General features: G+C 56.0%; 32 protein-coding genes and 5 pseudogenes (1 of these 37 running past the window's edge). 15 read left to right on the top strand and 22 right to left on the bottom strand.

The features are described 5' to 3' along the window. Positions 1–350: 350 nt before the first annotated feature. A complete protein-coding gene (locus G6L97_RS26615) occupies positions 351–1,004 on the top strand; it encodes a 4'-phosphopantetheinyl transferase family protein (RefSeq protein ID WP_174004537.1) in 654 nt (217 codons plus the stop codon). Positions 1,005–1,078: 74 nt separating this feature from the next. Then, positions 1,079–2,461 carry a serine hydrolase domain-containing protein gene (locus G6L97_RS26610; RefSeq protein WP_407655372.1) on the top strand — a complete coding sequence of 461 codons (1,383 nt, stop codon included), beginning with the start codon at positions 1,079–1,081 and terminating at the stop codon, positions 2,459–2,461. A 4-nt stretch (positions 2,462–2,465) separates the two neighbouring features. On the opposite strand, the gene G6L97_RS26605 is transcribed toward G6L97_RS26610, so the two are convergent. The 4 genes from G6L97_RS26605 to G6L97_RS26590 all read right to left on the bottom strand — a co-directional run bounded on the left by G6L97_RS26605 (position 2,466) and on the right by G6L97_RS26590 (position 5,684). Continuing rightward, positions 2,466–2,855: a thiol-disulfide oxidoreductase DCC family protein gene (locus G6L97_RS26605; protein ID WP_174004533.1), complete on the bottom strand. Its 390-nt coding sequence runs from the start codon at positions 2,853–2,855 to the stop codon at positions 2,466–2,468. A gap of 22 nt (positions 2,856–2,877) precedes the next feature. After that, positions 2,878–3,930, bottom strand: a complete 1,053-nt coding sequence (locus G6L97_RS26600) for a hypothetical protein (RefSeq protein WP_174004531.1) — start codon at positions 3,928–3,930, stop codon at positions 2,878–2,880. A gap of 52 nt (positions 3,931–3,982) precedes the next feature. Next, complete coding sequence (locus tag G6L97_RS26595) at positions 3,983–4,273, bottom strand: chorismate mutase (protein WP_174004529.1); 291 nt, start codon at positions 4,271–4,273, stop codon at positions 3,983–3,985. A gap of 94 nt (positions 4,274–4,367) precedes the next feature. Next, a complete protein-coding gene (locus tag G6L97_RS26590; RefSeq protein ID WP_174004527.1) occupies positions 4,368–5,684 on the bottom strand; it encodes a hypothetical protein in 1,317 nt (438 codons plus the stop codon). A 225-nt stretch (positions 5,685–5,909) separates the two neighbouring features. Here G6L97_RS26590 and G6L97_RS26585 point away from each other — a divergent pair, with 225 nt between their 5' ends. Together G6L97_RS26585 and pabB are read left to right on the top strand one after the other, a co-directional pair. After that, positions 5,910–6,695, top strand: coding sequence for a DUF930 domain-containing protein (locus G6L97_RS26585; protein ID WP_174004525.1), 786 nt, complete (start codon positions 5,910–5,912; stop codon positions 6,693–6,695). A gap of 174 nt (positions 6,696–6,869) precedes the next feature. Next, entirely contained in the window at positions 6,870–8,918 is a 2,049-nt protein-coding gene (gene pabB / locus G6L97_RS26580) for an aminodeoxychorismate synthase component I (RefSeq protein WP_174004523.1), read from the top strand. Positions 8,919–8,976: 58 nt separating this feature from the next. Here pabB and G6L97_RS26575 read toward each other — a convergent pair. The 5 genes and pseudogenes from G6L97_RS26575 to G6L97_RS26555 form a co-directional block, all read right to left on the bottom strand. Further along, positions 8,977–10,692 (bottom strand): annotated as a pseudogene (locus G6L97_RS26575) (ABC transporter ATP-binding protein); the annotation flags it as partial. A 44-nt stretch (positions 10,693–10,736) separates the two neighbouring features. Then, positions 10,737–21,842, bottom strand: a complete 11,106-nt coding sequence (locus G6L97_RS26570) for a non-ribosomal peptide synthetase (RefSeq protein WP_272438523.1) — start codon at positions 21,840–21,842, stop codon at positions 10,737–10,739. Continuing rightward, positions 21,835–28,233 carry a non-ribosomal peptide synthetase gene (locus G6L97_RS26565; RefSeq protein WP_272438522.1) on the bottom strand — a complete coding sequence of 2,133 codons (6,399 nt, stop codon included), beginning with the start codon at positions 28,231–28,233 and terminating at the stop codon, positions 21,835–21,837. Before G6L97_RS26565 ends, G6L97_RS26570 begins: the two co-directional genes overlap by 8 nt. A gap of 129 nt (positions 28,234–28,362) precedes the next feature. Next, positions 28,363–30,336 (bottom strand): annotated as a pseudogene (locus tag G6L97_RS28280) (AMP-binding protein); the annotation flags it as partial. Positions 30,337–30,427: 91 nt separating this feature from the next. After that, positions 30,428–31,405: a prephenate dehydrogenase dimerization domain-containing protein gene (locus tag G6L97_RS26555; RefSeq protein WP_174004515.1), complete on the bottom strand. Its 978-nt coding sequence runs from the start codon at positions 31,403–31,405 to the stop codon at positions 30,428–30,430. Positions 31,406–31,926: 521 nt separating this feature from the next. Here G6L97_RS26555 and G6L97_RS26550 point away from each other — a divergent pair. Together G6L97_RS26550 and G6L97_RS26545 are read left to right on the top strand one after the other, a co-directional pair. Next, positions 31,927–33,057: a Fe(II)-2OG oxygenase family protein gene (locus G6L97_RS26550; protein WP_174004513.1), complete on the top strand. Its 1,131-nt coding sequence runs from the start codon at positions 31,927–31,929 to the stop codon at positions 33,055–33,057. Between the two features lie 128 nt (positions 33,058–33,185). Next, positions 33,186–34,622: a fatty acid desaturase gene (locus G6L97_RS26545; RefSeq protein ID WP_174004511.1), complete on the top strand. Its 1,437-nt coding sequence runs from the start codon at positions 33,186–33,188 to the stop codon at positions 34,620–34,622. A gap of 141 nt (positions 34,623–34,763) precedes the next feature. On the opposite strand, the gene G6L97_RS26540 is transcribed toward G6L97_RS26545, so the two are convergent. After that, positions 34,764–35,981 carry an isopropylmalate/homocitrate/citramalate synthase gene (locus tag G6L97_RS26540; protein WP_174004509.1) on the bottom strand — a complete coding sequence of 406 codons (1,218 nt, stop codon included), beginning with the start codon at positions 35,979–35,981 and terminating at the stop codon, positions 34,764–34,766. A 427-nt stretch (positions 35,982–36,408) separates the two neighbouring features. On the opposite strand from G6L97_RS26540, the gene G6L97_RS26535 reads away from it, so the two are divergent. The 3 genes and pseudogenes from G6L97_RS26535 to G6L97_RS26520 all read left to right on the top strand — a co-directional run bounded on the left by G6L97_RS26535 (position 36,409) and on the right by G6L97_RS26520 (position 38,116). Then, positions 36,409–36,657, top strand: a complete 249-nt coding sequence (locus tag G6L97_RS26535) for a hypothetical protein (RefSeq protein ID WP_174004507.1) — start codon at positions 36,409–36,411, stop codon at positions 36,655–36,657. Between the two features lie 6 nt (positions 36,658–36,663). Further along, a complete protein-coding gene (locus G6L97_RS26530) occupies positions 36,664–37,386 on the top strand; it encodes a thioesterase II family protein (RefSeq protein WP_174004505.1) in 723 nt (240 codons plus the stop codon). A gap of 158 nt (positions 37,387–37,544) precedes the next feature. After that, positions 37,545–38,116: pseudogene (locus G6L97_RS26520) on the top strand (adenylyl-sulfate kinase). A gap of 245 nt (positions 38,117–38,361) precedes the next feature. Here G6L97_RS26520 and G6L97_RS26515 read toward each other — a convergent pair. The 5 genes and pseudogenes from G6L97_RS26515 to traA form a co-directional block, all read right to left on the bottom strand. Then, complete coding sequence (locus tag G6L97_RS26515) at positions 38,362–39,069, bottom strand: lysozyme family protein (protein WP_174004503.1); 708 nt, start codon at positions 39,067–39,069, stop codon at positions 38,362–38,364. Positions 39,070–39,082: 13 nt separating this feature from the next. After that, positions 39,083–40,291, bottom strand: coding sequence for a conjugal transfer protein TraB (locus tag G6L97_RS26510; RefSeq protein ID WP_407655371.1), 1,209 nt, complete (start codon positions 40,289–40,291; stop codon positions 39,083–39,085). Next, entirely contained in the window at positions 40,227–40,760 is a 534-nt protein-coding gene (gene traF / locus G6L97_RS26505; RefSeq protein ID WP_174004499.1) for a conjugative transfer signal peptidase TraF, read from the bottom strand. The genes G6L97_RS26510 and traF overlap by 65 nt, the downstream gene beginning before the upstream one ends. Next, positions 40,757–41,566, bottom strand: a complete 810-nt coding sequence (locus G6L97_RS28190; RefSeq protein WP_323131712.1) for a BID domain-containing protein — start codon at positions 41,564–41,566, stop codon at positions 40,757–40,759. Before G6L97_RS28190 ends, traF begins: the two co-directional genes overlap by 4 nt. A gap of 1,035 nt (positions 41,567–42,601) precedes the next feature. Beyond that, positions 42,602–44,845, bottom strand: a pseudogene (traA, locus tag G6L97_RS28185) (Ti-type conjugative transfer relaxase TraA); the annotation flags it as partial. Positions 44,846–45,055: 210 nt separating this feature from the next. Between traA and G6L97_RS26495 the strand changes: the two are divergent. From G6L97_RS26495 to traG, 3 genes are read left to right on the top strand one after another with little or no spacing between them, the layout of a single operon-like run. After that, positions 45,056–45,280: a TraC family protein gene (locus G6L97_RS26495; protein ID WP_174004495.1), complete on the top strand. Its 225-nt coding sequence runs from the start codon at positions 45,056–45,058 to the stop codon at positions 45,278–45,280. Positions 45,281–45,308: 28 nt separating this feature from the next. After that, positions 45,309–45,587: a conjugal transfer protein TraD gene (locus G6L97_RS26490; protein WP_174004493.1), complete on the top strand. Its 279-nt coding sequence runs from the start codon at positions 45,309–45,311 to the stop codon at positions 45,585–45,587. Continuing rightward, entirely contained in the window at positions 45,508–47,463 is a 1,956-nt protein-coding gene (traG, locus tag G6L97_RS26485) for a Ti-type conjugative transfer system protein TraG (RefSeq protein ID WP_174004491.1), read from the top strand. Before G6L97_RS26490 ends, traG begins: the two co-directional genes overlap by 80 nt. Positions 47,464–47,887: 424 nt before the next feature. Here the strand turns inward: traG and G6L97_RS26480 are convergent, their stop codons facing one another. After that, positions 47,888–49,012, bottom strand: a complete 1,125-nt coding sequence (locus G6L97_RS26480; protein ID WP_174004490.1) for an IS110 family RNA-guided transposase — start codon at positions 49,010–49,012, stop codon at positions 47,888–47,890. A gap of 510 nt (positions 49,013–49,522) precedes the next feature. Here G6L97_RS26480 and G6L97_RS26475 point away from each other — a divergent pair. Continuing rightward, positions 49,523–49,830: pseudogene (locus G6L97_RS26475) on the top strand (WGR domain-containing protein). A gap of 53 nt (positions 49,831–49,883) precedes the next feature. Here the strand turns inward: G6L97_RS26475 and G6L97_RS26470 are convergent. After that, positions 49,884–50,057: a hypothetical protein gene (locus tag G6L97_RS26470; RefSeq protein WP_174004487.1), complete on the bottom strand. Its 174-nt coding sequence runs from the start codon at positions 50,055–50,057 to the stop codon at positions 49,884–49,886. Between the two features lie 679 nt (positions 50,058–50,736). Between G6L97_RS26470 and G6L97_RS26465 the strand changes: the two genes are divergently transcribed. Further along, on the top strand, positions 50,737–50,970 hold the full coding sequence (locus G6L97_RS26465) for a hypothetical protein (protein ID WP_174004484.1): 234 nt from the start codon (positions 50,737–50,739) through the stop codon (positions 50,968–50,970). Between the two features lie 177 nt (positions 50,971–51,147). Here the strand turns inward: G6L97_RS26465 and G6L97_RS26460 are convergent, their stop codons facing one another. Further along, positions 51,148–51,675 (bottom strand): GNAT family N-acetyltransferase, encoded by a 528-nt coding sequence (locus G6L97_RS26460; RefSeq protein ID WP_124916299.1) that lies wholly within the window; start codon positions 51,673–51,675, stop codon positions 51,148–51,150. Positions 51,676–51,789: 114 nt separating this feature from the next. On the opposite strand from G6L97_RS26460, the gene G6L97_RS26455 reads away from it, so the two are divergent. Then, the gene (locus tag G6L97_RS26455) at positions 51,790–53,235 is read left to right on the top strand and encodes an IS1182 family transposase (RefSeq protein WP_124916322.1); all 1,446 of its coding nucleotides are present in this window, start codon (positions 51,790–51,792) and stop codon (positions 53,233–53,235) included. 179 nt (positions 53,236–53,414) lie between these two features. Here the strand turns inward: G6L97_RS26455 and leuS are convergent, their stop codons facing one another. The 4 genes from leuS to G6L97_RS26435 form a co-directional block, all read right to left on the bottom strand. After that, a complete protein-coding gene (leuS, locus tag G6L97_RS26450) occupies positions 53,415–55,934 on the bottom strand; it encodes a leucine--tRNA ligase (protein ID WP_174004481.1) in 2,520 nt (839 codons plus the stop codon). A 290-nt stretch (positions 55,935–56,224) separates the two neighbouring features. Beyond that, positions 56,225–56,389, bottom strand: coding sequence for a hypothetical protein (locus tag G6L97_RS26445; protein WP_174004479.1), 165 nt, complete (start codon positions 56,387–56,389; stop codon positions 56,225–56,227). Between the two features lie 298 nt (positions 56,390–56,687). Continuing rightward, positions 56,688–56,999, bottom strand: a complete 312-nt coding sequence (locus G6L97_RS26440; RefSeq protein ID WP_272438530.1) for a DUF736 domain-containing protein — start codon at positions 56,997–56,999, stop codon at positions 56,688–56,690. A 396-nt stretch (positions 57,000–57,395) separates the two neighbouring features. Further along, a protein-coding gene (locus G6L97_RS26435) for a Fic family protein (RefSeq protein WP_236776399.1) crosses the window boundary here: on the bottom strand, positions 57,396–57,671 show its 3' end. Its footprint extends 936 nt past the window's final position; only the last 276 of its 1,212 coding nucleotides appear in the window; the start codon falls outside the window, past its right edge; the stop codon is at positions 57,396–57,398.

The following is a 57,671-nucleotide window of genomic DNA, read 5'->3' as shown; positions in this document are numbered from 1 at the left end:
GGCCGGATCCAATTATATTCGTCAATATATCATTTCAGATCGGGTTAGTGTTGTAGCTTTTGAACGGCAGAGCCACCTCTACCGTCCGCCTGTTTTTTTTGAACATCGAGGACATCCGCAGGTAAAACACTGTGCGCCGGGGGATTGAGAACATGTCAACCGTCTTATGTCGACGCTCCACTCGGGCTACAGAAAGCCTAACGCGGCGCTCTGGTGCCGCATGCTACTCGCGTTAAAAATGAGGTAGGCAAAATTTGAACTTGCGTTGATCTCTGTTGCCGTTTTCATTCCGTCTAGCGCTAATAGTTCTACCACCCATATCATCTACGAATCTTCGAGAAGCCTGACTGATGATTGCCGCCGCTCAAATCGAAATTTCGTGCGTATCGATACGGTATTATGATATCGCAGCGTACGTTGATGGAACTATTGAAATACCGCAGGATATCCGTCAGGTTCTAACTGAGCAAGAGTTTGCGCGGGCACATCGCCATGTGTTTCGTCGTGGACGCTCAGTCACACTCCTATCGCGCTATCTGTTGCGGCAACTCCTGGCATCTGAGCTAAAAGTTCATCCACGTCTGATTCACTTGGAGTTGGGAGAATTTGGGAAACCGCGATTGGGGGGCGATCATGCCGGCGCGGTCGAGTTTAACGTGTCTCATTCCGGCACGATCATTGCGATTTGTACGTCTTATCACGCGGTAGGAATTGATGTCGAGGTTTGTACACCGCTCGAAGACATCGATACGTTATGCCGTCACTGTCTGACTCCTTCTGAGCAGATGCTCGTTGGAAATGCGACCAGTCTAATGAAATTGCGCACTTTTCTTGAAATTTGGACGAGGAAAGAAGCAATTTTGAAAGCAAACGGTTACGGACTTTCAATTTCACCCAAAAGCATATCGGTTATTGACGCACAAAGATCTGAATATAGGTGGCTTGTGCAAAACATCCCTAGCCCGCCAGGCTACATCGCGGCGGTGGCGAGGGCGAATGAATAAGAATTACTATTGTTGCAAACTTCACTTTTGTGACGGCCCAACAAAACCTATAGACACATATTTTTTTGAGTAAAATAATGTCCCTAGCACGTGCATTTAAGGCGCTGACAACGGCTCTGGTATTTTGTTCAATAGGAGTGACGATTTGGTTATATCTTGCGCCGCCTGCCCTTCTCCGCGTCGGGACCGGATACGCAGCAAAGATTGTGTGCTCGAACGTTTTCCTCGCAGGCCGAAATTCCAATGAAGTTTTGTACGACGATGTACAGGCTCCCGGGAACGTCCTTCTGCGGTTTGTAACTGTGTCGGTCGACTACTCCAACAAACGCGTAACGTCCACGTTTCTGGGCTTCCTGGCCCCCAATTTTGCCCTGTTCCGTGGCGCTTCCGGCTGTACGACTGTACCGGACGGGGATTTCGCAGCCGCACTAAATGCGGTTCCTTTCATCGAGCCAGAGGTGCCGGATTCGAATACTCGTACTTGGCCAGACGGCGACACTGTTTTGGCGCAAAGCCCGAATGCTGTTCTAGATCTGCTCGACAACGAAGGTTTGACGGGACCGAGAATGCGCGCAGTTATAGTGGTGCACAATGGTCGAATTATTGCGGAACGTTATGGTCCCGGCTTCAACCCTAAGACACGCCTCTTGGGTTGGTCGATGACCAAAACCGTCAATGCCCTTCTTGTCGGACGCCTCGTTTATACCGGCAAACTCAACACCTCGGATACGAGCCTTTTTCCACAATGGCAATATGACGATCGTTCTAAAATAAAACTGAGTGACTTACTGACAATGCGGAGCGGCCTCGCATTCAACGAAAACTATGGAAGCGTCACCGATGCTACGCGTATGCTGTATCTGGAGCCGAATATGGTGTCTCTCCCAATATCAGCGAAGCTTGTAACGGCACCAGGAGCACACTTCAATTACTCGAGTGGCACATCGGTCTTGCTTTCTGCAGTCTGGATGGATCGTGTCGGGGATAGACGGGAGGCATTTGCCTATCCCACCGGTGCACTTTTCGGCCCTCTTGGAATGGCTAGTGCGGTACTAGAACAAGACGCCAGAGGTACGTTTGCCGGCGGTACCTATCTCTACGCAACCGCACGCGATTGGGCTCGGCTAGGACAATTTCTTCTTCAGGATGGTGTTTGGAAGGGGCAGCGCTTCTTGTCTCAAGACTTCATGAACGCGATTAAAACTCCGCAGCGTTCGGGCAGCCGGTATACTCAGGCCCAAGCGTGGGTCGCTGCCCCCGACGGACAGAGGAATGTAGACGCTGGAGTACCGGCCGATACGTTCTGGCTGGAGGGCCATGACGGTCAGAGTATGGCTATCGTGCCCTCGCTTAACCTCGTGCTGCTTCGAATGGGCCTAACCCCCGACCGCCTCGGCTACAAGCCGCAGCTACTGTTGAAGCAGATAACAGACGAGATAACAGGGCAGAAGCAATGAAATATTACAAATGGAAGCGAGTGCGGTTTTTCTCTGAGGGCAGGTAGCAGGAGGCACGCCCGAACCATCGGTAACGTTTAAGCGCAACTTTACGATAGATACCATCTCTCAAGCGGACCGGCAGAACGCGCATGCAAGTTATGAGGTTCCACGGAAATCTCAGATGCGACGCTATTTCAAGAACCGCTGAGGAGTGAGTTAGCAACCTTCCATTACTAACGACAAGAAGGGTTTCGCTTGGCACGATCGGTAGGTTTGCAAATTGAGCCAGAATGGGCTCTGCTCGCATCGATGCCGCGGCGACGAAGGTCATCTTCTCATCAGCTTCCCTTCTGAGAATAAAGTCGACCGCACGACTGCACAGAATGCATTCAGTATCGACTACAACAATCATGCTGGTCTTCTCATTCCAGCTATCAGAAAAGGCGGGCTCTAAACGGCTCAATGAATTTCCCCGCAAGCGATATTTGTTCAGCATCGGCTTTTTGTCGTTTAGAATGGCTATCTGGGACAAAGGGAGATACTTGTGCCGGATCTTTTGAGTGCCGCTCTGCACGCCTAACCATTGTGTCGATTTCAGTTGATGATAGCAATACTCCCCAGCGCTCGGAGAGCAGTGGGAATATTGCGCCAGGTAATGACCTGTAATCTATGTAAGTCGCGTGAGAACTACGTTTCTGTGCAGCAGCCAGACAAAATGCACCAAGCATTCGCGCGCAGTACTCCTTGTCGGAACCAAGTCGAACGGCTTCTTCATCACCATCGAACCGAATGTGCTGGCTGATAGCGGGTTCGATCCGATCCCGGTTTCGTAGCCACAACGGTGACATCGCAGCGATTGAAACCATTACTTCTACACCGTCGCGATGAAGGAACGCCCACTTCTGGGCTACGCCGGTCCGAAGAATTTCTCCAAGATAAAGCGCATTCCAACTCTCAAATTTAATCACAGCATACCGGCTTGGACGCGGTGCGCAAGCAACTAAACATCGCAGGACTGCCCGGGTAAGTGCAGAGCGAACACCAAGCGAACCCTTGTAGTTTCTCTCAAGCACAGAATTGACTATAATTGGTTGAGAAACGACAAAGAACCGATCTGAGGATGACAACATCTGCGTCAGCAGAGTGGAACCGCAGCGAGACATATGGAAAACGAAGAAGGTCTCCATTGAACGTATATCTAATTCATCCGAGTACCGCACAAACTCGGGGATCGTCATGCGCACTAGCCGCGGGTCAACGGGATTATATGCCAGTTGCGGGGTAAAGGGCGACGCCCAATGCGAGCCATGGTCTTGCGATCGCACCGGATATAAGACATCGGTGAAGCGATACAGCGTTTCAACAAAGAACGGATCCCGGAAATAAATTCGCGGGAGGCGAAAAAGCACCACCTGCGCTTTGTCCCCGTCGCCAATTATGTCGACAGGGAGAAGCATAGTGTCGTTTTCAAATGCAAATGGCTTCACAGGGTGTTTCCTGAGCACGCTTTTGAGGACGGGGATAAATACCCGCTAAACCTTAAACCGCCTCCTCTAGACGACAAGCTTCCTTGATTAGAATATCCCAAATGTGTCTCGCAACATCTGGATTGATACCGAGTCCTTGCGCGACTTTGGCCCGACTGTCTAGAACAGCCGCCACCCGCTGTGGCTGCATGACAGGTAATCCTACCTGTTTCTTTAAAAGGCCTACACGGTGAACAATTCCCATACGCTCCGCCACCAACTTTAGTATGGCCGTATCCACCGCGTCGAGTTGCTGGCGAAATTCATTCAGATCTGCTTCTTGGTTTAAACTTTTATTTGACATTTTATCTTTCCCTAAGCTTTGGGAAGCATCGTGAAGAAACCGACTCAATCCTTAAGGCCACGGCAGAATGCGCGGTTGAAGCGACAGATAACTTTTAATCGACTTCACGTGCCCACCTGTAAAAGTTCTGGACGGGACGTCCAATTTGGGGCGCGTCTTTCTCGGTTTTGATCCAAGAGTTATGAGCAAACGGCTTGTACTCGAGCTTGCAAATGTCGTCCACATTCACAATCTGATAAAATGGTCCACCGTTTATGCTATGATTCAAAACCAAAGATACGGTATTCGACGGATTGCAGTATCTGTTCTTTGCCGTCGAAAAGTACCCGTACGGGTCACAGCGATGAAGCGCGTTTCCCGATTTAAATTCGTCAACCGTTTTGCCGTTGACGCCTATGCTGCCGAAGCATTGATGGTTTGCTTCAAACATATAGAGGCCGTAGAAATTTCCCTCTAGCGTAAGCTTCTGGTCCCCGGAAATCGCAAGTGGAACCATCTGACCGACGAGAAGCAGCCCCATCAGGGCCCAGCCTGGAACGCTGCTAGCGCCACTTGGGATCTTTACGGGAGCTTGAAACCAAGGTCCAAATAGGACTAAAAGTGCCGGCAAAACAGTAGCGGGATAGCGATAGCCGACCAGAATTCCAGAGTAGACGTGGAATATAGCAAAGAAAGTCAGCACGCTACGCTGAACTAAACGCTTTGAGCTAAATAGGAACCAAGCGCCAACCATCTCCATGAACATCAAGAAATTTGTTGCAATTATCTCAGTTCCTTTGGGAAACAGCGGGAGTCCGTTCCTCAGGCTTGTAAAATACTCTCCGAGCACCCAAGAAGGGTGTATTTTTGCAGCCGTCGATAGAAAATAAAAGAATACCACCGACAGCTGGAGAAAGAATTTCTTGTGTGGAAAGAAAAGAAAAACCAGACAAAAGACCGTGTGGTAGTAGTCATAGTTACCTTTAAATCTATAAGATATAAACGTAAAATAAATCTTGAATAGGAATAACACAAATATTCCAGCGTGAGCCAAAATCCAATCTTTACTATATATTGCGTACGAGCAGCCCACGAGGATGGCAAACAATAGCATGAATACTGCTGTCTGCGAGTATCCATTCGGGTAAGTTGTTAGAAAAATATAATCCGCGCAATTCGGTAGAAAAGGCCAGCACCGATAGGATCCGCTATCGACAGCGTTCGTTGTGATCCAGGGAACATTCATCCAGCTTGCATATGTTACTGCGAAGCCTAGCAGTACGGCTCCCGCCATCCACTGCAAAACCTTGTCTTGCTCAATCTCGCCGACGCTAAAAAGGCGTCTATAGACCTCATAGAGGTTTCGGAAATAGGCGTTCTTCGGTAAAGGACTATGACCAGTTTCGAGGAGTTCTGCGTTTTGTTCGTTCATTGCAGCCTCTGGAGAAATTCGACATGGTTATGTGAGCAGCGCAAGCGTCTTGTTGATATCCCACCCCCTGCGGAGATACAAGCTCAGCGTGTTAAAACCTGATTGCCGACGTAATGCTTCGCGCCTCTCGTAGGATCGATTGGAGGGTTAGGACTGGTTAAGTTGGTACGTGTCTACGAATGGGATCGAATCATAAATGCTAGCGAAGCGGTCCCTTGAGTTTCCATGATAGACAGCGTTGACCCCAAGTTGATCGAAACAGCAAGCTGGCGCCAGCCGTTAGGCAGTCAGCGCCAGCCCAACGAAATCCGGCGTATGCTGGCGATTTCGTTCGTCGTGCATCTGGTAATCGTTGTGCCCCTTATGCTGGTGAGAAGCGCGCAATCGTTTAGGGAAAAGCCTGAGGCCGTTGCTGTGACACTTGTCGAGCCCCCTGCCAGTCCGCAGGCATCTCGCGAGCCCCCCTCGCAATCGCCTCGCCTTGGTTCGCGGATGCAAGCCCCCGCGCCAACAACCAAAAAGGGCCCACTCGTTCACGAAAAGCCGAAAGTAGTAGACGAGAAAGCCGGCGTTTTGCCTCCGGAGCAGCCCAATTTTGAAAATTCTACAGGAGGGATGATCGAGGCGCACCGCCTTAGAGCCTCGGAGGTCTTGGCCGACCCAAGAAGCGCCCGAGCGTCAATGGCGATGAAAACGCTTGCTCCCAGTGAACGTGTCGAGCAGCTATGCAATCTGGAGGGTATGGAGCAGGTAGCGCTATGGAAGCCGGACCTTAAGCCGGATTTTGTTGTCGCTTATGCGATGGCTGATACAAAACTAGAGGGACTCCACATTGAAGCAGACGGAGCAGCGGTGCGGATCGCGAACCGGTGGTATAACATGCGCTATCAATGCACAGTTTCAGCGGATTTGGAATCTGTGAAAACTTTCAAATTTCACATGGGTGTCGAAATCCCGAAAAAAGATTGGGAGAAACACTATCTTACCCCGAGTGACGGCGAGGAAGAATGAGAGAGGCGGAGAAGCCTCAATGATCACCGCAATCTGTAGGTGGCAGCGGCAGCAAACGCCCTTGATTGTTGCGATTTAATAGATACAGGTACCATTGGAGTTTTCGGATAAGCAGGCTTGGTCCCCGCGAACGAACGCTGTTCGTGTCTAAGTTTCGCTATAGCTGGAGCGGTTATGCGCACCTTACTAATCGATAATTACGATAGCTTTACATTCAATCTTTTTCAGCTGATCTATAGCCTGAGTGGAATAGAGCCTCTTGTCATCAAGAACGACCAAATGTCTTGGGCTGAGGCCGCAATGCTTCAATTCTCGAACATAGTTATTTCGCCTGGGCCGGGACGCCCCGAAATTCCCTCCGATTTCGGGATTTCTCGAGAAGCCATCCTAGACGGCCGGTGGCCGGTTCTAGGGGTTTGTTTGGGACATCAAGGAATCTGTCATCATCTCGGTGGAGCAGTGCATCATGCGAAAACGCCAATGCATGGGATCATTGACGCAGTGATCCACAACGGGACCGGCTTGTTCGAAAATATTCCATCACCCTTTCACGTTGTGCGCTACCATTCCTTGGCTGTCGATGCCCTGCCCGAGTGTCTCATACCGACGGCATTTTCATCAGACAATGTAATCATGGCGGTCGAGCATCGAGATAAACCATTCTGGGGAGTTCAATTCCACCCTGAATCGATATGTTCAGAGCATGGCTCGAAAATTCTAACTAATTTTCTCGCACTTGCCGCGAACGAACGTCAGTCTCCAGAAGTTAATTGTGGGGCTGATACCGACAAAGGCGATTTTCGCATTTTTGCGAAACGGCTTGATACATGGACTGATCCGCATCAGGTGATTGAAACATTTTCTACACCCGCCCAGCCCGTCTTCTGGCTGGACAGCAGCCTTTCCAACTCCACAGCGCGGTTCTCGTTCATCGGGGATGCATCGGGACCACATTCTGAGACCCTCTCCTACGAGGTAGCATCGCAGAAGTTGACAATTACGAAAACAGGATCGGTGCGCACTGTTTCGGAGAGCATATTGGACTACATGGAGCGGCGGCTTGAAGCGTTAAAGATTGATGCTCGCTTGGAGGCCCCTTTCGATTTTGCTCCGGGATATGTTGGCTATTTGGGTTACGAAATGAAAGCCGAAACTGGTGGCAGCCTTGCGCATCAAAGCCGATCCCCCGATGCACAATTCATCTTCGCCGATCGCGCACTGTGCTTTGATTTACAAGAGCAGACAATCTGGCTGGTCTGTTTGGAGTTAGAGACGAGGGAGGATCGCGCGAGGGTCTGGTTCGACGCCGTTGAAGAACTGCTTCAACAAACTCCCACAAAGCATACATCCGCGCTCAAGGTACAGATCGAAAATCTGGCACTACGCGCAGACTCTGGAAAATATCTTGAGCTAATCGATAAGTGCCTCACCAAGATCAGAGATGGTGAATCCTACGAAGTTTGTTTGACAAACACGATGGAGGCTCGGGCTGATTTGGACGACATTGCAACCTACATGTTGCTCAGAAAAATTAATCCAGCCCCGTACAGCGCGTTTCTGCGCTTTCCGGCTACCAGCATTCTGTGTTCCTCTCCTGAGTTATTTGTCGACCGAAACAGGCACGGAATTGTCCGGTCAAAGCCCATCAAAGGAACAATTCGTAGGGGAAAGAGTCCTGAAGAAGATTCCGAACTAAAGGGACGTCTGTCATCTAGCGAAAAGGAGCGTGCCGAAAACCTTATGATCGTTGATCTGATCAGAAATGATTTGGGCAAGGTTTGTGAAGTCGGCACGGTGACCGTACCTAAGATTTTCGACGTCGAGACTTATGCGACGGTTCACCAATTGGTAAGCACGATTGAGGGCAGATTGAGATCGGATCGAACGCTCGTGGATCTCATACGGGCGACATTTCCGGGGGGGTCTATGACGGGTGCGCCAAAGATCCGCACGATGGAAATCCTTGACAAGCTGGAGGGCAGCGCTCGTGGAGTATATTCAGGGGCGGTAGGGTTTCTCTCGGTTACAGGTACCGCGGCTCTGAACATTGTCATTCGCACCATCGTTATACAAGAGCAGATGCTCTCAATTGGAGTCGGAGGTGCGATTACTGCACTTTCAGTGCCAAGCGAGGAGTTGAGTGAGACAGAACTTAAGGCAGAAGCACTTCTGCGGACGCTGTCTTCAGTTGCAGGCTATCCTGTCAGATTTAAAGATTCGTGAGGCCAGTACCTGTCAACGATTCTGCTACATTGCCCACTTCTCTCGAGACCGGATTTAACGCGGATACAAACTGGTCATCATACAAGCGCGCATAGTGGGCACCAGATCGGAGTAATTCATCATGCGTACCCTGTTCTAGAATGCCTTTCTTTCCAATGACAATAATTCGATCTGCCTGCTTAATGGTCGATAGGCGGTGCGCAATTATCATTGTGGTCCGGTTTGCGGTCAATTCAGTCAATGCGGATTGAATTTGACATTCAGTTTCAAGGTCTAGAGCAGATGTGGCTTCGTCAAGAATTAATATCGGCGGATCTTTTAAGAAAAGTCGCGCGATCGCGATGCGTTGTTTCTGGCCACCCGATAGTTTGACCCCCCGCTCGCCGACCAATGTTTCCAGCCTATCGGGTAATGACTCGATAAAATCACCTAGGGCTGCGCGTTGAACCGCGGTTTCGATTTCGTCGCTGCTCGCACCAATTCTCCCATAAGCGACGTTTTCTCGAATAGATGCGGCAAAGAGGAAAACGTCTTGCTGCACAACACCGATTTGTTTTCTAAGCGAAGACTGTGTGACGTCACGAATATCGATGCCATCGATCGTGATACTACCGCTGTTGACATCGTAGAATCTTGGCAACAGTGAGCAGATGGTGGTCTTCCCAACTCCCGACGGGCCAACAAAGGCAATTTTCTCGCCATGGCCGATACGGAGACTAAAGCGATCCAAGACCTTTAGATTTGGAGAGTAGGAAAAGGTGACGTTGTTATATGCGATCTCGCCCCGAAATTTTTCGACAGAAATCGATTTTTCGGTATCGGCGACTTCAGGGACACTGTCAATTAGCGCTAAAAATCTTCGAAAGCCGGCTATTGCTTTGGGATAGGTTTCGAGAAAGCTGCCCAGTCTTTCGATCGGCTTAAAGAGAACATTCACAAGAAGCAGAATACCGACAAAGCTTCCCTGAGTGATCTCGCCGACCGCCACGTACCACGCGCCAGCTACCAGCACTAGTAGTTGGACCGATCGGGTGCCTAAATAGGATACCGTCATACTTGCGGTCATATACGCATAGGCTCTCTTCTTGGTTCTCCTATAGTCATGATTCCGGAGGCGAAAAGCCTCATATTCGTGAGTTTCGTTTGAGAACGCTTTCACGACGCGAATTCCGCCGACGCTTTCAGTGATTGTTTGATTGAGTGAGCTAATCTGGTGAAGAAGCTTACGCCAGTTATGCGCGAGCTTTACACCGTACCGCCCGCTGGCCCACGCAACTGTGGGAACGAGACAACTCACAAGTGACCCAAGTTTCCAGTGAATATAGAACATAATGCCGGCCGCACCAAAGAAAGTCATAAGAGATAGAACGACGTCCTCTGGGCCATGATGGGCAACTTCTCCGATCTCTTCGAGGTCCTTCGTGACATTTGTGATCAGATCGCCCACGCTGTTATTGTCGAAATAACCAAATGAAAGTTTTTGAATGTGCGAGAACGCTTGTTGGCGCATATCTGTTTCGATGTTTATGCCGAGTAGGTGACCGTAGTAGTTGACGATCGCCAGGAGCCCACCATTTATAGCATATACGAAAATAAGAAGCAGGGCGCTCCAAATGATCAGGCTCCAATCGCGAGCCGGCAGTAGATCGTCTACAAAAATCTTCACGATTATCGGGAATCGAAGCTCCAGCAGGCCAGCGATAACCGCTGACAAAAGCGTTATAGCTAAGAGTTTTTTGTAAGGGCGATAGTAGGTGATGAAGCGCCTAAGCATTGAGCCTCTCAGTATATCAAAAAAAGAATCTGAGCCGCTTGCAGCTAAGATTTGGGCATTGGGTGGATGGCCGACCGCTCGCCGCCCGGTAATCGCGAGGCTGATGTCTCTCCTGTAAGCGTGTACTCTCGGCGGCTGGTAGCAATCCTCAAGCTTATTTGCTCATCGTGGAATGTCACCGTCAACGTTTCAGTCTCGCCCTTTCCGAGAGAGTGCTGTTCGATTTGGATTGTGTTCTTGGTAATCCGCCGCACCCGTGCAACGCCTATACCGTCCGGTTGCATTGACTCGGAATACTCGCCGTTTAAGCCGATACTCTGTCGAACGCGGAAGCTATTGAGGTGGCTTGCGTCTGGGTCGAATTCTGCCTGGTAGCAAGTGTTGATTTCGTCGAAATCGAATTGAAGCGACTTCAGACCGACAGAATTCTTCGGGAAACAATACACTTTGCGAGAGAACATATCCAAACTCCGTAAAAGCGCCGGGTTCAGGTTGTCTGGCGGTCCGTCAGCTCGACTGCTCATGGATTGCATTGGCTTGGCGGGGACCATGCCGAGCCTCTCAATATGGGCAAGAAAATCCGCGAAGGGATAGGGTCTCTTTCCTGTCGACACGACGACGAGGTCTGATTTTGGAACAATCAACATGATCTGCCGATTATAGCCATTTGCCATGTAGCCACCTACACTCGGCACGCTCCAAAAAAACGTCGAGTACGTCCGATCACGATACACCGTCTTTGCGTTTTCGGTTATGCGGTCCGTCCATCCTGAAGGAAGGATTTTTATCGAATTCCATCGTCCTTCGCGAAGATGCAGATACCCAATCTTGGCCACATCTAAGGGATGTAGGAAAAGGCCATTCCCTCCATCGCTTATGCCCCGTGGATCGCTGCTCCAGTCGGTGTCGATTATTCTGAGGGGATCAAATAAATAGCGTTGCGCAAAATCCCACGCAGACGTTCCGGCAACGCTCGTGATGACCGCGGATATCAGGTGTGAATTGCCGCTATTATAGTTGTAGTGATCTCCGGGTCTATGCGACATAGGCCTCCGCAGAATGAAATCGACCCAGTCGTCTGCAAGACGCATTTCATCAGCAGTGGTCGGGATTCCTCGTCGGGGTCCGAGAGGTTCGGACCAATCAATCCCCGATTTCATATCTAGTAGATGTCGAAGGGTGATATCTTTCTTGTCGCTATTCGCAGAAGGAAAATCCCCAAGGTACTCCTGCAGCTTGTCGTCGGCGCTCTGGATGAGCCTTTGTTCAATGGCGATGCCGACTAAGCTTCCAAGGATGGATTTCGTCGCGGAGTTGAGCGCATGCTTAATGCCGGATTTGAATGGATGGAAGTATCTGTCGGTCACCAAATAGCCATGTCGAACGATACTCAAGCTGTCCATATCGACGGAGCGACCAAACTCCACCAGATCGTCGATTACATCACTTGCGAGGCCTTGTGTCTCGGGATTAGAAGTGATCCATCCGTCGATAGGAGCAGGGGAATATCGAGCGGCTTTGGTGCGGTTAGAAGATGCATGTTCGGCTGATTTGGTTTTACCCGTAGATTGGTCACCCGAGGATCTGATCCGATCTATGATCTGCGCAAAGTAACCCAGACGAGGCTCTCTGAAGAGAGTTCGATTGTCCAGTTCAATCGCAAGAACATGCCTCGTCCGGGCCGTCATATACAGCGCTGTGAGCGAGTTTCCTCCGAGTTCGAAGAAGTTGTCATTGACACCAACCTGACTGACCTGGAGGACGTCGGCCCAGATGGCGGCGAGGATCTCCTCGGTGGGAGTGCGCGGGGCGACATAGTCGGCGCGCGCCAAGCCATTATCGTTGGTCGGATGGGGAAGGGCAGCACGATCGATCTTACCGTTCGTAGTCAGGGGCATGGCCTCGAGCGCGACAAAGGCGGCCGGCGTCATATAGTCTGGCAAGGTGTTGAGGATATGAGCCCGCAGGTCCCTGGGGCTGGCCTCGCCGACAACATAGGCGACGAGACGCTTGTCACCGGTCTGGTCCTCATGGGCGATGACGACGGCCTGGCGAACGTCTGGATGGGACAGCAGCACGGCTTCGACCTCGCCGAGCTCGATACGGAACCCGCGGATCTTAACCTGGTGGTCGGCGCGGCCGAGGAACTCCAGATTGCCGTCCTTGCGCCAGCGCCCGAGATCACCGGTGCGATAGAGCCGGTCCCCCGACCCAAATGGATTTTGCACAAAGCGTTCGGCGGTCAGATCGGGGCGGTTGAGATAACCGCGGGCCAAACCGACCCCGCCAATATAAATCTCGCCGGTGGTGCCAATCGGAACCGGACACATATGACGATCCAGAACATAGACTTTCCTATTGGCAATAGGCCTGCCTATGGGAACTATGCCCGAAGCTGGCTCATCCCCCACCACGAAGAAGGTGGAGGACATTGTGCATTCCGTCGGACCGTACTGGTTTACGATTGGAAAGTGATGTCCCATCCTGCTTCTGGTGAGGCGGCATGTCTCGTAGCTCAAGGCCTCGCCGCAAGTCAGCAGGGCACGTAGCTCCATCAGAGGCTCCGCGACTTCTTCCAGAACGGGGGCGGTCAATGCGCTGGGCGTGACACTCAATACCAGACTGACCCCAGCCGAGGAAACGAAGCCAAGAGACGAAGCCCTGTCGGTTTGGTCGAGACCGTGGGGGACGACGAGCTTTGCGCCGGCGATAAGAGGGCACCATATGTCTCTGACGGAAGGGTCGAAGGAGATCGACGAGTTTTGCAGCACGCGATCGGAACTGGACAGGGAATAACGGCGGTTGAGAGTGGTGATGTAGTTAACCACGCCTTCGTGGATGATCATGACGCCTTTTGGCTGTCCTGTTGATCCGGATGTATAGATGACATAGGCGAGGCTGGTGGGATCGGCGCCGGAAGCTGGCGGGGTGTCGGGGCAGGCCTCGATGACATCGTGATGGGCATCGAGATCGACGATGTTGGTGACTTGGTCAGGCAGGCTTGGGCGCGAGACTGTGCGGGTGACGACCACATGGGCTGCGGCGTCGCGCAGCATGTAGGCCAACCGGTTCCTGGGGTAGGCCGGATCGAGCGGCAGATAAGCGCCTCCGGCCTTCAGGATGGCGAGCATGGCGACGATCATCTCGGGAGAGCGGTCGACACACAGGCCGACAATAACCTCCGGGCCGACCCCCAGGCTCTGCAGGTGATGCGCGAGCTGGTTCGATCTTCGGTCAAGCTCCTGGTATGTAAGTTGCTGCTGATCATAAATGACGGCGACAGCGTCGGGGGTGAGGGCGGCCTGATCGGCGAAGAGCTCGTGCAGGAGCTTGTCGCGGGGGAAGTCAGCGGCGGTGTCATTCCAGACGTCGAACAGCAGGTGCTGCTCAGCGTCTGTCAGCATCGGCAGATGGGATATTGGCTGTTCAGGGTCTGCCACGACGCCCTCAAGGAGGAGGCGATAATGGTCCTTCAGGCGTTCGATCGTGTCGTGCTCGAACAGATCGGTTGCATATTCCAAGGTGCCGGCGAGCCCGTTCTCCGTCTCATGGAGATAGAGCGAGAGATCGAACTTCGCGGTGGCTCGCTGTTCGGTGACAGGGCGCAGGGTCAGGCCGGGGAGTTCCAACCTCTCCTGGGGCATGTTCTGCAGGACGACGAGCGTCTGGAAGATTGGTTGCCGGCTCAGGTCGCGCGCCGGCCGGACCTCTTCGACCAGTCGATCAAAGGGCATCTCCTGATGCGCATAGGCTTCCAGGGCGCCGTCGCGGACCTGTCGCAGCAGCGTCCGGAAGTCGGGATCACCGGTAAGACTGGTCCGCAAGGCCAGCATGTTGATGAAGAAGCCGATCAGATCCTCGGTCTCGGCATGGGTGCGTCCCGCAACGGGGGTGCCGACAACGATATCGTCCTGTCCGCTCCACCGTGACAGGACGACTTTGAACGCCGCCAGCAGCACCATGAACAGGGTCGCACCCTCTTGGCGGGCCAGCACTGCCAGCGCGCCCGTCAATTCCTTCGGCAGTTCGAAGGTGCAGCTGGCACCGCGATAGCTCTGGCTCAACGGACGAGGGCGGTCGGTCGGAAGTTCAAGGGCGGGAGGTGCACCCGCCAGGCGAGCCTTCCAGTAGGAGACCTGCCTGTCGAGCACCTCGCCCTGCAGCCAGCGTCTCTGCCAGACGGCGAAGTCGGCATATTGCACTGGCAGCCCGGCAAGGGGCGAAGACCGGCCTTCCACGAAGGCTGCATATAACGCACCGATCTCACGGACCACGATGGACATCGACCAGCCGTCGGAGACGATGTGATGCATCGTCACCAGGATGATGTGCTCTTCGGCCGAAAGCCGCAACAGGGTTGCGCGGAACAGAGGGCCATGCGCCAGATCGAAGCGGTGCGCTGCCTCGTCCTGCTCGGTCCGCCGGATCGCGTCGGCGCGCTGGGCCGGGTCAAGGCTGGACAGATCCACCAGCGCCAACCGGAATGGGACCGTCTCGTCGATTGTCTGGAAGACTTGGCCATCGCGTGTGACGAAACGGGTGCGCAGAACCTCGTGCCTGTGCACGAGCTCTGCAAAGGCCCGCTCAAGGGCAACCACGTCGAGATTGCCGTCCATCCGCACCGCCGCAGCGATGTTATAGGCTGAGCCGAGCGCCTCTAGCTGTTCCAGTACCCAGAGCCGGTTCTGCGAGAACGACAACGCAATCTCACCGTCCCTCGCAACCGGAATAAGACGGGGGGCCGTTACTCCTCGCTCTTGCCGCTGGATAATCTCGATGCGGTGGCCAAGTTCAACCACCCTTGGATCCTCGAAGAGGGAGCGCAACGGCAATTCGATGTTGAAGACACTTCGGACCCGGGCGACCATACGCATGGCCAACAAGGAGTTTCCTCCGAGTTCGAAGAAGTTGTCATTGACACCAACCTGACTGACCTGGAGGACGTCGGCCCAGATGGCGGCGAGGATCTCCTCGGTGGGAGTGCGCGGGGCGACATAGTCGGCGCGCGCCAAGCCATTATCGTTGGTCGGATGGGGAAGGGCAGCACGATCGATCTTACCGTTCGTAGTCAGGGGCATGGCCTCGAGCGCGACAAAGGCGGCCGGCGTCATATAGTCTGGCAAGGTGTTGAGGATATGAGCCCGCAGGTCCCTGGGGCTGGCCTCGCCGACAACATAGGCGACGAGACGCTTGTCACCGGTCTGGTCCTCATGGGCGATGACGACGGCCTGGCGAACGTCTGGATGGGACAGCAGCACGGCTTCGACCTCGCCGAGCTCGATACGGAACCCGCGGATCTTAACCTGGTGGTCGGCGCGGCCGAGGAACTCCAGATTGCCGTCCTTGCGCCAGCGCCCGAGATCACCGGTGCGATAGAGCCGGTCCCCCGACCCAAATGGATTTTGCACAAAGCGTTCGGCGGTCAGATCGGGGCGGTTGAGATAACCGCGGGCCAAACCGACCCCGCCAATATAAATCTCGCCGGTGGTGCCAATCGGAACCGGACACATATGACGATCCAGAACATAGACTTTCCTATTGGCAATAGGCCTGCCTATGGGAACTATGCCCGAAGCTGGCTCATCCCCCACCACGAAGAAGGTGGAGGACATTGTGCATTCCGTCGGACCGTACTGGTTTACGATTGGAAAGTGATGTCCCATCCTGCTTCTGGTGAGGCGGCATGTCTCGTAGCTCAAGGCCTCGCCGCAAGTCAGCAGGGCACGTAGCTCCATCAGAGGCTCCGCGACTTCTTCCAGAACGGGGGCGGTCAATGCGCTGGGCGTGACACTCAATACCAGACTGACCCCAGCCGAGGAAACGAAGCCAAGAGACGAAGCCCTGTCGGTTTGGTCGAGACCGTGGGGGACGACGAGCTTTGCGCCGGCGATAAGAGGGCACCATATGTCTCTGACGGAAGGGTCGAAGGAGATCGACGAGTTTTGCAGCACGCGATCGGAACTGGACAGGGAATAACGGCGGTTGAGAGTGGTGATGTAGTTAACCACGCCTTCGTGGATGATCATGACGCCTTTTGGCTGTCCTGTTGATCCGGATGTATAGATGACATAGGCGAGGCTGGTGGGATCGGCGCCGGAAGCTGGCGGGGTGTCGGGGCAGGCCTCGATGACATCGTGATGGGCATCGAGATCGACGATGTTGGTGACTTGGTCAGGCAGGCTTGGGCGCGAGACTGTGCGGGTGACGACCACATGGGCTGCGGCGTCGCGCAGCATGTAGGCCAACCGGTTCCTGGGGTAGGCCGGATCGAGCGGCAGATAAGCGCCTCCGGCCTTCAGGATGGCGAGCATGGCGACGATCATCTCGGGAGAGCGGTCGACACACAGGCCGACAATAACCTCCGGGCCGACCCCCAGGCTCTGCAGGTGATGCGCGAGCTGGTTCGATCTTCGGTCAAGCTCCTGGTATGTAAGTTGCTGCTGATCATAAATGACGGCGACAGCGTCGGGGGTGAGGGCGGCCTGATCGGCGAAGAGCTCGTGCAGGAGCTTGTCGCGGGGGAAGTCAGCGGCGGTGTCATTCCAGACGTCGAACAGCAGGTGCTGCTCAGCGTCTGTCAGCATCGGCAGATGGGATATTGGCTGTTCAGGGTCTGCCACGACGCCCTCAAGGAGGAGGCGATAATGGTCCTTCAGGCGTTCGATCGTGTCGTGCTCGAACAGATCGGTTGCATATTCCAAGGTGCCGGCGAGCCCGTTCTCCGTCTCATGGAGATAGAGCGAGAGATCGAACTTCGCGGTGGCTCGCTGTTCGGTGACAGGGCGCAGGGTCAGGCCGGGGAGTTCCAACCTCTCCTGGGGCATGTTCTGCAGGACGACGAGCGTCTGGAAGATTGGTTGCCGGCTCAGGTCGCGCGCCGGCCGGACCTCTTCGACCAGTCGATCAAAGGGCATCTCCTGATGCGCATAGGCTTCCAGGGCGCCGTCGCGGACCTGTCGCAGCAGCGTCCGGAAGTCGGGATCACCGGTAAGACTGGTCCGCAAGGCCAGCATGTTGATGAAGAAGCCGATCAGATCCTCGGTCTCGGCATGGGTGCGTCCCGCAACGGGGGTGCCGACAACGATATCGTCCTGTCCGCTCCACCGTGACAGGACGACTTTGAACGCCGCCAGCAGCACCATGAACAGGGTCGCACCCTCTTGGCGGGCCAGCACTGCCAGCGCGCCCGTCAATTCCTTCGGCAGTTCGAAGGTGCAGCTGGCACCGCGATAGCTCTGGCTCAACGGACGAGGGCGGTCGGTCGGAAGTTCAAGGGCGGGAGGTGCACCCGCCAGGCGAGCCTTCCAGTAGGAGACCTGCCTGTCGAGCACCTCGCCCTGCAGCCAGCGTCTCTGCCAGACGGCGAAGTCGGCATATTGCACTGGCAGCCCGGCAAGGGGCGAAGACCGGCCTTCCACGAAGGCTGCATATAACGCACCGATCTCACGGACCACGATGGACATCGACCAGCCGTCGGAGACGATGTGATGCATCGTCACCAGGATGATGTGCTCTTCGGCCGAAAGCCGCAACAGGGTTGCGCGGAACAGAGGGCCATGCGCCAGATCGAAGCGGTGCGCTGCCTCGTCCTGCTCGGTCCGCCGGATCGCGTCGGCGCGCTGGGCCGGGTCAAGGCTGGACAGATCCACCAGCGCCAACCGGAATGGGACCGTCTCGTCGATTGTCTGGAAGACTTGGCCATCGCGTGTGACGAAACGGGTGCGCAGAACCTCGTGCCTGTGCACGAGCTCTGCAAAGGCCCGCTCAAGGGCAACCACGTCGAGATTGCCGTCCATCCGCACCGCCGCAGCGATGTTATAGGCTGAGCCGAGCGCCTCTAGCTGTTCCAGTACCCAGAGCCGGTTCTGCGAGAACGACAACGCAATCTCACCGTCCCTCGCAACCGGAATAAGACGGGGGGCCGTTACTCCTCGCTCTTGCCGCTGGATAATCTCGATGCGGTGGCCAAGTTCAACCACCCTTGGATCCTCGAAGAGGGAGCGCAACGGCAATTCGATGTTGAAGACACTTCGGACCCGGGCGACCATACGCATGGCCAACAAGGAGTTTCCTCCGAGTTCGAAGAAGTTGTCATTGACACCAACCTGACTGACCTGGAGGACGTCGGCCCAGATGGCGGCGAGGATCTCCTCGGTGGGAGTGCGCGGGGCGACATAGTCGGCGCGCGCCAAGCCATTATCGTTGGTCGGATGGGGAAGGGCAGCACGATCGATCTTACCGTTCGTAGTCAGGGGCATGGCCTCGAGCGCGACAAAGGCGGCCGGCGTCATATAGTCTGGCAAGGTGTTGAGGATATGAGCCCGCAGGTCCCTGGGGCTGGCCTCGCCGACAACATAGGCGACGAGACGCTTGTCACCGGTCTGGTCCTCATGGGCGATGACGACGGCCTGGCGAACGTCTGGATGGGACAGCAGCACGGCTTCGACCTCGCCGAGCTCGATACGGAACCCGCGGATCTTAACCTGGTGGTCGGCGCGGCCGAGGAACTCCAGATTGCCGTCCTTGCGCCAGCGCCCGAGATCACCGGTGCGATAGAGCCGGTCCCCCGACCCAAATGGATTTTGCACAAAGCGTTCGGCGGTCAGATCGGGGCGGTTGAGATAACCGCGGGCCAAACCGACCCCGCCAATATAAATCTCGCCGGTGGTGCCAATCGGAACCGGACACATATGACGATCCAGAACATACACCTGAGTGTTCGACAGTGGCCCACCAATCAGTTGTAGCCCGTAAGAAGTAACCGGATAAATTAAGGACCAGATGGTCGTTTCAGTGGGGCCATAAAGGTTCCACGCTCTTCTCACGTGTTCTGAAAAGTATTGGACGAGATCCGCTGTGATCGCCTCACCACCGCAAAGAATTTTCATATCCCTATTGGGTAGCCATTCCTCCGACAGTAGCATTGTCCAAGTGGACGGAGTCGCTTGCACTGTGGAGATTTTATTCCGTGAAAGGAAAAACTTCAGGCTGGCACCCTCATTCGCTATAGAGCGCGGAACAACTAATAATTTTGCCCCCGTGGTCAGAGGCAGAAAAAACTCCAATCCTGCAATGTCGAAAGTAACGGGCGTGAGAGCGGCCATGACGTCGTAGCATGTGAAATCCAGGCGAGTTCGGACTGTGACCAGTAGGTTAACCACGCCTTCGTGGATGATCATGACGCCTTTTGGCTGTCCTGTTGATCCGGATGTATAGATGACATAGGCGAGGCTGGTGGGATCGGCGCCGGAAGCTGGCGGGGTGTCGGGGCAGGCCTCGATGACATCGTGATGGGCATCGAGATCGACGATGTTGGTGACTTGGTCAGGCAGGCTTGGGCGCGAGACTGTGCGGGTGACGACCACATGGGCTGCGGCGTCGCGCAGCATGTAGGCCAACCGGTTCCTGGGGTAGGCCGGATCGAGCGGCAGATAAGCGCCTCCGGCCTTCAGGATGGCGAGCATGGCGACGATCATCTCGGGAGAGCGGTCGACACACAGGCCGACAATAACCTCCGGGCCGACCCCCAGGCTCTGCAGGTGATGCGCGAGCTGGTTCGATCTTCGGTCAAGCTCCTGGTATGTAAGTTGCTGCTGATCATAAATGACGGCGACAGCGTCGGGGGTGAGGGCGGCCTGATCGGCGAAGAGCTCGTGCAGGAGCTTGTCGCGGGGGAAGTCAGCGGCGGTGTCATTCCAGACGTCGAACAGCAGGTGCTGCTCAGCGTCTGTCAGCATCGGCAGATGGGATATTGGCTGTTCAGGGTCTGCCACGACGCCCTCAAGGAGGAGGCGATAATGGTCCTTCAGGCGTTCGATCGTGTCGTGCTCGAACAGATCGGTTGCATATTCCAAGGTGCCGGCGAGCCCGTTCTCCGTCTCATGGAGATAGAGCGAGAGATCGAACTTCGCGGTGGCTCGCTGTTCGGTGACAGGGCGCAGGGTCAGGCCGGGGAGTTCCAACCTCTCCTGGGGCATGTTCTGCAGGACGACGAGCGTCTGGAAGATTGGTTGCCGGCTCAGGTCGCGCGCCGGCCGGACCTCTTCGACCAGTCGATCAAAGGGCATCTCCTGATGCGCATAGGCTTCCAGGGCGCCGTCGCGGACCTGTCGCAGCAGCGTCCGGAAGTCGGGATCACCGGTAAGACTGGTCCGCAAGGCCAGCATGTTGATGAAGAAGCCGATCAGATCCTCGGTCTCGGCATGGGTGCGTCCCGCAACGGGGGTGCCGACAACGATATCGTCCTGTCCGCTCCACCGTGACAGGACGACTTTGAACGCCGCCAGCAGCACCATGAACAGGGTCGCACCCTCTTGGCGGGCCAGCACTGCCAGCGCGCCCGTCAATTCCTTCGGCAGTTCGAAGGTGCAGCTGGCACCGCGATAGCTCTGGCTCAACGGACGAGGGCGGTCGGTCGGAAGTTCAAGGGCGGGAGGTGCACCCGCCAGGCGAGCCTTCCAGTAGGAGACCTGCCTGTCGAGCACCTCGCCCTGCAGCCAGCGTCTCTGCCAGACGGCGAAGTCGGCATATTGCACTGGCAGCCCGGCAAGGGGCGAAGACCGGCCTTCCACGAAGGCTGCATATAACGCACCGATCTCACGGACCACGATGGACATCGACCAGCCGTCGGAGACGATGTGATGCATCGTCACCAGGATGATGTGCTCTTCGGCCGAAAGCCGCAACAGGGTTGCGCGGAACAGAGGGCCATGCGCCAGATCGAAGCGGTGCGCTGCCTCGTCCTGCTCGGTCCGCCGGATCGCGTCGGCGCGCTGGGCCGGGTCAAGGCTGGACAGATCCACCAGCGCCAACCGGAATGGGACCGTCTCGTCGATTGTCTGGAAGACTTGGCCATCGCGTGTGACGAAACGGGTGCGCAGAACCTCGTGCCTGTGCACGAGCTCTGCAAAGGCCCGCTCAAGGGCAACCACGTCGAGATTGCCGTCCATCCGCACCGCCGCAGCGATGTTATAGGCTGAGCCGAGCGCCTCTAGCTGTTCCAGTACCCAGAGCCGGTTCTGCGAGAACGACAACGCAATCTCACCGTCCCTCGCAACCGGAATAAGACGGGGGGCCGGCTCGCCCGTGCCTAGCAGCAGCCTGAGAAGCTCCGCGCGTTTAGCGGATTGAACTTCTTTGGCCTCAACCATAATTTTTGTCTTTCTTGAGCTGATCAAGCATCATTTGCACCTCTTCATCTGTCATCGACAGGATCATCTTTTGGGTGTCTGCGATCTTGTTGGCACGATCAGGTAACATCCCGTCCAGAATCGAGCTCAGTCTATAGATATTGGGATCCTCGAAGAGGGAGCGCAACGGCAATTCGATGTTGAAGACACTTCGGACCCGGGCGACCATACGCATGGCCAACAAGGAGTTTCCTCCGAGTTCGAAGAAGTTGTCATTGACGCCAACCTGACTGACCTGGAGGACGTCGGCCCAGATGGCGGCGAGGATCTCCTCGGTGGGAGTGCGCGGGGCGACATAGTCGGCGCGCGCCAAGCCATTATCGTTGGTCGGATGGGGAAGGGCAGCACGATCGATCTTACCGTTCGTAGTCAGGGGCATGGCCTCGAGCGCGACAAAGGCGGCCGGCGTCATATAGTCTGGCAAGGTGTTGAGGATATGAGCCCGCAGGTCCCTGGGGCTGGCCTCGCCGACAACATAGGCGACGAGACGCTTGTCACCGGTCTGGTCCTCATGGGCGATGACGACGGCCTGGCGAACGTCTGGATGGGACAGCAGCACGGCTTCGACCTCGCCGAGCTCGATACGGAACCCGCGGATCTTAACCTGGTGGTCGGCGCGGCCGAGGAACTCCAGATTGCCGTCCTTGCGCCAGCGCCCGAGATCACCGGTGCGATAGAGCCGGTCCCCCGACCCAAATGGATTTTGCACAAAGCGTTCGGCGGTCAGATCGGGGCGGTTGAGATAACCGCGGGCCAAACCGACCCCGCCAATATAAATCTCGCCGGTGGCGCCAATCGGAACCGGACACATATGACGATCCAGAACATACACCTGAGTGTTCGACAGTGGCCCACCAATCAGGACGTTTTCATCTTTATTATCGATTGAGAATGCAGTCGCATCGCCCGCGATTTCAGAACTTCCATAGAGATTTATGATCCTAACATGAGGTAGGGTGTCGAACGCACGCCGTAGAAGAGCGCGATCGAACATCTCACCGCTCGTGGTAATCCCTCGCAAAGAGCATAGTTTCTGTCCCGCATTCGGCACGAGTAACAATTGCTCCAACAATGTCGGGACGAGGATCAACCGACTTATCGCCCTTTGGAAGATAACCTCAGCTAGAGCCGAGGCATCGGCGGTGTTCGCGCGAGAGATAATGACGAGAACCGATCCGTAGACCAGTGGTCCCAATATCTCGAAGATGGAATCGACAAAGTTAATCGCTGTTTTTTGAGCGCAGACTTCAACTGGTGTTATTGGATCGAAAGCCCTTTGCGCAAAAATTCGATTAACCATGCTGAGATGAGGGGCGCCGACGCCTTTTGGCTGTCCTGTTGATCCGGATGTATAGATGACATAGGCGAGGCTGGTGGGATCGGCGCCGGAAGCTGGCGGGGTGTCGGGGCAGGCCTCGATGACATCGTGATGGGCATCGAGATCGACGATGTTGGTGACTTGGTCAGGCAGGCTTGGGCGCGAGACTGTGCGGGTGACGACCACATGGGCTGCGGCGTCGCGCAGCATGTAGGCCAACCGGTTCCTGGGGTAGGCCGGATCGAGCGGCAGATAAGCGCCTCCGGCCTTCAGGATGGCGAGCATGGCGACGATCATCTCGGGAGAGCGGTCGACACACAGGCCGACAATAACCTCCGGGCCGACCCCCAGGCTCTGCAGGTGATGCGCGAGCTGGTTCGATCTTCGGTCAAGCTCCTGGTATGTAAGTTGCTGCTGATCATAAATGACGGCGACAGCGTCGGGGGTGAGGGCGGCCTGATCGGCGAAGAGCTCGTGCAGGAGCTTGTCGCGGGGGAAGTCAGCGGCGGTGTCATTCCAGACGTCGAACAGCAGGTGCTGCTCAGCGTCTGTCAGCATCGGCAGATGGGATATTGGCTGTTCAGGGTCTGCCACGACGCCCTCAAGGAGGAGGCGATAATGGTCCTTCAGGCGTTCGATCGTGTCGTGCTCGAACAGATCGGTTGCATATTCCAAGGTGCCGGCGAGCCCGTTCTCCGTCTCATGGAGATAGAGCGAGAGATCGAACTTCGCGGTGGCTCGCTGTTCGGTGACAGGGCGCAGGGTCAGGCCGGGGAGTTCCAACCTCTCCTGGGGCATGTTCTGCAGGACGACGAGCGTCTGGAAGATTGGTTGCCGGCTCAGGTCGCGCGCCGGCCGGACCTCTTCGACCAGTCGATCAAAGGGCATCTCCTGATGCGCATAGGCTTCCAGGGCGCCGTCGCGGACCTGTCGCAGCAGCGTCCGGAAGTCGGGATCACCGGTAAGACTGGTCCGCAAGGCCAGCATGTTGATGAAGAAGCCGATCAGATCCTCGGTCTCGGCATGGGTGCGTCCCGCAACGGGGGTGCCGACAACGATATCGTCCTGTCCGCTCCACCGTGACAGGACGACTTTGAACGCCGCCAGCAGCACCATGAACAGGGTCGCACCCTCTTGGCGGGCCAGCACTGCCAGCGCGCCCGTCAATTCCTTCGGCAGTTCGAAGGTGCAGCTGGCACCGCGATAGCTCTGGCTCAACGGACGAGGGCGGTCGGTCGGAAGTTCAAGGGCGGGAGGTGCACCCGCCAGGCGAGCCTTCCAGTAGGAGACCTGCCTGTCGAGCACCTCGCCCTGCAGCCAGCGTCTCTGCCAGACGGCGAAGTCGGCATATTGCACTGGCAGCCCGGCAAGGGGCGAAGACCGGCCTTCCACGAAGGCTGCATATAACGCACCGATCTCACGGACCACGATGGACATCGACCAGCCGTCGGAGACGATGTGATGCATCGTCACCAGGATGATGTGCTCTTCGGCCGAAAGCCGCAACAGGGTTGCGCGGAACAGAGGGCCATGCGCCAGATCGAAGCGGTGCGCTGCCTCGTCCTGCTCGGTCCGCCGGATCGCGTCGGCGCGCTGGGCCGGGTCAAGGCTGGACAGATCCACCAGCGCCAACCGGAATGGGACCGTCTCGTCGATTGTCTGGAAGACTTGGCCATCGCGTGTGACGAAACGGGTGCGCAGAACCTCGTGCCTGTGCACGAGCTCTGCAAAGGCCCGCTCAAGGGCAACCACGTCGAGATTGCCGTCCATCCGCACCGCCGCAGCGATGTTATAGGCTGAGCCGAGCGCCTCTAGCTGTTCCAGTACCCAGAGCCGGTTCTGCGAGAACGACAACGCAATCTCACCGTCCCTCGCAACCGGAATAAGACGGGGGGCCGTTACTCCTCGCTCTTGCCGCTGGATAATCTCGATGCGGTGGCCAAGTTCAACCACCCTTGGATCCTCGAAGAGGGAGCGCAACGGCAATTCGATGTTGAAGACACTTCGGACCCGGGCGACCATACGCATGGCCAACAAGGAGTTTCCTCCGAGTTCGAAGAAGTTGTCATTGACACCAACCTGACTGACCTGGAGGACGTCGGCCCAGATGGCGGCGAGGATCTCCTCGGTGGGAGTGCGCGGGGCGACATAGTCGGCGCGCGCCAAGCCATTATCGTTGGTCGGATGGGGAAGGGCAGCACGATCGATCTTACCGTTCGTAGTCAGGGGCATGGCCTCGAGCGCGACAAAGGCGGCCGGCGTCATATAGTCTGGCAAGGTGTTGAGGATATGAGCCCGCAGGTCCCTGGGGCTGGCCTCGCCGACAACATAGGCGACGAGACGCTTGTCACCGGTCTGGTCCTCATGGGCGATGACGACGGCCTGGCGAACGTCTGGATGGGACAGCAGCACGGCTTCGACCTCGCCGAGCTCGATACGGAACCCGCGGATCTTAACCTGGTGGTCGGCGCGGCCGAGGAACTCCAGATTGCCGTCCTTGCGCCAGCGCCCGAGATCACCGGTGCGATAGAGCCGGTCCCCCGACCCAAATGGATTTTGCACAAAGCGTTCGGCGGTCAGATCGGGGCGGTTGAGATAACCGCGGGCCAAACCGACCCCGCCAATATAAATCTCGCCGGTGGTGCCAATCGGAACCGGACACATATGACGATCCAGAACATAGACTTTCCTATTGGCAATAGGCCTGCCTATGGGAACTATGCCCGAAGCTGGCTCATCCCCCACCACGAAGAAGGTGGAGGACATTGTGCATTCCGTCGGACCGTACTGGTTTACGATTGGAAAGTGATGTCCCATCCTGCTTCTGGTGAGGCGGCATGTCTCGTAGCTCAAGGCCTCGCCGCAAGTCAGCAGGGCACGTAGCTCCATCAGAGGCTCCGCGACTTCTTCCAGAACGGGGGCGGTCAATGCGCTGGGCGTGACACTCAATACCAGACTGACCCCAGCCGAGGAAACGAAGCCAAGAGACGAAGCCCTGTCGGTTTGGTCGAGACCGTGGGGGACGACGAGCTTTGCGCCGGCGATAAGAGGGCACCATATGTCTCTGACGGAAGGGTCGAAGGAGATCGACGAGTTTTGCAGCACGCGATCGGAACTGGACAGGGAATAACGGCGGTTGAGAGTGGTGATGTAGTTAACCACGCCTTCGTGGATGATCATGACGCCTTTTGGCTGTCCTGTTGATCCGGATGTATAGATGACATAGGCGAGGCTGGTGGGATCGGCGCCGGAAGCTGGCGGGGTGTCGGGGCAGGCCTCGATGACATCGTGATGGGCATCGAGATCGACGATGTTGGTGACTTGGTCAGGCAGGCTTGGGCGCGAGACTGTGCGGGTGACGACCACATGGGCTGCGGCGTCGCGCAGCATGTAGGCCAACCGGTTCCTGGGGTAGGCCGGATCGAGCGGCAGATAAGCGCCTCCGGCCTTCAGGATGGCGAGCATGGCGACGATCATCTCGGGAGAGCGGTCGACACACAGGCCGACAATAACCTCCGGGCCGACCCCCAGGCTCTGCAGGTGATGCGCGAGCTGGTTCGATCTTCGGTCAAGCTCCTGGTATGTAAGTTGCTGCTGATCATAAATGACGGCGACAGCGTCGGGGGTGAGGGCGGCCTGATCGGCGAAGAGCTCGTGCAGGAGCTTGTCGCGGGGGAAGTCAGCGGCGGTGTCATTCCAGACGTCGAACAGCAGGTGCTGCTCAGCGTCTGTCAGCATCGGCAGATGGGATATTGGCTGTTCAGGGTCTGCCACGACGCCCTCAAGGAGGAGGCGATAATGGTCCTTCAGGCGTTCGATCGTGTCGTGCTCGAACAGATCGGTTGCATATTCCAAGGTGCCGGCGAGCCCGTTCTCCGTCTCATGGAGATAGAGCGAGAGATCGAACTTCGCGGTGGCTCGCTGTTCGGTGACAGGGCGCAGGGTCAGGCCGGGGAGTTCCAACCTCTCCTGGGGCATGTTCTGCAGGACGACGAGCGTCTGGAAGATTGGTTGCCGGCTCAGGTCGCGCGCCGGCCGGACCTCTTCGACCAGTCGATCAAAGGGCATCTCCTGATGCGCATAGGCTTCCAGGGCGCCGTCGCGGACCTGTCGCAGCAGCGTCCGGAAGTCGGGATCACCGGTAAGACTGGTCCGCAAGGCCAGCATGTTGATGAAGAAGCCGATCAGATCCTCGGTCTCGGCATGGGTGCGTCCCGCAACGGGGGTGCCGACAACGATATCGTCCTGTCCGCTCCACCGTGACAGGACGACTTTGAACGCCGCCAGCAGCACCATGAACAGGGTCGCACCCTCTTGGCGGGCCAGCACTGCCAGCGCGCCCGTCAATTCCTTCGGCAGTTCGAAGGTGCAGCTGGCACCGCGATAGCTCTGGCTCAACGGACGAGGGCGGTCGGTCGGAAGTTCAAGGGCGGGAGGTGCACCCGCCAGGCGAGCCTTCCAGTAGGAGACCTGCCTGTCGAGCACCTCGCCCTGCAGCCAGCGTCTCTGCCAGACGGCGAAGTCGGCATATTGCACTGGCAGCCCGGCAAGGGGCGAAGACCGGCCTTCCACGAAGGCTGCATATAACGCACCGATCTCACGGACCACGATGGACATCGACCAGCCGTCGGAGACGATGTGATGCATCGTCACCAGGATGATGTGCTCTTCGGCCGAAAGCCGCAACAGGGTTGCGCGGAACAGAGGGCCATGCGCCAGATCGAAGCGGTGCGCTGCCTCGTCCTGCTCGGTCCGCCGGATCGCGTCGGCGCGCTGGGCCGGGTCAAGGCTGGACAGATCCACCAGCGCCAACCGGAATGGGACCGTCTCGTCGATTGTCTGGAAGACTTGGCCATCGCGTGTGACGAAACGGGTGCGCAGAACCTCGTGCCTGTGCACGAGCTCTGCAAAGGCCCGCTCAAGGGCAACCACGTCGAGATTGCCGTCCATCCGCACCGCCGCAGCGATGTTATAGGCTGAGCCGAGCGCCTCTAGCTGTTCCAGTACCCAGAGCCGGTTCTGCGAGAACGACAACGCAATCTCACCGTCCCTCGCAACCGGAATAAGACGGGGGGCCCGTCTACTTGTAGAATATTCTAGGTCAATCCTCGGGATGGTCAGACCGTCGATCGATCTGAGCTCCCGGATCTTGCGGGCCAATTCCACGACCGTGCTTGCACCGAACAAGACATCTCCCGGTATGGTAACATTAAATAACTCCTCGATCCGGTTGGAAAACCTCATGATTTCAATCGAATCAAGCCCAAGATGAACAAGCGAGTTTCCGAGATCGAGGTCTGGCTGAGCTGATGCTTCAGAATAAATTATATCTTTAATTGACGACGAGACGGCTGCCATAACATCGTCAATTTCGTGGTGCTGAGTGATCCCTTCCGTAAGCGACCGTGTCTCATCGTTGCCAAGTCGCCACAGATGGATCGTAGGTAATTCACCTGACTTAAATGCTTGCCTCGTTGCTGAGCGTCGAACTTTACCACTGGTCGTCTTTGGAAGTGCTCCCTTTTGCACGAAAGCAATTGAATGCAAGATGATGGCATGGTCGTCCGCCAAACTTTTTCGGAGAACTTGGACAATCTCTTCGAAATGAGCTTTCCATTTCTGCTCAACCTCGCAGACGACGGTCACTCGTTCAGCACCGTCGATCTCCGTCGCAAAAGCGGAGGAAGTTCCCGCTTTGATGGCGACATGGCTGTTTTCTAGTAATTCTTCTATATCGTGGGGATAGATATTTTGTCCATTTATCACAATTAGATCTTTTATTCTCCCGACGACAAAAACATGCTCTCTGTATATGAAACCAAGGTCCCCTGACCGTAGGTATTCCGTATTTTCGTTAGCGATATTGGCTTTAAATACTTCGGTTGTTGCGATTTCATTATTCCAATATCCTAAGCCAACATGTGGCCCATTAATCCATATCTCACCGATTTGGCCCTCGGGGCGACGTGTTCTAGTTTGTGGATCAACAATTTGGATTTCGCAGGATTCAAGGACAGTCCCAGATGAAACCAGTCTGGTAACATCAACTCCACTGCCTGCTTGCACTTCCACCACATTGCCACACCGGAGTGCGCCCGCATCTACCGAGAGACTGGCAAAGCCCCGAAATGAGGGGCCACCCGCAACCATCAAAGTTGACTCCGCAAGTCCATAACATGGATAAATCGCTTCGCGGGAAAAACCAGCGAAACCGAACCTATCCTGAAACCGACGCAATGTCCCTTCGCGAACGGGCTCTGCGCCGTTGTATGCGACTGTCCACGACCTCAGATCGATATCGAGGACATCGGCGTCAGGAATACGTAAACATGCCTCGAACGCAAAGTTGGGGCCGCCCGAAATTGTAACGCGATTTTCGGAAATGGCTTTTAACCATGACGCCGGTCGAGACATCGCAGAAAAATGCGACATGAGGAAGACTGGAAAGCCGGCCACCATTGGTGTGACAATGCCACCTACAAGCCCCATGTCATGGTAGTGCGGCACCCAGTTGAGGCCAACGCTATCCACGGTCAATCCTGTTGCACTAATCATGGAGCGAGCGGTGGAGATCAGATTGGCGTCCGAGATCATAACGCCCTTTGGCGTCGACGTGGAGCCTGAGGTGTATTGCAGGACAGATATTTTGGGAGACAAACTGACGTTTGAACTCACATCCCATAAGGCAGGAGCCTCCGGTATCACATCCGTGCAAAATACCGCCGTTTTAGCCAACTCCAATTTTTGTTGTTTTAGCCGACGCGAAGTCTCGCTATCGGTTAGCACCACTGACGGCGCGCAATTCGAAATCATGTGATCAAAAAGAGCGCGATCTCGAGGCCGAAAGATTACTGGGACGGGAACAGCAATTACGCCCGCAAGATGGCACGCCCAAAACGCTTTCACAAAATCCAAGCCGGGTGGATAGCAAAGCACCGCGCGGCCGTTAGCTTCCACATGATCTTGAATACTAAATGCGATATCACAAGCGGCGCGGTAAAGTTGACCATAAGTTACACTCGCCACCGCCGCCGTGGCATGCAGAAAACTGTAGGCGATATCATCTGCTCTGAGTCGCGCGTTGCGACGGAAGACGTCGACGAGTCCCTCGACGTCGTGTCCTTCTAGGAAAGCCATTTCCTGTCCTTAAGGCTGATCGTCAATAGCAATGCTGAGATATCCACCCGCGCGAGCGCGCGAGACGCGCCACTATCAAACTCGAACAACATTACTGCGACCTTGGGTTCGGAATCGCGCGAAACATTTCTGCACAGGCCTCAGCTTGTTCGTGAATGTCGCCATCGAAGAGCGCCCCACAAACTTCTCGAACGCCTTCGAAGTTCTCCAATGCTTCACCGGAGAAGATCGCGTCGACTTCTTTTAAAGCCTCCATAAGAGAGTTTCGAGCGCCTTTTGCATGGGGATTTTCCCTCTGGATCGCCCAATAAGTGGAGGGTTGGCCGGACAATATTCTTGCCGCGAGAAGTTTGATGGCGCGAGCTGGCGGCGGCGCAAAAGTAGACTCTGGTCGAATGTTGGACTTTGACCAGGCTAATGCAACAGCGATTACTGCTGCGTGTACGGACACCTGATAAAGGGCGGTCAACTGATCATGTGAGTCGGGATCTGTCTTCACCAAAAGAAGCCCCCACGACTCTATCAACCGCAGGAATGCTTTCTGGCCCGCTCCGTCGCCGGCTGCTGCGGCCGCAAGCGATCGTCCAGATGGATCAAGATCCGGTGCAAACAACGGATTGATGAGTAAGACGTCCGGCAGCGCTCTCCCATTGGGCTTCGCAGCCTGCGTAATTTGCGAGAAATCGCTCATCACTGAACACGTAATAACGAGTAAACAGGATGGCTTTAGAGAATTATAAAGATTGAGAAGTGCGCGCTTCGCTTGGTCTTCCGGCAGACACAGCAATACCAGATCGGCACTCTTCAGCGCGGCGTTGATATCTTCCCCTTGAGGATTTACCGCATCACCAGCCAAGCAACCGGGGCTAGGACTGATGTCTATGCGGGCAATATTCTTCACGGCCGAGGATAAACGCTGGCTGAAAAAACGGCCGAAACCTCCGCCTGCTCCAAACACCACTGCGCTATTGAAATCACCATTGGTCATACGAAAAAAGCCCCGTCTAAATTGAAAGCGCGTGCGGCGTATGCAGTACAAAAAAATCGAGTGATCATCGAATATATTCATCTACAAAAGGTTGTCCACAGCTCCTTTATCCAATCCATGCGTTAATATCCGGACCCTTCCGGCTGCGATGAGAACCAAGCCCATTCACGGAGCCTCTCCATCGTCACACACGTCGAGACCCCAACATTCTTTAGGCATAGCAATGAGGCGATTCCGAACGACTGCCTCAAGCGACCCGCACGCCTAAGCACGCAGGTCACAGGTCACTGTGCCAACCTCACGCGGCAGGAAACTGAACAACAAGAGAGCTTTTTCTAGTCAAACAGAATGGAGTACAACGCATGATAACTTCTCAGTTGATTGCGAGGATAACTCAGGCTCGATAGGTTGCCGAAATTGGACTTCCGGCCCAACCCAGTCTTCTACGAGTGATGAACCGGACGCACGCCGATCAATAGCGGATAAGCACCATTGCAAACCGGAATAAGTTCGAACGCCCTCGTCGAGCGCCAGCGACGCTATTGTGAAGAAATTTATTCGATGCTACCTAAGGCGGTATTCAATTTTGTGGGGAAATTTTCGTGTTGAAAAACCTAGCATTGGATGCGCGGGAGCGCGCCTTTCTCGAGCAGAGAGACATTTTTCTCGAAAAGGCTTTGAAAGATATCGGATGTGCTTCTCTAACAGACGTTCCTGAGCTGACTGAGCACTTGCCGGTAGTTCTCCCACCCGTTTTCATTAAAGACTTTAGGAAAATCTCGTCGGAGGAAAAGCAGGCCCTCGCAGAGCAGTATTGGGGTGAACGAGGAGGGACCTATTTTATTGTCTTGAACCCGGAGGAACCGAGCAGTTTTTCTCATCCGCTTTTGGAAATTGCTAATCAAATCTCCGACGTCATACCGGTAAAATATCCCATGACAAATCCTGGCGAGGGCTCTCCGGAAGCTGTCGCGCGCTTCGGTCCACCTGATGGAACTTTGAAGATTTACAATCTAGAGACAAAGCCTGAGAAACCGACCGATCGAAATTTGGCGGAAACATCAGAGAAATTCGACGCGCATAACGATGGCTTGGGTTACGGCGGTGCGGTTGAAGTGTTTGCGCTATATCTCGATTCGCCGCCAATATGGGGTGGGTTTACCTTTCTCCAGAATGTTGTTCGACTGACCCTTAATCTCGCGTTGAAGGACCCTGATGCATTCACAAGCCTTTTTCTTCCGGACGCCATTACAGCTCTGAGGCCACTTGGGCGACAAGCCATTAAAGTGACCACTCCAGTGCTGTTTTTGAACGAAGCCGAAATGCCACAGGTGTTTTTTCGACTTGCGGTCGATGAATGCGATATCATTTGGAGAACGGGTATTCCTGCGCTTGAGCGTGCAGCGTCGTACCTTAACCACTACACTAAACCGTTTGCTCCAGGTTCATCGGTGATTCACCTCGACAAAACCGGGAGCGGAATTTTCGCAAGGAATCACTGGGTCATTCACGGTCGAACCCCGTTTTTGGATGGTCCCAAACCAACCGAGCGCCGCGTACTCGCGCGCAAATGGTTCGCGAGCGGTTCGCAGCACGCTGGTCATAAGCACGTTCCGGGAATGCATATTGCCGGACAATTTGCCTCTCTCTATCCAGAGATGTTTGGACCCGACCAAGTTCAAGGCGCCTGGACTTACGACGCCACAGCAGGAAAGAACATCCGCAAGCTGTGAATCGACACAGCAACGCAGAGTCATGCTGCACTGCCCGGCTTTTCGCGTTGGCAACAAAGTGAAGTTGCACCGACCGCTTTCATGGTTTGTGCAGCTACTCCTATTACGAAGCGTGGGAGCCATTTACAATGGATACAGCCATTAGGGTAAACGGATCTCGGTACGTTTGGAAAATCCTGTACCAGGCAATTGGCTTCATACTTTTCGCGCTATTTTATTCGCTCTACTGGGCGATTATCGCAATTGCTGCAAGCTCCACATTCACACTTAAAGCTACCCGCCTCGACAAGGTGATCAAACGTAGGCCCTATACTTTAACAATTGTCGCATACATGCTCCTGATTGCGGCCTCTCTGGGCCGTAACGCGTTCGATGGAATCGCAGGCCTTCTAACGAGCTGGCTGTGCATTGGCGTAATCAATGTCTCCGCAAGTGCATTTCGGAGCAACAAGAGGCGCAAGCTTCCAGATTTTGTTGAAATTTGGCTAGGAAAGAGGCTACGGCAACCTCTAGATATTTATTTCGTGAGGCTAACCTTTTGTTCGTCGCTGTTGCTAACTTTCCCGTTTCTTTTGATTGTTTTTCCTCAAACCGTTTCGCTTCCGACGATCATTATTTATTTGTTCGTTCTTTTGCGGACCGCGACAATGCAGGAGAACATCATTCATTACGACGTGCATAATCATTTTTTTCGTTGGAAACACCTGAAGGTACGTCGAGAACGGGACATATTTCAGTTTCTGAACGGCTATGTGAATCTAGTTGTTCCACTGCTTTCGTGCCGGTTTCCGTATCACTATACCGTAGAGCATTTGGTGATACATCATGCCGAGAACAACGGCTGGGACGATGTGCAGTCTACGCTTCGGTATGACAGGAAAAGCTTTTTGGATTTCTGCGAGTTTGCACTTTCTTTGGGGTTGCAGGTAACATTCTCGTTTTCCTGGTACGCGTATCTCGCCAAACGAAACCTAAAGAAGCCAATACGACTAATCGTTAAGGGTCAGATTATTCGATATTCAACGATTATAATCCTGTCGTTCTTCAATCCGGTAGCTGCGGCGCTTTTAATTTTTGTGCCAATATTATCCGGAGTTCCAAGAGCAGTATCAATATTCTTTTGGCATGGTTTAGTGGATACGAAAGATCCAAACAACATTTATACTAATACGATTAACATTGATGAACAAACCGGAATGGGTTTTGGATGGCACGTCGAGCATCATCTACGTCCCGGAACTCATTGGTTCAACCAAACGGAACAAGCGCGTCAAGACACGTCAATATATGGCGATAACGGCGTTATAACTTACATTCCGACGCCTGAGCTGCAACACTTATTCTTGCAGGCCATGTGGAGACGCCGCTTTGATCTCCTTGCGGAACGCTGTCTACCGACAGACAATCATCAACATGGCAATCTTGCGAGCCTCATTGAAACGAGAACATACCCTCTCGTGCGATCAAATCAATCGAGATGGTATCGAAACTTCGATTTACTACTCGGGCGCATTGCAAGCCGAGTCCTTCCCGGATCGTTTCCAACTTCTCCAACCAAGCTGTAATTTGATGGCTCCTGACGAACGCGATGCTTAGGTCCTCGTTGATAGGTTCCATTACGCAGTGGATTTACTTGCTTTATGACCTTTACATCCTCAAATCGACAGCGCGTGGTCTGGCCCGACCGAAACCGTGAAATGTTGTCGTCAACCAGTGATCTGTCGCAACAAATGCAAAAAGTCGTCTTCCTCCAAAATACCAACGCCGCGCTCGTAAGCGGTCTTTTTGACTAGAGAGAGCAGTTGCTCAACTTGCTCAACGTTCAAGAAAAGTCCTCTCGCACGAAGGGCAGCTTCTATGACCCTTTTGCTAGCCAATTGAGTGATGTGTATTTTCGGCGAAACACCAAGTGCAACTTCGGGGTCGTAAGGTTGAAACAAAAGCGTATCCACGAAAGGCGTGCCTGTGGAGATAGAGTTCACGCCCGGCCCGACGATCGGATCTGTCGTTAACAGGGGCCTGCCCACGACGTGACTAACAAATCTCGCAGTAGGAGCAATCTCCTTCAGATTCGGCGGTTGCGACCAAATATTTGACGGGACATTCAAACGCGAACTGAGCATTTCTGTTTGGTGCCCGAGAGCGAACAGAAGTTGTTCCGTCGCGGGCATTCCGGACCGTTCGCCGAGGCCAAGCCACGATCCAGTTACGGCTCGTACCCCGCAGCTCACCGCTTCCAAAGTGTTGACTAGACCGAAGCCAAGATCGTTATGCATATGCGCGACGAAGCTCACCTTATCCTCTGTCCTTTGAAGCAGTGCGTCAAAAAAACTTCGCGTTTCCGCCGGGAAAAGGCCTCCCACGGTATCACAAATGATGATCATCGAGACTCCAACTTCGGTCAAAGCGATAGCTGACTCGGCAACGAATCCAATGTCTGCTCGCGCCGCATCCATAAAAGCCACATCGATGCAGAACGCGTTTTCAGTGTCGAGGATAAATTTTACAACGTCACATATTTGGGATAAACAAACATCCGGCGTTCTGTGCATCATAGCAGCGCACATGGCCTCCGACACCGGTACTGCTATCGAAAGCCGCCCGAAGGCCGCCCCCCTCATCGAACGCATCAGAAGCCGAGCCTCTTGCATCGTTGCGCGCCCCGATGCGCCGATATAGCAGAAATCGACATTGTCTACCACCTCGCGTACAGCCTCGAACTCCTCTTGCCCGATGCTCGGAAAGCCAGCATTGAAAACGAGCCGCTCTGTGTTCCCTTCGCCAAAAATCTGCATATGTTTACGGGCGATCGATACTCGTTGGGGGCCAAGAATCAACGTTTTTCCTTGTGCGCCGTCCCTTGCAATCTCCTCATGAAAAACAATCGCTCCCGATCTAGCGGCCTGCTCAACAAGATCTAACAAAATATCACCTCTCGATTGGAAGTTATGCAAATAGCGGAATTTAATAGAAAAAACAGAGTGCGGGTTTGGATATCGTATTTAGTTTGTACGTTGGCTTTGCATTTTCGTGCCGCGCTTTTCGTGATCGGAGTTGCATCCTTGCAGTCTGCTTGTACAACTGCTAGCTCTATCACCACTGGTGGATTGTATCGATATATACGGTTGAAAAATTTGAAGACCATGTCGTCTTCCTCGTGAACACTCTCAGTGCTCGGCGCTTTTCCGCATTTGGCGGCCAGTGGCCCTTCGTAGCCAGTTTGGATCCACCGAGATGTTGAACCGGGGAAAAGAAGCGAGAGTATCAAGCTTACCAGAACGAGTTGATCTGATTTAGTAATGCCTTCTTAGGCAACGTCGTGCCCACTACGGTATTCAGAAGGATTTTGAAATGGATGCCAGCAAAGAATTGCCAATTATTGCAATGCCCGGAACTGTTGGTAACGATCCCGCTCAGTTGGATTCTCTTCAACTCTTTGTGCAACGACACATCGCTGGAATAGAGACCTTCTGGTGGTGTCTTTGGGCGGCGACGCTCGCGATTGTTTTCGTCCGGCTCGTTATCATGCCAAGGTTGTCAGGTCTCTCGACCGGAAATGCGGGCGTTTCAACCGAGAACCACAAGGCCGCAAGAATTTAAGAGAAAATGCGAAGAGTAGATAAGTGGCTCATCGAACTGGACGGTGGGATTGAACGCGAAGCCACCATAATTCTCTTCCCATTTGCCGGAGGAAGCGCCTCTTACTTTCGTGAATGGCCTGCGAAAGAGTCTCAATTTTCGTTTTACTGTGCAGAACTCCCCGGCCGCGGCTATCGCTTTATGGAGCCTTTTGCCAATTCAATTTCTGAATGCGCTGTTGCTATTGCAGACTCAATCTTAAAGTGGCGCCGTGGGCCGGTTTATCTCGCTGGCCACAGCATGGGGTCTCTTATAGCCACCGAAGTTGCCTACATTTTAGAGCAATCTGGACTCTCGGTAGCCTATCTCCTGGTTTCTGGATGCGGTGCGCCAGGCTCGGGACGACGAGCAATTAAAGGGAGCTTGACAGATCACATCATTTCGCTCGGTGGCATTCCGTTAGAGCTTTCTGAACACGCCGACTTCATGTCCATCTTCGAGACAATATTTAGTTCCGATATTAGCTTAATCGATGACTATGCTCCGCGAGAAGGTCTTAAACTATCATGCCCCATTATTGTTTGCTCAGGGGACAGTGATGAATTCCTCCAGCGCTCGGATATCCACGATTGGCGCAACGTTACCGATGGTCGATGTGACTTTGTGCCAATGAAGGGAGGGCATTTCTATCAATCCGGCACCCTATTTGAACTTCGAGAAGAACTCATAAAGGGCTTCGTGCTTAGGTAGAGCCTGTTGGCTTCTGCCGTCTCTGGACAAGCTTTCAACCGCGGTCAGAAGAATCGAGCTTGGTGGTCATGGGTCGGGCTGCATTGGTCTGTATTTGTAAATCATAAACGTGTCGATTGGTGCTCGCATGAAACTTTCTCTCCTCCAGCCTCCAAAAAATATTCTTAAGCATTCTCTGTCGAATTGCGAAGGAGCAGCGCGCGGCGCTTACAAACCAAAGACCTGTCGCGACCCGGCTGACTCGTCTTTCCGGAGCAGGCAAATCGACCATAGGCAATATCCTTGAAGCAAGTCTTCATGCAGCAGGCCGGCTAACCTATCTAATTGACGGCGAAACATCCGGCTTGGTTTGAATCGAGATCTAGGCTTCAGCGACTTAGAGCGAATTGAAAATATACGGATGGTGGCTGAGGTCGCGTCCTTGATGATCGACGGTGGTCTGACCGTTATTGTGCGTCTCATCGCTCCTTCGTGCCGAACGAAAGTTGGCGCGGGAACTTTTGGGGCCCGGTGAGTTCGTTGAAGTGTTCGTCGATACTCCTGTCAAAGGCGGGATCCGGAAGATCTTTACGCGGAGGCACTTCGCGGTGAGATCGCCAATTTCACTGCAATTGCGTCTATCTACGAGCCACCCGAGCATCCAGATATCCACTTACAAGCGTCTTTAATGTCTGCCGACGAACTTGCTTGGACGATGGAATCGTGGCTTCGCGAGCGCGCATACTTCTAAGATGTACAGGTGAAGCTAGGCAAGCGTCGGACCGGCCGTTTTCGGTGCGCGTTCTTAGTTTCAAGAAACTCGCATATTAGTTTGATTTTTTGGTCAATTTTAAGGGTTAGGGGACCACAATATCTTTGCTAAGAAAGATTGTCCCCCCACGTATGATGAGGGAATCCTATAAGCAGCAATCGTGGGATTGGAATACCGGTTACACTGCACCGCACAAAGCTCGACAGAAGAACCAACGTAGCCGCTCATCGTGCCGGCGCGCCCGGTTCCACGTTGTGGGTCTTGATACCGGTCAGATTGATACGCATTGGTGCGCGATTGGGGACTTGCTCGCTAGGCAGCTGTTCGGAACGCTCCTTCTCAGTCGGAACTTGGCCACCACTTTCCGGCGCTGCGGCCATGGCCTCGCTTATCGGATCGGCAGATGACGGCGGAACGACTCCGCCGGTGATCCTCGCTTGCGCGGCGGCGAGCTGCGCCGCCGGCGCAGGCTTCCACACGGCGACATCGCCTGGGTCTTTCGTCTTGAACACGTTCTGCCCCTCGAAATATCCGCTGGCATAGGAAAGCATCGCGTCCTCAAATGCCTCGGGCCGTGGATTGCCGTACCACTTCGTTACGATGCGGTAGACCTTGCTGAACAGTGCGGTTCCCATGCGGAGATTTTCGCAAGGTTCGAACAGGTTCATGTTCAGCTCATCGGCGTTCTGGATGCCATATCCAGCGGGATATTGCGTGAGGCCAACGCGAACGACGGCCTGGCCGAGATACTGTTTGGTGAGGTCCTTGGCCTCCTCGACAGTTTTCGGCTTCGGCACGGCGAAGGTGCGGTTACCGCTTTTTACGGTGACCTGGAGGGGGTCAGTCACACCGATCTCTTGCACGAACTGCTGAACGATTTCGACGCTCAGCCTCGGATCGGCACACTGTTTAATGAATGCGGCATCGATCATGGCGGATCCTTCCTTACTCGTTGAATGCCATTACCAGCGGGATATCGAAAAGCGAGGCCCAAGCCTCCCCGCTCGCCTTCAGGATGGAAACGATGTTGGAGCCGCCCGTCCACCAGCCATTGCCGACAGCCACAATCATATCGGGCTCGTACATCATGGATTGCAGGACAGGCCAGACCAAAAGCAGCTCGTAGCAGATGAGTGGCGCCGCGCGTCTCCCGTCAATCACCACATATGGACCGCCAAAGACCTGAGCGTGCGCGCCACCTGACGTCCACGGCTGCCACATCGAGACCGGGACCGGCATTCGCTGCCTGTAGAGAACCTGCGATGTGTTCGGGGTCAGCTCCATCATCACATTGTCGTAGCCGGTGGGATCGACCACGGCCGCACCGCCTATGATTCGTGCATCGAGACCGGCTAGCTCGCGTCGCCATAGGCTCTCCGTGGTGCGGCTCCACAATCCAAAGGCACTCTCGGGCAGGACAACGACCGACGCCCCCTGCCCCACGGCCTGCCTGACCATTCCGATTGTCTCGAGATGTTGGGGGTAGTCGGCATATTGTCCGGCTGTGGTAAACTTGAACTGCGTGTTGATCCCTGCCCAGCCATCAGGCACTGTAGGCGCGGTCCACGATGTAGCGGACCAAGCGTAAAATCCTCCCAGGACGAGCGCTGCGGTCGGCCAGTACCTCGTGGTCATGACGACCAGGCCGACCGCCATCGCAGCCAGACCATACCAGCCCCAGCCCGGAAACAGGATGCCGGCGGCGGTGATCGGACTGGCCCAGCCGGTGATGCCGAAGGGCGGCACACTCATCAGAATAGTGGCGACCGCATAGCGCAACGGGCGATGCCACCCGCCCTCTGACGTCCACAGGGCGGCATGAACGGTGACAAACAGGATCGACGCCGCGAGCCAGAACGAAATGCCGATGGCGAGCTGTTCGCCAAAGAAGATCGACGTCCCGACCGGCAGGCCGCGCGACGCTCCTAGAAAATGGCCGGCTGCTACAAGCGCTGCCACGGTCCGCCTGGGCGCGAATGCCCATAGCGCCGCGAAGGCAACGCCAATCGGGAGCATAAGCGCATGGCCGCTCCAGCCGATCGTACCGGTGACGACGCCACCGGCGACAAACGCTGCGCTGATTGCCAGATTACGGGGAGAAGGTGAGAATTTCTCGCGCGAGGCCAAGGATGCCGTCGGACGGGAGCGGGCCAAAATATCTCGAGTCATATGAACCAACAAATTCGGAATGCAGGAAAACCTCACCCTTGGGAATGGTGCCGCCTGCATAGACCGGCATGGGCCGTCCTTCTGCGTCGGCCTTGAGGACGCGGGATGAATGAAGAGGATGTCCGTCAACGATGACTTGGCCGTCAATTTCCACCGATTGGCCGGCCGTCGCCGCGACAGTCTTGATGAGCGGACCGCTCCCGGAGGCACAAAGACCTCGTGGCAGATAATGTCGTTCAAGTGCCAAGGACACGACTTCGCCGTCGGGCGGGCAAATGAATATGCGATCCCCTGTCTTGACCTCTCGATCCACAGTGACGATTTGCCAGAGACCGAGATTGTACGAGGGCGTAAAATTGATGCGGTAGCCGCCAAGGGCAAATGTGGCAGCGATGCCGCCGATCAATACGGCCCCGGCGCCAAGGATAACGAAGGCGTTGCGGCGGGCGTTCAACGGGTCATCCCCGGCTTCTGCACCTGCGTCCTCGCCTGCGCCTGTGCCTGCTCCTTCTGATGAGCGGCCACCTTCTGCGCCGCGTGGAACAGCGGCCAGGACTGAGCGAGCTTGCCGTGATCGTCAGGGGTGACTTTCGCGGCGGCCGCATCAAACTTCCTGCCCTGCGGCTCGGCGCTGCTGAAGGCGTTCGCACCGAACTTTTCATCGAGCGCCTTGTTCAATTCCTCGATCTCGGCCCGAACGATCCGATCAGAGTGCGCAAAGCCGAGCTGCGAATGCAGGTCGTTGCGGTCGATGGCGTCGCGGATGCGCTCGAGGGTGTGGTTGGCATTGCTCGAGATCGATGGCACGTCGACGCGCTGGCGATCTCGCTCCTGTCGAAGGGTGCCGGTGTGAAGCTCCTGCACTTCGGCACGGATGCGGACATAGTCCTTGATCGACTTCGCCAACGGATCGACATGGCCCAATGCATTTTGTCGCTGAACCTTGGACGCAGTGGACGCCAGCAGGCCGGTCTTCCCCTTGATCGCCCCATACGCCTCTGGGTTGGTGGCGAGCTGGTTGATAATGCGGTCCTGTGCAGCCTTGGCGGTCGCATCGTTACCGTTCAGGGCTGGGGCAAGATTCATTGCCTTCATCGCCTCATCCGGCTTCTCGTAGATGAACTTCATGCGCTCATTGATTTTGGTCCAATGAACGGTGAGGGTCGCATCGCCTTGCACTTTTGTCTCCACAGCTTGCTTGATGGAACTCGCCCAGGTCGCGATACCGCGCAGCCAGGGCCGGCTGGGCGCTGCCGCCATGGCAGCCCGGTTCGAAACGGTCTGGCCAATCGGCTGGTGTTGGCCGAAGCGCTCGATGAATTGCGAAAGCTTCGCGCCTGCTGCTGCGATCCTGTCACGCTGAATCTTGATCCAGCGAGCCTGATCCCTGGCGAGCGCCCTGGCAACCCGAAGCCCATACAAGCCTCTATTGTTGGCGTAATCAAGCGCCTGGCCGTAGTGGCGCGAGCCCGCAAAGTCGAGCGTCGTCGTCTTCGCGCCGGAGCGGGACATACGGGCGGCAAGCTGACCCGGGAGCTTCGACTGCTCAGGCTGTTGCGCGGCTGTCTCGATCCGCGCGGCACGAACTGCAACCGTCTCGATCACCTCAGCCGTCCACACGTTGCGCTGCGCGTTCTCCCATGTGGTCGTGGTCTTGCCTGTCACTGGATCGACCTTGCGCACCGGGACATTGACATCTTCGACGCCATCGCGCCGCAAGCGAACGGTGTCACCGGTCGCAGCCCCCGACTGCTCGATGGCCATGGGCAATGAAACGCCCCACACGCGATGAACCGCGCCATCGGGGGTGCAAATATCGGCATACGGCGTTTCGCGGCCCTTCTCATCCTCGCGGTAATGAGCCTTTCCACTTTCCACCAATTCGCCGACAATGCCGGCGCTGTGATCGACGCGTCCGCCTTTTGTGTAAAGATGCGTGGCCGCGATGTTTCGTGCTGCAGGATCGCGGTCGCCGACGCGGATAGCGGTCCAGACGTTGCGTTCGCCGACGCGTTCCTCGAACGTTTTTGCTCCTGTCACTTCGTCTATGACCGGCACGGTGATCACGACTTCCTCGGTGCCATCCTTGCGCAGTGTCACCACGTCGCCAACGGTCACGCCACCCTTGTCCATCGCCTCGGGCAGACTGACGCCCCATAGGCGGTGCGTCGAACCTGCCGCGTCCAGCAACTCGGCGTAAGGCGTCGGCTTCACATCATCGCCCTCGCGGAATTTCGCCATCCCAGCCTCAGTGAGCTTGCCGGTGATGCCGGCCGCATGATCGACACGGGCGTAACGGGCGAACTCCTGCGTCGCCGCGTAAAGCTCCACGCTGTCTCGGTGGCGGGTTAGTGCGACATAGGAAAGATGCCGGTCGAACATGGACGAGGCCAGAACCTTGACGCGGTCGACCGTCGCGCCCTGACTCTTGTGGATGGTGGTGGCATAGCCATGATCGATATTGCGATAGAAGGCCTGATCGACCTCGACACGACGCGACGTGCCGGGGCCACGCCCCTCACCGCCGACTTCTGCGACGATCTTGCCCTTCTCGGCTCCCACGACGCGGGCGATCATGCCGTTCATGACGCCAAGCGACTTCTCGTTTTTCAGGAAAACGATCTGATCGCCGGTACTGAAATTCCGCATACCGTCCTCGGTGCGAAACTCTGCGCCCTGCCCGATGATGCCACGCTCTTGCAACGCGGCCCGGGCCTGCTCATTGAGCGCCCGGACGTCCTTGCGCATATAGGCGAGTATCAGGCTGGACCGGGCCGGGTCGTAGTCGGCAATCCAATCTCTGACCAGGGCAGCGATCGCATCCGCCTTGGTGGTTGCTTCCTTCACGTGACCCTTCTCGTGATAGGCGCTCAGCGCTTCTCGGACTCTGCCGCGCGCAAGATCCATCGACGCATCACGCATCCACTGCTCGCGCTGGCGCCAGATCGTACCCAACTCGGCATAGCCGATGGTGTCGGCAAGCTTGCGGAAGGCGCCGCCCGCCTCGATCGGCTGCAACTGGTCCGCGTCGCCAACGAGGACAAGTTTGGCTCCCGCCTCATCGATGGCAGAAACAAACTCTGCCATCTGCCGCGAGGCGACCATGCCCGCTTCGTCGATGACGAACACCGTCTTGTTGTCGATCGCAGACCGGCCTTCCTTCCACTGCAATTGCCACGACGCCAGGGTGCGGCTCTTGATGCCAGCTTCTTTTTCGAGCCCCTCCGCCGCCTTTCCTGCAAGCGCCCCGCCGACGACCTTGTAGCCATTCGCCTCCCAAATCTCGCGGGCGGCTTTCATCATCGTGGTCTTGCCGGCGCCGGCACGACCGACCACAAGCGACAACCGCTCGTCACCGGTAATGCGCTCGATCGCCACTTTCTGCTCGTCGGAAAGCTTGGCGTTGGCAGCGAAGACTTCCCTGCGTGTCGATCGAGAAACGTCAAAGCCGGAAACGACCGAAAGACGCTGCGCCTGATCCGCCATGTCCGCCTCCATGCGGATCATGTCGCGGGTGGCGTAGCGGTTCGGCAGGATTTCGCCGGTCGCGAAATCAACCTCTTCAGCTTCCAGAAGCGAAAGCTCCGGGCTCTGCAGGATCCGCGCCATCAGGTCAGAAAACTGGCCGGCGTCATCAATATAGCGATGAAGATACCTGGCGATATCACGCTCGTCGAAAACCGATTTTTCCCAGGAGATCGCGTCGAGCACGATCTCCGGCCGCTGCTCGATCCGGTACGCGTTTTCGTGCCGTGCGGCCTGATGCAACGCCAGTCGATCGAGATCGATAGTGCGGCTTTCCGCCTCCGCCTCGCGCTGAATGTTTTTGGTCGAAACGCCAATATGCGGCGTTGGCACAAGCCCGATCCCGCGCTCGGCATAGGAGCGCCCATCGACGCGAATGTCATGGCCGTTCAGGCGTAGATGCTTGTTCTGCATGGAGTACCAGGCATCTCGCAATTCGAGAAAGTCGGTCTTGTCGCCAGCCCATAACTTGTACTGAATCTGACCGGACTTCGATCGTTGCGGCTGTCCGTGCTCATCAAGAATTGCGACCTTCTTTCCCCCGAACCCGTCATGGGTCAGCGGGCGCAAGCTGGTCATCAAATGCAGATGCGGATTGCCCGTTGCATCGTGATAGACCCAGTCTGCTACAAGGCCTCGAGCCGTCACGACGGAGGATACGAAGTCCCGCATCATCGCGATATTCTGCTCGGTCGAAAGTTCGATAGGCACTGCCAGAACGAATTCCTTGGCGAGCTGCGCGTCCTTCCTCGTCTCGAACGCTTCGACCTTGTTCCAGAACGCCTCGGACGACTGCGCCGGTGTCTTACCGTCTTTCAGCGCTCGTGCCCAGTCCGGCGCATCGTCCGGTAGCGCAAACTCGCTATGGACAAGACCGGGCTTGTTGGAGAAGTCCGCAACCCGCCCTTCCCGCTCGTTCTCCATGCGGGCAGTGTGACGATACGCGGCCGCGGCAACTGCCGATCGGCCTTCACCGCGGCTGATGATCTGGGGGGTGAAATGCGTAATCGCCAAGAGAGCAATCTCCGGACAAAGAGCGCCCACTCAGGGGGCGCATAGAGCAGACGTTGCGCAGCAACGTATTACTGCGCTGTTAGAAACAGACCAAAAAGTACCGGCAAGGCCGGTGCCTTGTAAAGTTGATTTCAGCTAACGCAGAAATCTGTGGTTGAAGGAAGCTGGCGCTTCCTTCAAAACAATCGGAAAGAGAAAGGAGCAAGCCCGATGGCAAAGAGAACCAAATCGCCCGCTGAGATCAAAGCGGCCATGGAAGCGCTCAAGGCTGAGCTGAAAGAGGCTGAAGCGCGCGAGGCTGAACGCCTCGGATCGCTCGCCGTCAAAGCCGGATTGCATGAGATCGACATCGATGACGCTGTTCTTGTGTCGGCGCTGAAAGAACTGGCCGCACGATTTCAATCCTCGCCGCAACTGTCCAACACGACGGCTTAGAGGCCGCATCGCCCAGAAGGAGAGACAGTTGCAGTCGGCCCGAAACGAAGATCGCAAAAAGGACACACGCGAGAAGATCCAGCTTGGCGGTCTGGTGGTCAAAGCCGGACTTCGGGATATCGACAAAGCCGTCTTGCTTGGTTGGCTGATGGAGCTCCCAAAGCGCCTGAGCGAGGACGAAGGGGAATGGGCAAGGCTGCAAGCCATCGGCAAAAGAGGGTTCGAGGATGCTGCCCAAGAAGATGATGCTCGTGATCGTGCCGGCAGCCCTTATGCTGGCACTTACGATTGGAATGAAAGGGATTGAATTCTGGCTAGCCAGCTTTGGCACCAGTCCGCAAGCCTACCAGACATTGGGTCGCATTGGTCTCGCCATTCCCTACTTAACGGCTGCACTCATTGGTCTCGTCTTTCTGTTCGCCACCAAAGGCTCGCTGCTGATCCAGTGGGCAGGATGGGGTGTGCTGATCGGTGGGCTCTTGTCGATGGCGCTGGGCGTCGGCGGCGAAGCATCGCGGCTGATCGGAATCCGAGCCAGCCAGCCGAATGCTCTTCTTTTGCCTCTGGTCGACTGGTTCACAATCGCCGGCACAGTAAGCTGCTTTTTCGTCGCGATCTTCGGTTTGAAGGTCGGGCAGCGTGGCAACATGGCGTTCGGTCGGACAGGTCCGAAGCGCCTGAAAGGCACAAGGGCCGTCCATGGTGCAAACGACTGGATGAGCCTGTCTCACGCCGCCAGACTTTTCCCGCCGACTGGAGGAATTGTCGTTGGAGAAAACTACCGGCCTGATCAGGATAGTATCGGTAAGGTCGGCTTCGATCCTCGTCGAAAGGAGACCTGGGGCAAAGGCGGCAAAGCGCCATTGCTTGGTTTCGACGCCGGATTTGGATCCACGCATGGCCTCGTGTTCGCCGGCTCGGGCGGCTTCAAAACAACGTCCGTTGTCATTCCCACGGCACTCAAGTTCAAGGGGTCCATGGTCGTGCTTGATCCCTCGACCGAGATCGCGCCGATGGTCAGGGAGCATCGGACACGAAACCATCAGGATGTCATTTCGCTCGATCCGCGCGTGCCCCATATCGGATTCAACGTGCTCGACTGGATCGGCAAACACGGCAATACGCCGGAAGAGGATATCGCCTCGGTGGCCGCATGGCTGATGAGCGAAAAGCCGCGCGTCAGTTCCGGGTCGGACGACTTTTTCCGAACCACCGCCGAGCAGCTTATCGCGGCTGTTATCGCCGACGTTATGCTGACCGATCTCGATGAGATCGAAGACGACCCGGACGAAGATCCCGAGTTTAAGACGGGCGAGAAGTCGCTGCGCATGGTGCGCAAGCGGCTGGCCCAGCCGGAAAAAACGCTTCAAAAAAAGCTCGAAAAGATTCACAAGAACACGTCATCGCGGTTCGTGCGAGAGAATGTCGCGCCCTTCATCAACATGACCGAGCAGACGTTTTCGGGCGTCTATGCAACGGCGACCAAGGAAACGCACTGGCTGTCCTACGAGAATTACGCGGCACTCGTATCGGGCAACGCTTTCCAGACCGAAGACATCGCCTCTGGCAATATGACGGTGTTCATCAACATCGATCTTTCGACCCTTGAAAATCATCCGGGCATGGCGCGCGTAATTATCGGGGCGTTCCTGAAGGCGCTCTATAATCGCAATGGCGATGTGTCCGAACGCGCCCTCTTCCTCCTCGATGAGGCAGCACGTCTCGGCTACATGCGCATCATCGAAACCGCCCGCGATGCTGGCCGAAAATACGGCATCACCTTGCTGATGCTGTTCCAGTCGCTCGGCCAGATGCGTGAAGCATTTGGTGGACGCGACGCGACGAGCAAGTGGTTTGAATCCGCGTCCTGGGTTTCGTTCTCGGCGGTCAACGATACCGATACTGCCGACTACATTTCCAGACGTTGCGGCACGACGACCATAGAAGTCGATCAGGTGACGCGCAATTCCAATGGTGGCCGCAGTGGGCGCACCCGTTCCAAACAGCTCTCGCAGCGCCCGTTGATCTTGGCTCATGAGGTCACACAGATGCGGACCGACGAGCAGATCATTTTCACCAGCGGAAACCCGCCGCTGCGTTGTGGGCGCGCTATCTATTTCCGCCGTGAGGAGATGGCATCGCGAGTAAAAGCATCGCACTTTGCGCCGAAAGCGACCGGCTGAAGCCGGCAAATGAAGCGGCGGCCTTCGGCCAGGTTTACCACAAGCTGCGGCATTCTCTTCGGCGCTCCTATGACGATCACGACTGAAAGTGCTCATGATAATTCTCGCATCAAGTTGATGCTGCGACAAGATGAGAACTTGGCTGGTGTGCTGCGCGCCTGTTTCTGACGACGATTGATCAAGCACCTATTCGCGGATTGGTTACCGCACGACCGTTTTCCGTCGCGGACCTTCCTCCTTCAATGGGACGGGCATCAAGTAAATCTGCCCCAGCGCCGTATCGAGGATTATCCTACATCAATCAGATCGCGCAGCACGCCAGCCAAGTCCGATGTTCACTTCTGTCCCTTGTCATCACTCCTGTTGTGTCCGAGGCCCGCGTGCTCCGGGCTACGCAACCCCGACCAGCTTCGCCCTGTGCACGCTACCGCGGTACTTCCACAGCAATCGCCGGCGTATGCCGCGCAATGTCCCAGATGAAACCGGCAAGCTCACGCGCAATAGCGGTCACGACCTTTACTGTTTGCTTTCCGGAAGCGGCAAGCCTCCGGAATCTGGCACATAAACGGACCTGCGCTTTCCACGCTATCGCTTTGATATGCTCCGGAATATCACCATTCCGGTCTATTAAGCTGCGCCCTTCGCGAGCAGGGAAGCGATAATGCCACGCCGATTCTATCAGCATCGTCCTGGCCGCGGCGTTACCACTGCGGGTGATCTCGCCACGTTTTATCCTCCTGCCGCTGGAATGCTCGGCCGGCACAAGGCCGAGCCACGCCATCAACTGCTTGGGGCTGTCGAACCGATGCAAGTCGCCGATCTCAGCAACAAGCGTCACAGCCGCCGTCAGCTTGATACCTCGCAAAGCCTGAAGCGCATACACCAATGGGCTCAACGTCCACCCAGAGACCGCGTCCTTCAGAACCTCGTCCAGCTGGTTGCAACGGTCCATCAAGTCATGAATACGTCGTTTGTATTCCTCGAAAACAAACTGCTGATGCGGATACGCGAACTTCTGTTCTGCCAGCCATCCCCAGTGAGCCTTGCCCCATATCGCCTTGCCGGTAAATCGTCGCCCGTGGCGCAGAAGAAAACTCTTCAAAGAAGATTTGGCAGAACCGAGATCATCCTTCACTTGCCGCCGAGCGCGGACCACGTCGCGAACCGCTTCATGAGCTTCGTCCGGCACCCACACAGCAACCAACTCGCCGGCACGCAAAAGGCGGGCAAGTGTCTGCGCGTCTCTGCGATCAGTCTTGACCTTGTCTCCCTGCCGGCGCGGCATTGAGGAAGGCGAGATCACCATGCAATCCACGCCAATCTTCGCAAGGAATCTGAAGATCACGAATCCACATGGCCCGGATTCATAGCAAACGCGGAGCTCGGAGCCATCCTGACCGATCTTTTTGAGCGCCACATGTAAAGTCTCTGCGCGGTTGGCAATTGTGCCGTAATAGCGAACCTCCTTGTCCACTCCATCGTCCGCAATAGCTATCGCTATGGTGTCCTGATGAACGTCTAGCCCGATGAACTTCTTTCCTACCGACATAACAGCTTCCTTTCTGTTGCTGGTCTGAAAAAGCACTTTCAGAAAGCTCCGGTCTCGGCGCAAGTGATCGTCATCCGGTCAATGGGGAGCGCGTTCATGCCTTCGCTCGCTTCGCGGGCTCCCTGCGGAATCCCGCTCCGGCCCTTCGGGCTGGAAAACCATATCTGACAGAGGATGGTAAGGTTTGGGGCTGTCCTTGAACTTTGGTCAAGCCGGCGAGAGATTGGAACTCAAAGACCGCGTAGCGTGGGATTGATGCGCAACAATGCTGGTGCAACTGATTATCAGCCAGTCCGCCACAGCAGCGTTTACCTGGAGGCTTTGGCGTTCTCGGTCCTGCCGCGGGAGGATCGTTACCGTACGGACGAAACCGTGCAGCGGGTTCGGTGAGCGAAGCGCATAGAGCCGTCCGATCAAAGATCGGCCCGTCCCCATCTCTTGGTTCAACGCGCCTGCCAACGTCATCCGAATATCAAAAACGTGAATCGAAAGTCGGTAACCGATTCAAATCTGTCATTGGACCACGTGCCCGAAATCGCAGATTCTCGGCTATGCTTGCTCAACCCTACCAGATCTATGTCGAACGGACCGACCCGGCCAGAAACATGGCCCGCTACTATGTCATGGAGATTTCCGAGACACTGTTTGGCGAGGCGTGCCTGACCAGAAAATGGGGCCGCATCGGAGCAAGGGGCCAGGCGAAGGTACATCTGTTCGATCGGGAAGAAGAGGCTGTGCATCTGTTTCTCGATCTCGCGAAGCAGAAACGTGCACGGGGTTATCGACCGAGACAGACCGCTCTGACAGCTGGAAGCTGACGACCCCTCCCGGCGATCGAAAATCGGGCCGCACGAGACGGCCCGCTTGGCTTTCATTGTCGCCGATCCCAATCGGTTTCGAAGAACACCTCCATCTCGACGAAGAACGGGATCTTGATTGCCAGCTTGAGGCCGAGTTTTCCCTTGCGGAAGAAGTGGACGATCACCTTACCAAGGCTACGGAGGCGTCGGCCGGTGCGGTTCAGGAACTGAGCGAGCTGTTGCATGGTGTTTTCTCCTTGTTGATTGCGGTCATCGCGGGGATCAGTGGCAGACCGGATAAGGAGTGCTGCACCTGCCAAGGCCGTAGCGGAGCGGAGGACCTGCCGACACCAGAATTTTGTCGGGCGAGGAGGCGCGAAGCGCCGGGGAAAAGTCAGGTGCCGGCAGGTTGCGGCATGACGAACGGGATGCATCGTCCCCGATGCAGATGAAGCAGACCGACAGGGAGAATGCAGTAGATCTTCGCTTCACCGTCATGAAGCGCCGACGTCGACAACAAAGGAGTAATACCGCCCTCAGAAGGGCGGCTTGGCGTCGATGATGCCATCCTGTTCGGCCTCGATGATCTCGAGTTCGGCCAGAGCCATTTCAAGCTCGCCTTCGATTTCGCGGCACTCGAAAACGTGCCAGGCATTTCTCAGCTCGGCGCGTTATCCTGACAGTCAACTAAGAATGCACCCCGAGCCGAAATTCCCGACTTTTCCAATTCCTTACATCAACCTCTTTTTCCCGACCGTTGACCGTCGACATGTCTGGTGTCACAAACGTCGGACTGGCTTCGCCAGGAGAGCGCTTCGCATTTTGGAGAATTTACTATGAGGCAGATCGAACTCTAAGCGCATAGGCGAGAGTTCTGTTCGCTTGTGCGCCACACCCGAATTTTTCGTGTTTTTGGAGCATCTGATGCGAACCATTTTACCTGCGCCCCTTGAGGGGATCGAGGTGTACGATGTGGATTCCGGCCTTGGTGGGCATTTTACTGTATCCGTCGCTAACGAATTGAACGACGGCAAGGTTGAAGTGCGCATTTGGCAAGGAGAGTTCACATCGCAGGGCTGGAAAACTCATGGCCTTTTCGACGGAAAGACCTTTGTTACCAGTCGGACGAAGCTAACCAACCCGAGAGGGCTTTGCTGAACGATACTGCCGCCACCTGTTGTTCTCAGGTGGCGGCATAGTTTTCAGTCATCTGTCATGGAAGTTGGGGGAATCGTCGCAAAAGTTGGTCGCAAAACTCTGACTTTTGCGATAGATTTTCCGCTGAATTTTCAGCGCCTGCAAGTTGTCGCAAATATTAGGCAGAGCGTCCAAAAACTAAGGGACTGCCGGCGTGCCCCTTGGTTCATCGGCCAGGAGCGCCCAGCGCTCATGGTCACACCAAACCCCACCAATCCGAAGGTATCGCGGAGAAAACCCCTCTTTTCGAAATCCCAAGCGTTTCACTAACCGGATTGATCGCGCGTTTTCAGGCTGAATATTGGCCTCAAGTCGATGAAGACCTAGTTCGGCGAAGGCATAAACCGTTGTAAGCTCGACAGCCTGAGCCATCCCTCCGGTACCTGCGAACGAGACCATGCCGTAGTAGCTGAGGTAGGCGCTTTCAAAGCCTTTCAAAAAAATCTGGCTTAAATTCGTTACCCCGACAATCCGGCCGGATTCGCTATCGCGGGCGACCAGCCCGATGCTTGCACCGGTCACTTGACCGGCATACCATTCCTCGAAGCCTTCGGGAGTTGTGAACGGCTGTACCCATTGACCATGAAACGCTCGGCTTTCTTGGTTCGCTTTTAAAAGCTCGTCGGCATCTCCGCGACTTACGCGGGCAAGCGAGATTTTTAACATCTACAAATTCTCTTCTAAACCTGCTCTTCAAATATGCCCAAGGTGGGTGTCACGTAATAAGTGGTGAAAACCCTTATCGATTCCATACGATAGCTAACCGTGGTAGACTTTTCCATGGCACATTTATCAGGAATTGATCGCTCCCAAATGCTGCTTCTGCCGGAAGCCGTTGAGGATTATGTCGGCCCGGACAATCCCGTTCGCTTCATCGAGGCTTTCGTTGACGGGTTGGATTTAGAGGCGGCGGGCTTCGCGCGCGTGACGTCGAAGGATACCGGCCGTCCTGGATACGATCCGGCGGATTTGCTTAAAATATACATATACGGCTATCTCAATCGGGTGCGGTCGAGCCGGAGGCTGGAGACCGAGGCGCATCGCAACATCGAGGTGATCTGGCTTCTGCGCCACCTGAAGCCGGACTTCCGCACCATCGCCGCCTTCCGCAGGATCAACCATTCTGCATTCCGGCAGGTCTTCCGAGAGTTCGTCATCCTATGCCGCCAGCTCGATCTGTTCGGTAAAGAGCTTCTGGCCGTCGATGGCACGCGGATCAAAGCGGTCAACAACAAGGATCGCAACTTCACCCGTGGCGCACTGACCAAGTTCATCAGCGAGGCCGAGGAAAAGCTTGCCGATTACATGAAGCGGCTCGATGAAAGTGACGCCGACGAAGAGAAACTGGGCAGCGGCAATGGCTCCGGCCGCGGCGATAGCAAACTTGCCGAGAAGATCGCGGCCATCAAAGGCAAGCGCGATCGCCACAAAGCACTGCTGGATGAACTGGACAAGACTGGCGAGGACCAAATCTCGCTGACCGATCCGGATGCCCGCGCCATGGCGCGCATGACCAAGGTCGGCGTCGGCTACAACATCCAGCTCGCCGTGGATGTGAAGCACAAGCTGATCGCCGGGCAGGAGGTCTGCAACCAGGTCCTCGACATGGGGTTGTTGGCGACGACGGTCGAAGCTGCCATGGAAACGCTCGGCGTTGACAAAATCGAGGCGGTGGCCGATCGGGGCTACTTCAAGATCGAGGACATCGAGGCTTGTGAGAAGGCCGGCATCAGCGCCTATGTTCCGAAGCCTATCCGCGGGCCGGCCGCACGCGAGGGCTTCTTCACCAAGGAGGCGTTCCGCTACGACCCGGACAAGGATGTCTATATCTGCCCGGCCGAACAGGTTCTCATGCCACGTTACGAGAGCAAGTCACGCGAGAACGTGAAGTTCGACTATTGCAACAGGGACGCTTGCAAGGCCTGCGCCCTCAAGCCACGCTGCACGAACAACCCCTATCGCCGTGTCTCGCGACTTGAGAACGAGGCCGTTCTAGATCGCATGGCAGCACGGTTGGCGGCGCAACCTGACGTTCTCGACCGGCGACGTGAAAGCGTCGAGCATCCATTCGGGACGATAAAGCAATGGATGTACCAAGGTGCTTTTCTGATGCGGCGGCTGGAGAATGTGCGTGGCGAGTTCAGCCTGACGGCGCTCGCCTATAATATCAGAAGAGCCATCACTCTCGTCGGCGTTTCCGGCCTCATCGCCGCTGTTCCGGCGTGAGAGGTTGATATTTGCCAATTTGAACGCAACAAGCAACCACATGCTGCGTAAACGCCTCGCAAGCCGGTCTCAGGGTCGAGATTATGAAATCGTGCGATTCCATTACGCAGCGCGCCAATAGGTAGCGGTCATGAGCTATCCGCAGAGTTTTGGGACGCTCTGCAGGATATTTGCGACAATCAATCTCTCACGGCAAAATTCACGAGGCGGTTGGGTACGACGACTTCTTTTGTGATCTGTTTTCCTTCAAGCAGGACACTTACTCTCGGATCATTCTTCACGGCACTCAGAAGAGCAGTGGTCGACAGACCCGGGGCGGCGAACACTTTGTGACGCAGCTTGCCATTGATTTGCACAACATATTCCCGACGCTCATCCTCAGCCAAATCTTCGTTGAATGACGGCCAAGGTGCATACGCAACAGAGGTCTGGTGACCCAGAATACACCATAATTCCTCGCAGATATGGGGCGCGAAGGGAGCGAGTAGCAGCACGAAGGTCTCCACCGCCGCTCGTGGCCTTCGCTCCAGCGCTATCAATGCGTTCGACATCTCCATCAACTTGGAGATTGCTGTGTTGAATCGCATCGCTTCAATATCCTCGCTGACCGCGCGGATGGTCTTGTGCGCCAAGCGGGCGATGTCGGATCCCGGCTGCGTGTCGCAGATCTGATCGTTCAGGCCATCCGTAGCGTTCGAGACCATGCGCCAAACCCGATGCAGGAAGCGGCTGACGCCTGCGACGCCTGACATCTGCCACGGTTTGGCCACGTCGAGAGGTCCCATGAACATCTCGTAGAGTCGCATGGCATCGGCGCCGTAGAGATCGATTACCTCGTCCGGATTGACAACATTGAACTTGGACTTGGACATCTTCTCGACCTGCTGGCTAACCGGCATATCTCCCGCAAACCATTGGCCGTTGTGCTCGCTGACATCATCCGGACGATAATACTTCCCGGAGGCATCACGATAAGAGAAGGCCAATATCATGCCTTGGTTGAAGAGCTTCTGGAATGGTTCTTTGGTCGATACAACGCCGATATCGAAGAGTACCTTGTGCCAGAAGCGGGCATATAGCAGGTGCAACACAGCATGCTCAGCGCCGCCGACATAAAGATCGACGGGCAGCCAGTATTTCTCCATCTCCGGGTCGATCGGTGCCACGGCATTTTTCGGATCGGCAAAGCGCAGGTAATACCAGCAAGAGCCCGCCCATTGCGGCATTGTATTGGTTTCTCGCAGCGCCTTCAGGCCGGTCGCGGGATCGCTCGTGTGCACCCAGTTCTCGGCCCGCGCCAGTGGTGGATCACCCGTCTCCGTCGGTTTGTAGTCGTCCAGTTCCGGCGCCAGCAACGGCAAGGCATCCTCTGGCAGCGGCACAATCGTGCCATCCGCCCGGTGCAGGATTGGAAAGGGTTCACCCCAATAGCGTTGCCGCGAGAACAGCCAGTCACGCAGGCGATATTGCGTCCGGCCTCGCCCAACGCCTCGCTCTTCGACCCAGGCGATAACAGCCTGCTTCGCCGCTGGCGCATCGAGACCGGTCCAGTCCCCCGAATTGACCAGGCGGCCCTCGCCCTCCCAAGCCTCCTCCTGAATGTTGATTCCTGACGGCGCAGCGATGACCTCAACGATTGGCAGGCCGAACGTGCGTGCGAACACGTGGTCACGAATGTCATGGGCGGGTACCGCCATGATGGCGCCGGTGCCATAGCCCATTAGCACGTAATCAGCGATCCAGATTGGTATCGGCCGACCGGTTGCGGGATTAATGGCGTATGCGCCAGTGAATACACCGCTCTTGTCGCTATCCTGCAATTTTTCGATATCGCTCAGCGCCGCGGTGCGGGTCAGATAGCCCTGCATCGCATCCCGCTGTGCTGGGCTCGTGATTGCTGACACCATGGGATGCTCGGGCGACAGCACAAGGAAGGTCGCCCCCCAGATAGTCTCCGGCCGGGTCGTGTAGACGGTGAGGCTATCCCCGTGCTCTTCAATGGCAAAAGCAATCTCCGCCCCTTCGGAACGGCCGATCCAGTTGCGCTGCATGGTTTTGATACCCTCAGGCCATTCGAGGCCGTCCAAATCCTCAAGCAGCCGATCGGCGTAGTCCGTGATTCTGAGCATCCATTGGCGCATGAGGCGGCGCTCGACCGGCTCGCCGGTCTCCACATATTTCCCGTCCTTTACTTCTTCATTCGCCAGAACCGTGCCCTGCGCTGGGCACCAGTTGACCGGCACCTCTGCCTGATAGGCAAGGCCACGTTCGTAGAGCTTGAGGAAAATCCATTGCGTCCAGCGGACGAAGTCTGGATCTGTGGTAGAGAATTCTCGGCTCCAGTCATAGGAGAAGCCCAGCCGCTGTATTTGGCTCTTGAAGTTAGCAATATTGGTCTTGGTCGTAACTGCGGGGTGTACACCTGTGCGCACGGCATACCGTTCCGCTGGCAATCCATAGGCATCCCAGCCCATCGGATGCAGTACGTTGAAACCCGCCATCCGCTTGTAGCGCGCGACGATATCGGTCGCGGTATAGCCTTCAGGGTGGCCGACATGCAGGCCCTCTCCCGACGGATACGGAAACATGTCGAGCACGTAATATTTCGGCTTGGAGCGGTCTTCTCCGGTTCGGAACACTGCATTAGTGTGCCAATAGTCCTGCCACTTGGGCTCGATACGCTTGGGATCGTAGGCCATGATTGTCTCTACCGGTTGATTTGGCCGAAGAGAGAGCAATAAAAAACCCGCCTCTCCGGCGGGTTACATATAAAAGCGCGCGCGCTAACCCACCTTCGTCAAGCGAAGATGCTTAGGAGCAGGCTGTGGGCGGCGCTGTAATTCATGTCTAAACGAGTGCCATGAATTTCATCGAATGTCCAGTTGTCGCAAATCTTCCGATTAAAGCGACACTTGTTTTCCCGACTTTTGCGACGTCGCAGAATACGTTATTCTGCGATAGCCGCAATGACCTGTAGAGCGGAAGCCGCCTATTCGGGCGGCTCGGCGAGAACCACCGCATCGTATGCCGCCTCTTCCTCGGCAAGCTGGTGCTTGGCGGCAGCAAGCTCCTTGAGGATCCAAACACGCTCGTCGCGGTACACGGCGTTACGCAACTCAGCGCGCAGTTCCTCGATGTGTTGTTCGGTCATCATCGTCTAGTCTCCTTGAGTTTGTGAAAGACGATGACCGGCGGCGGGACGGCGTGGCGAGGTCAGGGATCGCGTCAGCGACCGCCAGCGGCGGCGAGTGGGGGAGCCGAAATGCGATAGCATTTTGGGGGAACCGCTCGTCCTTGACGTCGTCAGGACGTCCCGGCACCATAGGTCGATCTGATCAGACCCTCCCTCTCCGTATGGCACCAGAAAGTTGAGGGCGGGCTCGATGCCCGCCTTCAGCTTAGTGTTAAGACGAGCAAGAGGCCCCGCCTGGTTGGCGGGGCCGTCGGGACCGTCAGTCGCGGTTCGGGCGGGACCAGATCAGCTGGTAGCCGTCCTCGCCTTCGACCTCGGAGAGCGTCGCGTAGATCGGAGCCGGGAAGCTCGGATCGTCGAGCTTGACCGAGAGGTAGTCGCGGTCGCTCTCGGCGGAGCGCTTCTGCCAGGCGGCGCCCAGCTCGACATTGCCGGCGTAGATGCGGAAGTGCGGGCCCTTGTCGGAGGGGGTCTCGACGCGGGCGATGCGGGCCTTGACGTTGAGAGCGAGGGTGCGGATCGAGCCGGTGAAGCCATTCTCGGTGGAGGTGAAGGTGCCGATGGTTGCCATTGTCATGTCCTTTCGCTGGTTCCGGGCCGCGCTCTTCGCGGCCTCGATGGCAGTCGCAAAGACCGGGGACGATCGGACCGCACCCCGAAGGGGCTGAAACGAAGTGAAAGGCGGCCGGGAGAGACTTTCTTGGGACCGCGAGGAATGGCGGCGACCCGGGGTCCCCGCTCGACTGGTCGAGTGGGGTGGGTTCCGACAGGGGAAGAAAGTTGCGGACGGCCGTTGCGGGAAAACGATCGAGGCGAAGCCGCTCTCCGGTCAGACATGCCCCATCGAGCCCGCAGAAGAGCCGGACGCGTGAGAGTGAAGCGAATTGGCAATGGCAATCTGCTGGGAAACTCCGCTGAAAGGCGTCAGCGGCGCAACGGACTGATGATGTCATGTGGCGGATAGTGCCTACCGCGTGGGACCGCCCCTGACTTGGCCCTGAGACTGCTTGATAGCCTGTGCCTGCTCGCGTGTCTGGGACTGCCCCTTGTCGAGCGTTTTCAGGACCTCGCGCGCCATGGAGATCTGCTGTGCGTCGAGCCCATGCTTGCTCGCCAAAGGTTCGAGGTTACGCGCGGTCCGTAGTTTGCCGAGATCGTCGCCAAATCGATGCTTGAACGAACGAATGGCCTTGTCTATTTCGGCCGCCTGCGCGTCGGAGAGGGGACGTTTCTTTTCGATGGC

Origin of the sequence: Agrobacterium tumefaciens (genome assembly GCF_013318015.2) — a bacterium.
Lineage (GTDB): Bacteria > Pseudomonadota > Alphaproteobacteria > Rhizobiales > Rhizobiaceae > Agrobacterium > Agrobacterium tumefaciens.
Note: the sequence above shows the minus strand (reverse complement) of the source record. Positions and strands in the feature narration are given on the sequence as shown.

Coding starts and splice junctions, on each gene's coding strand:
- G6L97_RS26615 (WP_174004537.1), top strand. CDS start 351: ATGATTGCCGCCGCTCAAATCGAAATTTCGTGCGTATCGATACGGTAT.
- G6L97_RS26605 (WP_174004533.1), bottom strand. CDS start 2,855: ATGATTGTTGTAGTCGATACTGAATGCATTCTGTGCAGTCGTGCGGTC.
- G6L97_RS26595 (WP_174004529.1), bottom strand. CDS start 4,273: ATGTCAAATAAAAGTTTAAACCAAGAAGCAGATCTGAATGAATTTCGC.
- G6L97_RS26590 (WP_174004527.1), bottom strand. CDS start 5,684: ATGAACGAACAAAACGCAGAACTCCTCGAAACTGGTCATAGTCCTTTA.
- G6L97_RS26585 (WP_174004525.1), top strand. CDS start 5,910: ATGATAGACAGCGTTGACCCCAAGTTGATCGAAACAGCAAGCTGGCGC.
- pabB (WP_174004523.1), top strand. CDS start 6,870: ATGCGCACCTTACTAATCGATAATTACGATAGCTTTACATTCAATCTT.
- G6L97_RS26570 (WP_272438523.1), bottom strand. CDS start 21,842: ATGGTTGAGGCCAAAGAAGTTCAATCCGCTAAACGCGCGGAGCTTCTC.
- G6L97_RS26555 (WP_174004515.1), bottom strand. CDS start 31,405: ATGAATATATTCGATGATCACTCGATTTTTTTGTACTGCATACGCCGC.
- G6L97_RS26545 (WP_174004511.1), top strand. CDS start 33,186: ATGGATACAGCCATTAGGGTAAACGGATCTCGGTACGTTTGGAAAATC.
- G6L97_RS26535 (WP_174004507.1), top strand. CDS start 36,409: ATGGATGCCAGCAAAGAATTGCCAATTATTGCAATGCCCGGAACTGTT.
- G6L97_RS26530 (WP_174004505.1), top strand. CDS start 36,664: ATGCGAAGAGTAGATAAGTGGCTCATCGAACTGGACGGTGGGATTGAA.
- G6L97_RS26515 (WP_174004503.1), bottom strand. CDS start 39,069: ATGATCGATGCCGCATTCATTAAACAGTGTGCCGATCCGAGGCTGAGC.
- G6L97_RS28190 (WP_323131712.1), bottom strand. CDS start 41,566: ATGGCGGCAGCGCCCAGCCGGCCCTGGCTGCGCGGTATCGCGACCTGG.
- G6L97_RS26495 (WP_174004495.1), top strand. CDS start 45,056: ATGGCAAAGAGAACCAAATCGCCCGCTGAGATCAAAGCGGCCATGGAA.
- traG (WP_174004491.1), top strand. CDS start 45,508: ATGCTGCCCAAGAAGATGATGCTCGTGATCGTGCCGGCAGCCCTTATG.
- G6L97_RS26480 (WP_174004490.1), bottom strand. CDS start 49,012: ATGTCGGTAGGAAAGAAGTTCATCGGGCTAGACGTTCATCAGGACACC.
- G6L97_RS26470 (WP_174004487.1), bottom strand. CDS start 50,057: ATGCAACAGCTCGCTCAGTTCCTGAACCGCACCGGCCGACGCCTCCGT.
- G6L97_RS26465 (WP_174004484.1), top strand. CDS start 50,737: ATGCGAACCATTTTACCTGCGCCCCTTGAGGGGATCGAGGTGTACGAT.
- G6L97_RS26460 (WP_124916299.1), bottom strand. CDS start 51,675: ATGTTAAAAATCTCGCTTGCCCGCGTAAGTCGCGGAGATGCCGACGAG.
- G6L97_RS26455 (WP_124916322.1), top strand. CDS start 51,790: ATGGCACATTTATCAGGAATTGATCGCTCCCAAATGCTGCTTCTGCCG.
- leuS (WP_174004481.1), bottom strand. CDS start 55,934: ATGGCCTACGATCCCAAGCGTATCGAGCCCAAGTGGCAGGACTATTGG.
- G6L97_RS26445 (WP_174004479.1), bottom strand. CDS start 56,389: ATGATGACCGAACAACACATCGAGGAACTGCGCGCTGAGTTGCGTAAC.
- G6L97_RS26440 (WP_272438530.1), bottom strand. CDS start 56,999: ATGGCAACCATCGGCACCTTCACCTCCACCGAGAATGGCTTCACCGGC.